General features: G+C 62.3%; 53 protein-coding genes and 1 tRNA gene. 25 read left to right on the forward strand and 29 right to left on the reverse strand.

Annotation, left to right across the window (positions count from 1 at the left end; all coding sequences use genetic code 11):
* Positions 1-221 precede the first annotated feature (221 nt).
* The 7 genes from NKJ04_RS30575 to NKJ04_RS30605 form a co-directional block, all read right to left on the reverse strand.
* Complete coding sequence (locus tag NKJ04_RS30575; protein WP_352552326.1) at positions 222-830, reverse strand: transglutaminase-like cysteine peptidase; 609 nt, start codon at positions 828-830, stop codon at positions 222-224.
* A gap of 269 nt (positions 831-1,099) precedes the next feature.
* Positions 1,100-1,717 carry a PilZ domain-containing protein gene (locus NKJ04_RS30580; RefSeq protein ID WP_023812149.1) on the reverse strand — a complete coding sequence of 206 codons (618 nt, stop codon included), beginning with the start codon at positions 1,715-1,717 and terminating at the stop codon, positions 1,100-1,102.
* Between the two features lie 176 nt (positions 1,718-1,893).
* Positions 1,894-2,526 (reverse strand): PAS domain-containing protein, encoded by a 633-nt coding sequence (locus tag NKJ04_RS30585; RefSeq protein WP_023812148.1) that lies wholly within the window; start codon positions 2,524-2,526, stop codon positions 1,894-1,896.
* 446 nt (positions 2,527-2,972) lie between these two features.
* The gene (locus NKJ04_RS30590) at positions 2,973-3,989 is read right to left on the reverse strand and encodes an ABC transporter permease (protein ID WP_128304034.1); all 1,017 of its coding nucleotides are present in this window, start codon (positions 3,987-3,989) and stop codon (positions 2,973-2,975) included.
* Entirely contained in the window at positions 3,986-5,515 is a 1,530-nt protein-coding gene (locus tag NKJ04_RS30595) for a sugar ABC transporter ATP-binding protein (protein ID WP_352679377.1), read from the reverse strand. The genes NKJ04_RS30590 and NKJ04_RS30595 overlap by 4 nt, the downstream gene beginning before the upstream one ends.
* Positions 5,516-5,587: 72 nt before the next feature.
* Positions 5,588-6,844 (reverse strand): LVIVD repeat-containing protein, encoded by a 1,257-nt coding sequence (locus NKJ04_RS30600; protein WP_206638041.1) that lies wholly within the window; start codon positions 6,842-6,844, stop codon positions 5,588-5,590.
* Positions 6,845-6,977: 133 nt separating this feature from the next.
* Complete coding sequence (locus NKJ04_RS30605; RefSeq protein WP_023812144.1) at positions 6,978-8,018, reverse strand: substrate-binding domain-containing protein; 1,041 nt, start codon at positions 8,016-8,018, stop codon at positions 6,978-6,980.
* 229 nt (positions 8,019-8,247) lie between these two features.
* On the opposite strand from NKJ04_RS30605, the gene NKJ04_RS30610 reads away from it, so the two are divergent.
* Together NKJ04_RS30610 and NKJ04_RS30615 are read left to right on the forward strand one after the other, a co-directional pair.
* Entirely contained in the window at positions 8,248-9,006 is a 759-nt protein-coding gene (locus NKJ04_RS30610) for a rhomboid family intramembrane serine protease (RefSeq protein ID WP_352679380.1), read from the forward strand.
* Positions 9,007-9,088: 82 nt separating this feature from the next.
* Positions 9,089-9,520: a CBS domain-containing protein gene (locus tag NKJ04_RS30615; protein WP_023812142.1), complete on the forward strand. Its 432-nt coding sequence runs from the start codon at positions 9,089-9,091 to the stop codon at positions 9,518-9,520.
* A gap of 48 nt (positions 9,521-9,568) precedes the next feature.
* On the opposite strand, the gene NKJ04_RS30620 is transcribed toward NKJ04_RS30615, so the two are convergent.
* Positions 9,569-9,826 carry a YjhX family toxin gene (locus NKJ04_RS30620; RefSeq protein WP_292645720.1) on the reverse strand — a complete coding sequence of 86 codons (258 nt, stop codon included), beginning with the start codon at positions 9,824-9,826 and terminating at the stop codon, positions 9,569-9,571.
* A gap of 281 nt (positions 9,827-10,107) precedes the next feature.
* On the opposite strand from NKJ04_RS30620, the gene gatB reads away from it, so the two are divergent.
* The 3 genes from gatB (at position 10,108) to NKJ04_RS30635 (ending at position 12,525) form a co-directional block, all read left to right on the forward strand.
* A complete protein-coding gene (gene gatB / locus NKJ04_RS30625; protein ID WP_352679382.1) occupies positions 10,108-11,607 on the forward strand; it encodes an Asp-tRNA(Asn)/Glu-tRNA(Gln) amidotransferase subunit GatB in 1,500 nt (499 codons plus the stop codon).
* A gap of 4 nt (positions 11,608-11,611) precedes the next feature.
* The gene (locus NKJ04_RS30630) at positions 11,612-12,100 is read left to right on the forward strand and encodes a GNAT family N-acetyltransferase (protein ID WP_352679384.1); all 489 of its coding nucleotides are present in this window, start codon (positions 11,612-11,614) and stop codon (positions 12,098-12,100) included.
* A gap of 80 nt (positions 12,101-12,180) precedes the next feature.
* Complete coding sequence (locus NKJ04_RS30635) at positions 12,181-12,525, forward strand: VanZ family protein (protein WP_352679386.1); 345 nt, start codon at positions 12,181-12,183, stop codon at positions 12,523-12,525.
* A 78-nt stretch (positions 12,526-12,603) separates the two neighbouring features.
* On the opposite strand, the gene panC is transcribed toward NKJ04_RS30635, so the two are convergent.
* Both panC and panB read right to left on the reverse strand, forming a co-directional pair.
* The gene (panC, locus tag NKJ04_RS30640; protein WP_128304040.1) at positions 12,604-13,455 is read right to left on the reverse strand and encodes a pantoate--beta-alanine ligase; all 852 of its coding nucleotides are present in this window, start codon (positions 13,453-13,455) and stop codon (positions 12,604-12,606) included.
* The gene (gene panB, locus NKJ04_RS30645; RefSeq protein ID WP_352609656.1) at positions 13,452-14,294 is read right to left on the reverse strand and encodes a 3-methyl-2-oxobutanoate hydroxymethyltransferase; all 843 of its coding nucleotides are present in this window, start codon (positions 14,292-14,294) and stop codon (positions 13,452-13,454) included. The genes panC and panB overlap by 4 nt, the downstream gene beginning before the upstream one ends.
* Before the next feature lie 229 nt (positions 14,295-14,523).
* On the opposite strand from panB, the gene NKJ04_RS30650 reads away from it, so the two are divergent.
* The 3 genes from NKJ04_RS30650 to NKJ04_RS30660 all read left to right on the forward strand — a co-directional run bounded on the left by NKJ04_RS30650 (position 14,524) and on the right by NKJ04_RS30660 (position 16,098).
* Entirely contained in the window at positions 14,524-14,922 is a 399-nt protein-coding gene (locus tag NKJ04_RS30650; RefSeq protein WP_013531353.1) for an NADH:ubiquinone oxidoreductase subunit NDUFA12, read from the forward strand.
* Between the two features lie 123 nt (positions 14,923-15,045).
* Entirely contained in the window at positions 15,046-15,636 is a 591-nt protein-coding gene (locus tag NKJ04_RS30655) for a DUF2155 domain-containing protein (RefSeq protein ID WP_352609658.1), read from the forward strand.
* A gap of 75 nt (positions 15,637-15,711) precedes the next feature.
* Positions 15,712-16,098: a hypothetical protein gene (locus NKJ04_RS30660; RefSeq protein WP_127291408.1), complete on the forward strand. Its 387-nt coding sequence runs from the start codon at positions 15,712-15,714 to the stop codon at positions 16,096-16,098.
* Between the two features lie 28 nt (positions 16,099-16,126).
* Here NKJ04_RS30660 and aat read toward each other — a convergent pair whose 3' ends face one another.
* The 6 genes from aat to NKJ04_RS30690 all read right to left on the reverse strand — a co-directional run bounded on the left by aat (position 16,127) and on the right by NKJ04_RS30690 (position 21,438).
* A complete protein-coding gene (aat, locus tag NKJ04_RS30665; RefSeq protein ID WP_023812134.1) occupies positions 16,127-16,744 on the reverse strand; it encodes a leucyl/phenylalanyl-tRNA--protein transferase in 618 nt (205 codons plus the stop codon).
* A gap of 12 nt (positions 16,745-16,756) precedes the next feature.
* The gene (gene accC / locus NKJ04_RS30670) at positions 16,757-18,100 is read right to left on the reverse strand and encodes an acetyl-CoA carboxylase biotin carboxylase subunit (RefSeq protein ID WP_352679390.1); all 1,344 of its coding nucleotides are present in this window, start codon (positions 18,098-18,100) and stop codon (positions 16,757-16,759) included.
* A gap of 10 nt (positions 18,101-18,110) precedes the next feature.
* Positions 18,111-18,569, reverse strand: a complete 459-nt coding sequence (gene accB / locus NKJ04_RS30675; RefSeq protein ID WP_023812132.1) for an acetyl-CoA carboxylase biotin carboxyl carrier protein — start codon at positions 18,567-18,569, stop codon at positions 18,111-18,113.
* Between the two features lie 26 nt (positions 18,570-18,595).
* Complete coding sequence (aroQ, locus tag NKJ04_RS30680; protein ID WP_013531359.1) at positions 18,596-19,030, reverse strand: type II 3-dehydroquinate dehydratase; 435 nt, start codon at positions 19,028-19,030, stop codon at positions 18,596-18,598.
* Positions 19,031-19,178: 148 nt separating this feature from the next.
* On the reverse strand, positions 19,179-19,982 hold the full coding sequence (locus NKJ04_RS30685; RefSeq protein WP_352679393.1) for a DsbA family protein: 804 nt from the start codon (positions 19,980-19,982) through the stop codon (positions 19,179-19,181).
* Positions 19,983-20,043: 61 nt separating this feature from the next.
* The gene (locus NKJ04_RS30690; protein ID WP_352439931.1) at positions 20,044-21,438 is read right to left on the reverse strand and encodes a M48 family metalloprotease; all 1,395 of its coding nucleotides are present in this window, start codon (positions 21,436-21,438) and stop codon (positions 20,044-20,046) included.
* Positions 21,439-21,583: 145 nt separating this feature from the next.
* Between NKJ04_RS30690 and NKJ04_RS30695 the strand changes: the two genes are divergently transcribed.
* Both NKJ04_RS30695 and NKJ04_RS30700 read left to right on the forward strand, forming a co-directional pair.
* Positions 21,584-22,732 carry a pyridoxal phosphate-dependent aminotransferase gene (locus NKJ04_RS30695; RefSeq protein WP_352679394.1) on the forward strand — a complete coding sequence of 383 codons (1,149 nt, stop codon included), beginning with the start codon at positions 21,584-21,586 and terminating at the stop codon, positions 22,730-22,732.
* A 4-nt stretch (positions 22,733-22,736) separates the two neighbouring features.
* Positions 22,737-23,720, forward strand: coding sequence for a glutaminase (locus NKJ04_RS30700; protein ID WP_352679396.1), 984 nt, complete (start codon positions 22,737-22,739; stop codon positions 23,718-23,720).
* A gap of 169 nt (positions 23,721-23,889) precedes the next feature.
* On the opposite strand, the gene NKJ04_RS30705 is transcribed toward NKJ04_RS30700, so the two are convergent.
* Positions 23,890-26,826, reverse strand: a complete 2,937-nt coding sequence (locus tag NKJ04_RS30705) for a ribonuclease E/G (RefSeq protein ID WP_352679398.1) — start codon at positions 26,824-26,826, stop codon at positions 23,890-23,892.
* 654 nt (positions 26,827-27,480) lie between these two features.
* Between NKJ04_RS30705 and NKJ04_RS30710 the strand changes: the two genes are divergently transcribed.
* The 8 genes from NKJ04_RS30710 (at position 27,481) to NKJ04_RS30745 (ending at position 36,009) form a co-directional block, all read left to right on the forward strand.
* On the forward strand, positions 27,481-28,743 hold the full coding sequence (locus NKJ04_RS30710; RefSeq protein ID WP_352609664.1) for an N-acetylmuramoyl-L-alanine amidase: 1,263 nt from the start codon (positions 27,481-27,483) through the stop codon (positions 28,741-28,743).
* A 213-nt stretch (positions 28,744-28,956) separates the two neighbouring features.
* Positions 28,957-31,413, forward strand: coding sequence for a penicillin-binding protein 1A (locus tag NKJ04_RS30715; protein ID WP_352679400.1), 2,457 nt, complete (start codon positions 28,957-28,959; stop codon positions 31,411-31,413).
* 118 nt (positions 31,414-31,531) lie between these two features.
* Positions 31,532-32,663 (forward strand): peptide chain release factor 2 gene (gene prfB / locus NKJ04_RS30720; protein ID WP_127272597.1). Its coding sequence is split into 2 segments (ribosomal slippage): positions 31,532-31,597 and positions 31,599-32,663, totalling 1,131 coding nucleotides; the frame shifts between segments, so codons are not numbered across the junction.
* A 78-nt stretch (positions 32,664-32,741) separates the two neighbouring features.
* On the forward strand, positions 32,742-33,161 hold the full coding sequence (locus NKJ04_RS30725; protein WP_127291381.1) for a GFA family protein: 420 nt from the start codon (positions 32,742-32,744) through the stop codon (positions 33,159-33,161).
* 286 nt (positions 33,162-33,447) lie between these two features.
* The gene (locus NKJ04_RS30730) at positions 33,448-33,825 is read left to right on the forward strand and encodes a hypothetical protein (protein ID WP_023812122.1); all 378 of its coding nucleotides are present in this window, start codon (positions 33,448-33,450) and stop codon (positions 33,823-33,825) included.
* A 157-nt stretch (positions 33,826-33,982) separates the two neighbouring features.
* The gene (locus tag NKJ04_RS30735) at positions 33,983-34,351 is read left to right on the forward strand and encodes a GFA family protein (RefSeq protein ID WP_352679403.1); all 369 of its coding nucleotides are present in this window, start codon (positions 33,983-33,985) and stop codon (positions 34,349-34,351) included.
* A 175-nt stretch (positions 34,352-34,526) separates the two neighbouring features.
* A complete protein-coding gene (locus NKJ04_RS30740; RefSeq protein ID WP_023812120.1) occupies positions 34,527-35,177 on the forward strand; it encodes a YiaD family glycine zipper/OmpA-like lipoprotein in 651 nt (216 codons plus the stop codon).
* Between the two features lie 226 nt (positions 35,178-35,403).
* Entirely contained in the window at positions 35,404-36,009 is a 606-nt protein-coding gene (locus NKJ04_RS30745; protein ID WP_352679405.1) for a hypothetical protein, read from the forward strand.
* A 73-nt stretch (positions 36,010-36,082) separates the two neighbouring features.
* Here the strand turns inward: NKJ04_RS30745 and NKJ04_RS30750 are convergent, their stop codons facing one another.
* Positions 36,083-37,672 carry a DEAD/DEAH box helicase gene (locus NKJ04_RS30750; RefSeq protein ID WP_352439940.1) on the reverse strand — a complete coding sequence of 530 codons (1,590 nt, stop codon included), beginning with the start codon at positions 37,670-37,672 and terminating at the stop codon, positions 36,083-36,085.
* A gap of 202 nt (positions 37,673-37,874) precedes the next feature.
* The gene (locus NKJ04_RS30755; RefSeq protein ID WP_023812117.1) at positions 37,875-38,648 is read right to left on the reverse strand and encodes an NAD kinase; all 774 of its coding nucleotides are present in this window, start codon (positions 38,646-38,648) and stop codon (positions 37,875-37,877) included.
* Between the two features lie 282 nt (positions 38,649-38,930).
* On the opposite strand from NKJ04_RS30755, the gene NKJ04_RS30760 reads away from it, so the two are divergent.
* The 4 genes from NKJ04_RS30760 (at position 38,931) to NKJ04_RS30775 (ending at position 42,996) form a co-directional block, all read left to right on the forward strand.
* Positions 38,931-39,095, forward strand: a complete 165-nt coding sequence (locus tag NKJ04_RS30760) for a hypothetical protein (RefSeq protein ID WP_164748845.1) — start codon at positions 38,931-38,933, stop codon at positions 39,093-39,095.
* Positions 39,096-39,603: 508 nt separating this feature from the next.
* Positions 39,604-40,638 (forward strand): extracellular solute-binding protein, encoded by a 1,035-nt coding sequence (locus NKJ04_RS30765; protein WP_128305861.1) that lies wholly within the window; start codon positions 39,604-39,606, stop codon positions 40,636-40,638.
* Positions 40,639-40,726: 88 nt separating this feature from the next.
* The gene (locus tag NKJ04_RS30770) at positions 40,727-42,154 is read left to right on the forward strand and encodes an amidase (RefSeq protein ID WP_352679408.1); all 1,428 of its coding nucleotides are present in this window, start codon (positions 40,727-40,729) and stop codon (positions 42,152-42,154) included.
* 140 nt (positions 42,155-42,294) lie between these two features.
* On the forward strand, positions 42,295-42,996 hold the full coding sequence (locus tag NKJ04_RS30775; protein WP_352679410.1) for a TetR/AcrR family transcriptional regulator: 702 nt from the start codon (positions 42,295-42,297) through the stop codon (positions 42,994-42,996).
* A 5-nt stretch (positions 42,997-43,001) separates the two neighbouring features.
* Here NKJ04_RS30775 and NKJ04_RS30780 read toward each other — a convergent pair whose 3' ends face one another.
* The 5 genes from NKJ04_RS30780 to NKJ04_RS30800 are packed head-to-tail and all read right to left on the reverse strand — an operon-like array spanning position 43,002 to position 47,600.
* Entirely contained in the window at positions 43,002-43,760 is a 759-nt protein-coding gene (locus NKJ04_RS30780; RefSeq protein WP_352679413.1) for an MBL fold metallo-hydrolase, read from the reverse strand.
* Between the two features lies 1 nt (position 43,761).
* On the reverse strand, positions 43,762-44,826 hold the full coding sequence (locus NKJ04_RS30785; RefSeq protein WP_352679415.1) for an ABC transporter ATP-binding protein: 1,065 nt from the start codon (positions 44,824-44,826) through the stop codon (positions 43,762-43,764).
* Entirely contained in the window at positions 44,823-45,605 is a 783-nt protein-coding gene (locus NKJ04_RS30790) for an ABC transporter permease (RefSeq protein WP_352679418.1), read from the reverse strand. The genes NKJ04_RS30785 and NKJ04_RS30790 overlap by 4 nt, the downstream gene beginning before the upstream one ends.
* A 2-nt stretch (positions 45,606-45,607) precedes the next feature.
* Positions 45,608-46,507: an ABC transporter permease gene (locus NKJ04_RS30795; RefSeq protein WP_352679420.1), complete on the reverse strand. Its 900-nt coding sequence runs from the start codon at positions 46,505-46,507 to the stop codon at positions 45,608-45,610.
* Positions 46,508-46,520: 13 nt separating this feature from the next.
* Positions 46,521-47,600, reverse strand: coding sequence for a polyamine ABC transporter substrate-binding protein (locus NKJ04_RS30800; protein WP_352679422.1), 1,080 nt, complete (start codon positions 47,598-47,600; stop codon positions 46,521-46,523).
* A 91-nt stretch (positions 47,601-47,691) separates the two neighbouring features.
* On the opposite strand from NKJ04_RS30800, the gene NKJ04_RS30805 reads away from it, so the two are divergent.
* Together NKJ04_RS30805 and NKJ04_RS30810 are read left to right on the forward strand one after the other, a co-directional pair.
* Positions 47,692-48,306: a TetR/AcrR family transcriptional regulator gene (locus tag NKJ04_RS30805; RefSeq protein ID WP_352679425.1), complete on the forward strand. Its 615-nt coding sequence runs from the start codon at positions 47,692-47,694 to the stop codon at positions 48,304-48,306.
* Positions 48,307-48,428: 122 nt separating this feature from the next.
* Positions 48,429-48,998: a DUF2569 family protein gene (locus NKJ04_RS30810; RefSeq protein ID WP_352679431.1), complete on the forward strand. Its 570-nt coding sequence runs from the start codon at positions 48,429-48,431 to the stop codon at positions 48,996-48,998.
* Positions 48,999-49,554: 556 nt separating this feature from the next.
* Here the strand turns inward: NKJ04_RS30810 and NKJ04_RS30815 are convergent.
* The 5 genes from NKJ04_RS30815 to NKJ04_RS30835 all read right to left on the reverse strand — a co-directional run bounded on the left by NKJ04_RS30815 (position 49,555) and on the right by NKJ04_RS30835 (position 52,414).
* Complete coding sequence (locus tag NKJ04_RS30815; protein WP_128305851.1) at positions 49,555-49,938, reverse strand: hypothetical protein; 384 nt, start codon at positions 49,936-49,938, stop codon at positions 49,555-49,557.
* A 284-nt stretch (positions 49,939-50,222) separates the two neighbouring features.
* Positions 50,223-50,384 carry a hypothetical protein gene (locus tag NKJ04_RS30820; RefSeq protein ID WP_352679435.1) on the reverse strand — a complete coding sequence of 54 codons (162 nt, stop codon included), beginning with the start codon at positions 50,382-50,384 and terminating at the stop codon, positions 50,223-50,225.
* Between the two features lie 55 nt (positions 50,385-50,439).
* Positions 50,440-50,757, reverse strand: coding sequence for a DUF6894 family protein (locus NKJ04_RS30825; protein ID WP_352679438.1), 318 nt, complete (start codon positions 50,755-50,757; stop codon positions 50,440-50,442).
* A gap of 470 nt (positions 50,758-51,227) precedes the next feature.
* A complete protein-coding gene (locus NKJ04_RS30830; RefSeq protein WP_128305850.1) occupies positions 51,228-51,881 on the reverse strand; it encodes an outer membrane protein in 654 nt (217 codons plus the stop codon).
* Between the two features lie 457 nt (positions 51,882-52,338).
* A tRNA-Thr gene (locus NKJ04_RS30835) sits at positions 52,339-52,414 on the reverse strand.
* 155 nt (positions 52,415-52,569) lie between these two features.
* On the opposite strand from NKJ04_RS30835, the gene NKJ04_RS30840 reads away from it, so the two are divergent.
* A complete protein-coding gene (locus tag NKJ04_RS30840; RefSeq protein ID WP_013531392.1) occupies positions 52,570-52,737 on the forward strand; it encodes a hypothetical protein in 168 nt (55 codons plus the stop codon).
* The last annotated feature ends 49 nt before the right edge of the window (positions 52,738-52,786 follow it).

Consider the following 52,786-nt stretch of genomic DNA (forward strand, 5'->3'; position numbering starts at 1 on the left):
GGGCGGGTGGGGGGGGTTGTGGTTATTTAGCTGCACAATAGCCTCGGAGTATTCGTCCTCTTTTCCTCGTCCACGACCCCCCCCCCCCCCCCACGCCGCCGCCCCCGGCCCGGGGACGGGGCCGGCTCCTTTCACCCGGTCGTTGGGGACGGGGAGGGTGGGGACTCGACCGGGTTTCTCCTGAAGCGCCTCGCATTCACGCGGCGCGCTTGAGCTCTGTTCTAGCGGACGCTGGCGACCGCGTCGGAGCGGCCGTCATTGATCGTCACCCAAACGCCGGAATTCTGGTCCGACTGGCGCTTGAGATAGGTGTAGTCGGTGTCCGTCCAGGACAGGACCTTGGTCTCGAGATTGTCGAGGATGAATTCTCCGAGGCTGGTGCGCACGGTCAGCACCGCGTGGCCGTCGCCATTCGGCTGGCGCGCCACCGTCATCAGCAAATTGCCGGCCGGCACGCCCGCATCCATCAACTCGCGGCGCTTTTCCAGCGCGTAGTCCTCGCAATCGCCATAGCCATTGGCCGGATAGGCCCAATATTCCTCGACACCGTAGTTTTCCATGTCGGTGCGCGGCTTGATGCGGGTGTTGACCGAATTGTTGATGTTGACGATCGTCGCCCACAGTTTGCGGGTCAGTTCGACCGGCGCACCCTTCGGGGTCCGTTCGCTGCATTCGCCAGGACTGCGCTGGCAGAACTCATAATGACCGACAGGCTGGGTGGTGCGTCCGCCGGTGTGCATATAGGTCGGTCCCGCGGCATATGCTGATCCCCAAGCGGAAAGCTGCATCGCCATTGCCACCAGCAACAGCTTGCCCCTCGTTTTCTTCATTGTTGTAGTCTCCCCGTTCGAAGGAGACATTGCCACATGTGGATTTATTTGACGCAAAAGCGCGAAGTAGATATTGAGTAAAACTCCAGTAGAATAAACGTAAAATTTGAATCATTTGAGTATTAATTCGTTTGGATCTTGAGGCGCCATCTCGGCGCGCGGAGGGCTCCAAGCCCCGCCTAAAGTGGCCTAAGCATGCCGGTCATGGCGTCGAAAACAAAAAACCGGCCACAAGGGCCGGTTTCCTGGAGTGTCGCTGTCGGGCCTGCTCAGGTGCGTGGCGTGTTGAATTCGGAATCGAGCGTTTCGGGGCGCTGGATCACAGCGAATTCGATGGCGACGCCGTCCTCGAAATGACGCACGACCTGCCCGCGCATGGTGCCAAGCATAACCTGGATGCCGATCGCCGGCTTGACGTCGATCTCGACCGCGGCGCCGGAGAGCGAAAGGTCGATGATACGGCACTGGTACTGGCGACCGTCGGTGAGCTGCAGCACGCTGGTCGGATTGCGCGGCGCGACGCGCTCGTGGCGGCGATCTTCCGGCAGGTCGAGTTCATGCTTGTTGGCGAGCCAGGTCAATTGCGCGGCCAGCTTGTCCTTCTTGCGATCCGACGCGATGACGGTCATCGCGAAACCGTCCTGCAAGGTGCGCGTGACGACACCTTCGATGCGGCCGATATGATCGATGTAGGCAATGATTTTTTCGCCGGGCATGCCGATGCGGTCGGTGCGAAACGCGACGTTGCCCGGTGACATGTCGACGACCTGGCAGGGGTGTTCGGTGCGGTCTTCCAGCATGAAGCGTCCGTAGATTTTGACCCGGACGCGCTGAAAGTTACGCCTTTCAGCTTGGGACGGCGCATAGTCGACCGCCGCTGACCTCATGACTGCCTACACCCCGTTTGGCATCCCGCGCGCCGATGCGAGGAACTTCATCAGAGAAGTACAACAAAGCGGGTTAACAAAGGGAAAAAGCGGGCGCTCCAAGGTTTCCTTTTTGCAGGCCGTGGTGCCAAAACAGCGGCGCGGTTTTGGGCGACGTGCATCAGGCCGCAAACGGACTATTCCTCGCGCCCGCCATCGAAGACGACGAGATGGCGGATGCGGCGCGCCCGGCCGAGCGCCGAGATCGTCTCGGGTGCTCCAAGTTCATCGGGAACGAGCGAGGGAACATCGATCGCCGGACGGTTGTTGAGGAGCTCCTTCTCCGGATCTATGACGCGGATCGAATCGATCAACGCGTCGGTGATCGGGTCGGCACCCAGCCAGAAGGGCTTCTCCACGGCGCTGATGACGCCCAGGCAGCGTGGATTTTCGACGCCGCCGTCAAGCGGCAGGGCAAGCAGTTCGAACTTGTTGGAGCGCCCGTTGCGGCTGAAGCCCTCATAGCTGATGAGCACGACCGACTTCTGCTCGAAGACGCCGTGGATCAGCCGCGAGACGAGCCGTTGATCCTTCTCACGCCACAGCGATGGAAAGGAAAACCCCTTGAGTTCTCGGCCGTAGCAGGCGCAAAGCCTGGTGCCGGCGAGCCGGAACACGGCCTGTCCGCGCGTGTCACGTTCCAGGATAAAGGTGTCGGCCAGCAGCGACTTGATGTCGGCCGGCTCGACCTCTGAACGCTTCGGGGCAGGGCGTCCGTCACGCAGACGGTTCCAATATTGGAACAGCGTGATCGATCCATTCTGGTTCATGCTATGCTGCTCCGCGCATTCTGTCGTCTGATGTCCCATCGGTGAACAGAAGGGCGCCCTCCGATGACCTACATGCGTTGCGGAGCAGGAAGCGTGCCAGCGTCGTTAACACTTGTTCACGGGTCGGGGCCGTTAAGGTTAACAAGTGGTTTACGTTGCGTCGAAACGAGCCCCGTGGCAAACAAAAACCACTCCAGAAGCGGTCGTTTCGCGACGATCGGCAGCACTTCAGTCAGAGTTTTAGGGGAGCAGGGGGCTCGACCAGCCGTTCAGGGGAAACCTTGAACGGCTTCTTTTTTGATTCGCGCCAGGCGATTCGGGGTTAACGGCGGGCGTGTATTTCTACCTGCCGACAAGTGCTGGCAACCATCCCGGCGGTCGCTAAGGCGGCATCGTCCGATCGCTATGCGACGAAAAATCTGCGTTCCGTGGTCGGCTGGTGTGAACTATCGCTTCTTCCCAAGGCCGAAGGTCAGCGCCAGAGCGCCAACCAACACGACACCCTTGACGAAGTCCTGCGTGTAGTAGGGCGCGTTCAGCATGGTGAGGCCGTTCAGGAGGACGCCGACGAAAATTGCGCCGGCCACCGTGCCGATCACATGCGGGCGACGCTTGTCGAGCACGGCATAGCCGATCAGCGAGGCCGCCACCGCATCGAGCAGGAGCGAGTTGCCGGCCGAGACGTCGCCGCGGCCGACACGCGAAGCGACGATCAGCCCTCCCAACGAAGCAAGCGTGCCGGACAGGATATAGGCCCAGAGTCGATATGCCTTGGTCGGCGCGCCGGATAGATGCGCGGCCGTTTCGTTGCCGCCGATCGCATAGAAGACGCGTCCCCAGCGCGTACGCTCCATCAGGAACCAGGCGAGGATGGCGACCACCGCCATGACCACGACAGACAGGGGTACGGTGTCGAAGAGCCGTGACCGGCCGAGGATCAGGAAAGCCGGATCGTAAGCACCGGGAACGGACGAGCCGTCAGGCAGCACCATGCCGGCGGTGATGGAGCGGCCGCCGGTCGGGATTAGCTGCAGGCCGGCGAGCAGGAACATTGTCGCCAGCGTGGCGAGAAGATCGGGGACGCCGATGCGGACAATCAGCAGTCCGTTCAGGAGGCCTATGAAGGCGCCCATCAGCAAGACCAGACCCATGGTCTGGGCCGCATCCAGCTGCCATACGACCATGGCATAGCTTGCCGCCATCACCGACGAGGCGGCGATGCTGCCCACCGAGAGATCGAAGCCGTCGGCCGACATCGTGATCGAGACCCCGACGCCGAGGATCGCCACGACCGAAACCGCCTGCAGGATGGAGAACAGGTTGGCCGAGCGGATGAAGGCGGGCTGCGCGTACCAGAAGCCGATCACCATCAGTGCCAGCAGCACGAACAGCGCGTAACGGCGCGTTTCGCGGAAAAGCGATGTGCGCGGGGCGGCCTGCTGGACCGTCGTCGGGTTCGTCATCGATGCTCTCCGGCCTTTTCGCTCTCGACCTTGCCGATCTGGTCGGTCAGCGGGCCATGGCCGTCACCGGCCTCGTGAAGGGAGTGATCGCGCATGACGAGGATGCGGTCGGCAACCTCCAGCGCCTCTTCGGTGTCGCTGGTCGCGATCAGCGTGGCGGAACCGCTTTGGCTGTTGCGGATTGCGGAGATCAGGTCGGCACGCGCCCCGACGTCGACACCCTGGAAGGGCTCGTCGAGCAGCAGCAGCCGGCAAGGTGCCGCCTGCCAGCGGGCGAGCACGACCTTCTGCTGGTTGCCGCCGGAAAGCTCGTCGAGCGTGTCATCGGGGCCGCGCGCCTTGATGCCGAGCCGGGCGATCGCCTCGGCGGCAACCTTGCGCTCGCGCGCGACCCGCAGCAGGCCGTCCGGAAACCAGCGCCTCAGATGTGGCAGGGCAATCGTTCCGGCAATCGAGGCGCCGGGAACCTCGGGCGGCAGCAGCGACGATGCCCAGCGGTCCTCGGCGACCATGAAGACGCCGTTTTCGATCGATCGCGCCGGCCCGTTGGAAAGCCATGGTTTTCCATCGAGCACGAAGCTGCCTTGCGCCAGCGTTTCCAGACCAAAAAGCGCGCGCAACAGCCGGGTCTTGCCAGAGCCAAGCGTGCCGGTCAGCGCGACGACCTCGCCGGAGCGCAGATCGAGATCGAAAGGCCTCGCACCGGGAATCAGTTGCGCACCCTTGATGGAGGCGATGATTGGGGCCGCCGAAATCTTGCCGTCATGGGTGGCGGCTTCCAGCGTCCGCCCGATCATGGCCGCAACGGCGGCCGGGAAATCGATCGGTTTGGCAAAGGCGCCGACGATGCGACCGCCGCGCATGACCACGGCGCGGTCGGCGATGGCGGCAAGGTCGCCCAGCCTGTGCGAGATGTAGAGGATTGCCATGCCGCCCGCGCGCAGCCGCCGGATGATGGCGAAAAGCCGGTCCGCTTCCGTGGCCGAGAGGCTGGATGTCGGCTCGTCGAGGATTAGAACGGAGGCCTTGGCCGCGACGGCGCGGGCGATGGCGATCAATTGCCGCTCCGCCGGCCGCAGGTCGATGAAGTCGCGGTCGAGCGGCAGGTCGAGATCGATCAGCGCCGCGATGGCGCGCGCACGCCTGCGGATCGACCGGGCCGAGACGAAGAAGCGCTCGCCCGGCTGGCAAAGTTCATCGAGCAGAAGATTCTCCGCGACCGTCAGTCCGGCAGCCCCCGCCTGATCCGTCGCCTGATGGACGGTCGCGATGCCGGCGGCCTTGGCGGCGCTGGGCGAGGCGAGGGCGACGATCCCGCCGCCCAGGGTGATCGTTCCGGCGTCGGGTACATGCGAGCCTGAAAGGATTTTCACCAGAGTCGATTTGCCGGCGCCATTGGCGCCCATCAGCGCCACGACCTCCCCGGCTGCCACGGTAAGATCGGCTCCAGCGAGCGCGCGCGTCGGGCCAAAGGATTTTTCGATCCCGGCGACAGCGACGGCAATGGGGGCGGCGGTGAGGGACAATTGGTTCAGCCGGTTACAGGTTGAGCGGGAACTGGGAAAGGCAAGCAAGCCAACGGGGCACGGTCGTAATTGTCAGCCGCCATATTCCATGATCGCCAGTCCGGCATTGTAATCCGGCGAATAGACGATGCCGTTGGCGTCGACGAATACGTCGGTCGACTGGATCACTTGCGGCCGATTCGGACGTTTGTCGACCATGCGGCTGGGAGCCGGCGGCACCAGCGCCCCGGTCTCCTTTGGGCGATAGGGATCGGAGATGTCGAAAACGCGCACGCCGGCATTCTGGTAGGTTGCAAAGATCAGGGTGTCTGACACAAAGCTGCCCGGCCGGTTCTCGTGCAGATTGTGCGGACCGAAATGTCCGCCCTTGGCGGTGTAATCGGTCTCGTCCGGGGTCGGCAGGGTCGAGATCGAAATCGGGTTCGCCGGATCGCGTATGTCGAAGATCCAGGTGAGCTTGCGCCCATCCTCCTCATGGTCGAGCACGGCCTCGTCGGCGACAACGAGCAAGCCGCGTTTGAGCAGCGGCAGCGCCGAATGGGTGCCGCCACCATAGGGCGGCGACCAGTTCCTGTGGCTGATCAGCCTCGGCAGGGCAGGGTCGGCGACATCGAGGACGGTCAACCCGCCGTCGCGCCAGCAGGCATAGGCGGTATCACCCTCGACGACCGCATGATGCAACGCATAGCGGCGGCCGTCGGGCCAGCCGGGTGTCTCGCCGCCGGCAAGATGCATTCCTGGAATCCACCAGCGACCGGCCTCGACTGGCCGTGCCGGGTCCTGAAGGTCGACCGTCAGCAGGATGTAGTCGCTGTAGCCGTCGAGAAGCGCCGATACGTAGGCGTAGCGCCCGCCGACGTACCAGATGCGGTGGATGCCGATGCCGTCGACCGGGAAGAAGCCGATCTGGCGAGGCTGCGTCGGCTTCGAGATGTCATAGACGGCCATGCCGGCCGACCAGGTCCGCGCCGCGCCCGAACCAGACGCGGTGCCGATCGTCTCGCCGATCGACTGGGTGTAGTAGACCTTCTCGTCGAACGCGAAAGCGGCGTCGGCGAACAGATCGCGTGCATGGACGACCAACAGCAGATCCTCATGCGTCTGCAGATGGATGGTCCAGGTATTCGGCGGCGCGGGCACGAACACCGTCCCGCCCGGATTCTTGGGATCCCGTACATCGATGATGGAAAAGCCTTGTGACCAGGGATGCGCGACATAGGCGAAGCCGCGATGCACCATCACCTGCAATCCGTCCGGCCGCCCGCCTTGGTCGGAATGACCGATCAGGCGCATGTTCCTGGAATAGTCGGGGGTGGGGACAGAAACCATAATTGTCTTTCAAAAGGTCGGTCCGGCGCACTTTGCCTGTCGCAGCGGGTGGTGTGGCGGAGGCAGGCGCAATCATCCCCCAGCAGGCCGGGGATGATTGTTTGGATCGCTGATTTTGTGAAGGCGCAGAAGCTCAATTCGTCGCCGGGATCCACGGTGCCTTTGCGGCATCGCTGTCCTTGAAGGCCGGGAATTTCGCCTGCAGGTCCTCGATCGTCTTGATGTTGTTGTCGACGAGGTCCTTTCTGGTGACGAGCGTCGGCTGGATCAGCACCGAATGGCCGGGATTCTGTCCGGCGATCAGCTGGGCCAGCGCGCGCACCGAAGCCTCGCCGACGACGGCCGGGTTGGTTGCCGCCGTCGCCACCCACGGGCTGTTCGGTTCGAGGATGGCCTGGATGTCCGAGGTCGAGATATCGACACCGTAGATCTTCACCTTGTCTGCCACGCCAAGCTCGTCGATGGCGAGCTTCACGCCACGGGCGAACTCGTCCCATGGGGCGAAGACGACCGAAAGCGTCGGGTTGGCGGTGAGCACAGCCTTGGTCTGGTCGGCGACCGAAGCGGCAACGGTGTCGTTGACCACGCCCCAGGTGGCGACTTCCTTGATGCCTGGGTACTTCTTGCCGAAATCCTTCCACACCGCATAACGGCGGTCGAGCGGTGCGAAGCCGGCGACATAGAGGACGCCGCCGTCGAATTTCTCGCCCTGGTCCTTGACCGCCTGGTCGAGCACGAGGCGCGCCATGTCGGCATCGGACTGCTCGACCTGCGGGATCTTGGGGTTGTCGAGGTTGGTGTCGTAGGCCACCACTGGAATGCCGGCGTCAAGCGCTGCCTGTGCGACGTCCTTGATGGCTTCTGGCTGGCCGTTGTTGATGATGATGCCTTGCACGCCGAGATTGATCGCCTGCTGGATCAACTGCCGCTCGGTGTTGATGTCGTTGCGCGCCTGCGAGATGTTGGCCTCGATGCCGAGCGCATCGGCCTGGCGCTTCACGCCGGCCTCGAATGCCTGGAGCCAGTCACCGGAGCCGAGGAAGCTGACGACGGCGATCTTGACGCCGCCCTTATCGAAGGGTGCCGGCGCGCCGGATATGCCCTGCGCCGAAGCAGCGGTGGCGAGACCGGCTATGCCGGCGGCTGCCGCCAGCGAAAGAATATGCTTGATCATGTGGAGACCCCTTTGAAATTGGCCGCATTCTAGGGAGGAGGCCCATCGCTTCCGAGAACGCTCATTGCGAGTTTTTCAAATCCCGGAGCATTTCCACTTCGCTTCCTTTCGGTTTCGTAGCAAATGAAGACGATGCGGTGCCGGGCGTTCGCTGTTGAGAAAACAGAATTGTTCCAACCCGGACATCCTTGCTCTAAAGGACGCGCAGGAATTCCTGGACCAGATGCGCATGAACGAACCGGTAAACCCTTCGGACACGGAACAGATGGACGACGCGCCGCGACGACGGCGCGAGCCGGTGTTCAACCTGCCACCCGTCGTGTTGGCGGTGATCGGCATCTGCGTCGTCGTCTACCTGTTGCAGCAATATGTGTTGAGCGAATCCCAGCAGATGACATTGCTGTATGACGGGGCCTTCATCCCCGTTCTCTACACCGGGCAATACGGCTTCGACTGGTTCCTGTTTTCGCGGCCCTTCACCTATGCCTTCATGCATGGCGGCTTTGCTCATATCGCCATCAACATGGTGTGGCTCGCCGCGTTTGGTTCACCATTGGCAAACCGCCTGGGAACGCTGTGGTTCGCGCTGTTTTTTGCCGCAACCGGGTTGGCTTCGGTCGCGCTTTTCTGGGCGATCCATCCTTATGGTGAGGCGCCGCTGGTCGGGGCTTCCGGTGCGATATCAGGCATGATGGGGGCTGCGGCGCGTTTCGGCTTCCGCACCGACCGTTCGGCCGGCAAGGCCGCCTTCGCCGGCCCTGTGCTGCCGATCGCATTCGTATTGCGCTTGCGCGGTGTCGTGATCTTCCTCGCCATGTGGATGGTCATCAATCTCGCCACCGGCCTGCTCGGGTTTGCCCCAGGGGTAGATGGTCAGATCGCCTGGGAGGCCCATATTGGCGGCTTTGTCGCGGGCTTCTTCGGCTTGCGCTGGTTCGACAGGCGATGGCAGGCGCCTGAATGGGAGACGACCGACCACCGCACTTGAAATGCAACCGATCACGGCGCACGATGTTCACTCTTACGTGAAGGCCGGTCAGGGCAGGAACCGGCAGGCAAAGGAGGACGCCATGACGGTGAAGGCAATTCTCGAGAGAAAAGGCCATGACGTGTTGACGCTCGGGCCGAACGAAAAGCTTAGCGAAGCCATCCGCATCCTGGCAGAGCACAAGATCGGTGCGCTGGTCATCACCAATGGCGATCGCAAGATCGTCGGCATCCTGTCAGAGCGCGACATCGTCCGGGTTGTCGCCCGCGAAGGTGGAGCCGCGCTGGATATCGCCGTGCGCTCGGCAATGACGCCGAAGGTGAAGATCTGCAACGAGAACCACACCGTCAACGAGGTGATGGAGATCATGACCCGAGGCCGCTTCCGCCATCTGCCGGTGGAGAAGGACGGCATGCTCGATGGCATCGTGTCCATCGGCGACGTGGTCAAGCGCCGCATCGAGGATGTCGAGCGCGAGGCCGACGAGATCAGGGCCTATATCGCCACCGCCTGAGCGGCGAGGCGAACCGCCGGCCTGAGAACCGACCGGCGGAGCCGTGGTTTACCTGTTGTCGAGTTCGGAGCGGACGAGTGCGAGCCCGCGCCGGGTGATGCGGTAAGGGCCGCCTCCCGACGAAGAAACCGCCTTCTTACGCTTCAGTTTTCGAAACAGATCGAGATCGACGCCCGGATAATGCCAGCCGTCGCGGGTCAGGCATTTGACGGAGGCGATCCGCTTTTTCTCGTTCTTTTCGATTTCAATGCGTCCACCCTGCGCGAGCAGGTGCAGGATGCGCTGTTCTATGCGCGAAATGTCCATGTGAGAGTTTTCCGGGAAAACAAAAAATGCCGCCGCCGCGAAGCTTCGCGGCACGGGGTTTCAGGTTTTCTGCCCTGCCTCGCCAGGAGGTCAGGGCCTTACCGGGACTGAGCGTAAGTGGACATCCACTCTCCATTGGAATGAGCGTCCTATAGGCGAACGCGGCTGAAAAGGCCAGTCCGTGGCTTTGCGCTTGTCTCTTTTGGCGGTTTGCACTAGCGAAGTTGCAAATCAGAATGTGCATTAATGCAGCTTCCCATCATTCCAGTTCGCAGGCCGCCATGTCCCTTATCGACACCCGTACTCCTGACGCAAAACGCCTGATCCCCGGCGCAACCGACGACTGGGAGATCATCATCGGCCTCGAGGTCCATGCGCAGGTCACTTCGGAAGCAAAGCTGTTTTCGGGCGCCTCGACGGCCTTCGGCGCGCCGCCTAACGCCAATGTCAGCCTGGTCGATGCGGCGATGCCGGGCATGCTGCCGGTCATCAACGAGGAATGCGTCAAGCAGGCGATCCGTACCGGCCTGGGGCTGAAGGCGCAGATCAACCACAAGTCGGTCTTCGATCGGAAGAACTACTTTTATCCCGACCTGCCGCAGGGCTACCAGATCTCACAGTTCAAGCAGCCGATCGTCGGCGAGGGCACGGTCATCGTTTCGGTGGGCCCGGACCGCCAGGGCGAATTCGAGGACATCGAGGTCGGCATCGAGCGGCTGCATCTGGAGCAGGATGCCGGCAAGTCGATGCACGACCAGCATGCGACCATGTCCTATGTCGATCTCAACCGCTCCGGCGTGGCGCTGATGGAGATCGTCTCCAAGCCGGACATGCGCTCGGCCGACGAAGCCAAGGCTTATGTCACCAAGCTGCGCACCATTGTACGCTATCTCGGCACCTGCGACGGCAACATGGACGAAGGTTCGATGCGCGCCGACGTCAACGTTTCGGTGCGCAAGCCGGGCGGCGAGTTCGGCACGCGGTGCGAGATCAAGAACGTCAACTCGATCCGCTTCATCGGCCAGGCCATCGACTACGAGGCGCGCAGGCAGATCGCCATCCTCGAGGATGGCGGCAAGATCGATCAGGAGACGCGGCTGTTCGACGCCGTCAAGGGCGAGACGCGCTCGATGCGCTCCAAGGAAGAGGCGCATGATTACCGCTACTTCCCCGATCCCGACCTTTTGCCGCTGGAATTCGACCAGGCCTATGTCGATGCGCTGGCCAAGGAATTGCCGGAACTGCCGGACGACAAGAAGGCGCGGCTGATCGCGTCGCTCGGCCTGTCCGTCTATGACGCCTCGATCCTGGTTTCGGAAAAGCCGATCGCCGACTATTTCGAAAAGGTGGCCGCCGGCCGCGACTGCAAGCTTGCCGCCAATTGGGTCATCAACGATCTGCTCGGGCAATTGAACAAGGCCGGAAAAGACATTGAAAACGCTCCGGTTTCGCCCGAGCAGCTCGGTGCGGTCATCGATCTGATCAGGGATGGCACCATCTCCGGCAAGATCGCCAAGGACCTGTTCGAGATCGTCTGGAATGAGGGCGGCGACCCGCGCCAACTGGTCGAGAGCCGTGGCATGAAGCAGGTCACCGACACCGGCGCCATCGAGAAGGCCGTCGACGACGTTATCGCCGCCAACCCTGACAAGGTCGAACAGGCGCGCGCCAAGCCGAGCATGGCCGGCTGGTTCGTCGGCCAGGTAATGAAGGCGACCGGCGGCAAGGCCAACCCGCAAGCCGTCAACGACCTCGTCAAGGCCAAGCTGGGCATCGAGTAGCGCCGTGTTCGTCCGCACCGCAGGTGAACGCGACCTTGCCGCTGTGCGGACGCTGCTGGTGGAAACCTGGCATGCGACCTATGACGCCATTTATGGCGCTGCCAAAGTCGCCGAGATCACCGACGAATGGCACTCGATCGCTTCGCTCCGCTCGCGGCTGACGCGGCCCAACTCGGAATTCCTGGTGGCCGATGACGGCAAGCGGATCGGCGGCATGGCTTTCGCCGCCGCCACCGCCGATGCGAAAATCATCCTGTTGAACCAGCTCTACGTCCATCCGGACTGCCAGCGGCGGGGGATCGGGCAGGCACTGCTCGACGAGGTCGAGGCCAGTTTCCCGCAAGCGCGAGTGCTGCGCGTCGAGATCGAGGAAGCCAATGCCGGTGCCATCGCCTTCTATCGGTCGAAAGGGTTCTTGCCTGTCAGTGCGGCGGAGGAGTCCCGTGATACCTCAAGACCGACGACGCTGAGTTTCGAGAAGCCGCTGGGATAGACCACCGGGATGAATAGAGCGATCAAGCCATGCGTCATCGCGGCGTTTGCTGTGCCGGCTCACGACGGATATGCAAGGGCATGACCAAACTGTCCCGCATTACAGCGCTGGCGCTGCTCGCCATCATCATTTTCGCGACCTTGTCGCCGATCCAGATGCGGCCGCACCTCGCTGAAGCGAATGTCGAGCGTGCCTTGGCTTATGTCCTGCTGGGCTTCGCCCTGGCGATCGGCTTTCCCAACCGACTGTATCAGGTCGTGATCTTCGTGGCTGTGACCGCCGGCATGCTGGAACTGCTTCAGCTCATTGATCCCGGTCGCCATGCACGCCTCATCGATGCATTGGTGAAAGCCTTTGCCGGGGTGGTTGGGATCGTCGCGGGACACCTGATCGTCAAGGCCGGCGGACAAAAGAGCGAGAGCTAGGCGCGGCAGCAATCCGCCGGGAGTGCGGGACCATCGACCTTGGTCGCGGTCCGTGTCTATCTGGCCGAAGCCTTCTCGCTAGGCAGCGGGAACCTCCACATTGTCGATCAGCCTCGTCTTGCCGAGCCATGCTGCCGCAAGAAGACGCCCTTCGCGGTTTCGACGCCATGGTGCAAGCGTCAGGCTTTGGCGTGCCTCGACATAGTCGACCTCGCGGAAACCGGCGGCGATGAGGGCGCGGCTGGCCTCTTCGGTTGCGTCGCTCTGGCCGGCGCCTGCCGCCAGGGCCGCAGCCGTATTGCGCAATATCACGTTGAGCTGGCGGGCGATCTTCAGTTCGGCCTCATCGAGATAGGCGTTGCGTGACGACATGGCGAGACCATGCGCGTCGCGGATCGTCGGTGCGCCGATGATCTCGACAGGCAGGTCGAGGTCGCGGCAGAGCTGCCTCACCACGCAAAGCTGCTGGTAGTCCTTCTCGCCGAAGACCGCACAGTCGGGCGTTGCCTGCAGGAGGAGCTTTGCCACCACGGTGGCGACGCCGTCGAAAAAAGTCGGCCGAAAGTCCGATTCAAGCCCGGCGGAGGGGCCGCCGACCGAGATTTTCGTGGCGAAGCCGGCAGGATACATCTCGCCAACCGTCGGTGTGAAGGCAAGGTCGGCCTTTGCCGCGCCCAGCCGGTCGAGGTCGCGGCCGAGTTGGCGCGGGTACTTGTCGAGGTCTTCGCTCGGCGCGAACTGCGTCGGGTTGACGAAGATCGACACGACGCAGCGCTCGGCTTTTTGGAGCGCGATCCTGACCAGCGAGATGTGTCCGTCATGCAGTGCACCCATGGTCGGCACCATGGCGACACGAAGGCCGTCGCGCCGCCAGTCCCGGATTTGCGCGCGAAGTGCGGCCACGCTGTCGACGACGACGGGTTGGCTCATGCGTCATCCCTGTTCTTTGTCGCCGAAAAGACATGGCCGGGGCCGGGGAATGTCCGGCCCCGCACCTCGGCTGCATAGGTTTCAGCTGCATGCGAGATCACGCTGCGCAGGTCCGCGTATTCCTTGACGAATTTCGGCACGCGACCGACGGTCAGCCCGACCATGTCGTCGATGACCAGGATCTGGCCGTCGCAGTCACCGCTGGCACCGATGCCGATGGTTGGAATGGCGATGCGGCGGCTGATATCGGCGGCGACCCTCTCGACCGTGCCTTCGATGACCACCGAGAAAGCGCCGGCATTCTCGACGGCGAGCGCATCGCGAAGCAATGCCGCAACAGCCTCCTCGGTGCGGCCCTTGATCTTGTAGCCGCCGTCCTTCTCGACCGATTGCGGCTGCAGGCCAATATGTCCCATCACCGGAATGCCGGCGGCGACGATGGCCTCGATCTGGCTGGTCATGTCGAGGCCGCCTTCGAGCTTCACCGCCTGGCAGCCGGTTTCGTCGACGACCCGCCGCGCCGAGGCCACGGCTTGCGCCGTCGTGACCTCATAGCTGCCGGCCGGCAGGTCGACGACGACGCAGGCCCTGGCCGAGCCGCGCATCACCGCTTGCCCATGCGCAATCATCATCTCTAGCGAGGCGCCCAGCGTCGTCTTGTGGCCATGCAGGACCATGGCGACACTGTCGCCGACCAGAAGCAGGTCAACATGGTGATCGAGCAGACGGGCGATGGGATAGGTATAGGCGGTCAGGCAAACGATCGGCGTGCCGCCCTTGCGGTGGCGAATCGCCTCGGCGCTGATGCGAATGTCGGTGGTCGGCAATTCCGTGGCCAATCGTCACCTCCTTTGGCCTCAAGCCGGGCTGGATGCAGGCATGGGCGCGCAGAGCTTTAGAAATACCGTAAAGGCTTGGCAAGCGTGCATGCAGCGACCGGCAGGATCACAGGCTTGTGTCGGGTTTCCGGCAAGCCATTTGCGCGCACGCCGTGGCAAAAGCCTTGCCTTCGGCAAGGCCTGACGCCATAAGCAGGAAAACGGGCGCTGCCGGCGCGAGGGTTTTGAAATGAAGACTTTCCTTACGCAGTTTTTCACCTGGTGGAACAGCCAGACGATAGGAACCCGCCTGCACACCTGGCGGTACGGCAAGAAGGTCGGCCAGGACGAAACCGGCAATTTCTACTACGAAGGCGGCATCGATTCGGAAGGCCGCACGCGCCGCTGGGTCATCTACCGCAATTATTCGGAAGCTTCGGCGATACCGCCCGGCTGGCACGGCTGGATGCACCACCGCGTCGACGTTGCGCCGTCCAGCGAGGACTACAAGCCGCGCGACTGGCAGAAGCCGCATCAGCCCAATCTGACCGGCAGCCCGGCGGCCTATCGCCCGAAGGGCTCGGTGCTGACCAATCAGCATCGCCCGCAGGTCACCGGCGACTACGATGCCTGGACACCCGGGTCGTAGCGACAGGGTGCAAGCCGGTCCTTTATCGCCACAATTGGTGTTTAGCTGCTTGCTGATCAGAAAACGGCGACTAGCCTTGGCGATCGACAGAATCACCCGGGCGCGAACCACCGGTATCTTTGCATGAGCTTTTCTTACTCAATATCGGCCAGTCTGGCGCTAGCCGCCGGTCTTGCCGTCAGCACCGTGGCCTTCGCCGCTTCGCCTGAGCCCGCGGCACCCGCGCCGGCGCCGCCCGCGGGAGCGGACCGGGTTACCAATGCCGTTGCCGAGTTTGCCGGTATCGACAAGATCACCGGCCGCATCATCACCTTCGATGTCTATATCGACGAGACGGTGCAGTTCGGTGCTTTGCAGGTGACGCCGCGCGTCTGCTATTCACGGCCGCAGACCGAAGAGCCGAAGACCGATTCTTTCGTCGAGGTCGACGAGATCACGCTGGACCGCAAGATCCGCCGCATCTTCACCGGCTGGATGTTTGCCGAAAGCCCCGGCCTCAATGCCGTCGAGCATGCCGTCTATGACGTCTGGCTGAAGGCTTGCAAGCAGAAGTCGGATGTGCCGGCGCCCGATGGCGCCAAGGCAGACTCGACCAAAGCCGAGGCGCCCAAGCCCGCCGCGGCCAAACCGAAAGCCGCGACCGCTCCGGACGTGACAGAGCCTGGCGTGACGGAGCCGGACGCTTCGGAACCCGATACCACCGACACCAACTGATCCCCCGGAACCGTCCTGGCCACCATACGTTGGGGCACGGATGAGCGCGCATTTATGCGCAGGGAGGATCTTCCGATGTCAGACAGCAAGCGGATCACGGCCGGCAAGGCAGAGTTGCTGGAACTCGAAAAGGGATTCTGGACGGGCGACGCGGCCTACTATGCGGCCAATGCCGACACCGAATGCCTGGTGGCGTTTCCGCAGATGGCACAGGCGATGGACAATGCGGATCTCGCCAAGACCGCAACCAAGCCCAACCGTTGGCGCGACCTGAAAATCGACCTCAAGGGTATTATCGAGCCGGGCAGCGACATCATCATGCTGACCTACGAGGCACATGCGACACGCGAGAACGGCGAACCTTACGCCGCGCTGGTCAGCACCGGCTATGTCCATCGCGTCAACGGCTGGAAGATGATGTTCCATTCGCAGACGCCATTGGAAGCCGCCACTGGGAAGTAGGCTCAATCTTCAGGGATAGAATTGGGCGTCAGGGATAGAATACGGCCTCGCCCTTCAGCGCGTCGGCCAGCATCTTTTCATATTTGCCGCGCGGCACGTCGACGGCGCCGAAGCGCTTGAGGTGCTCGGTGGTGAACTGCGTATCGAGCAGCGCGAATCCGCGTGCCTTCAAGCGCTCCACGAGATAGAAAAGGCAGGTCTTGGAAGCGTCCGTCTCCCTGGCGAACATGCTCTCACCAAAAAACACCCGGCCGAGCGACACGCCATAGAGGCCACCGACCAGCCGGTCCTCGCGCCACGCTTCGACCGAGTGACAATGGCCTATGCGATGCAGTTCGACATAGGCTTCGCGGATCGGCGCATTGATCCAGGTCGAGCGCCGTTCCACCCGCTTCTCGGCGCAACCGTCGATCGTGGCTTCGAAATCGAAATCGAAACGGATGTCGAAGGGGTTCTTCTTGATCGTTTTCCTCAGGCTCTTCGGCGCGTGAAAACCATCGAGCGGAATGATGCCGCGCGTCTCCGGCCGCACCCAGAACACCTCCGGGTCGCCGGCACTTTCTGCCATTGGGAAGACGCCTGAGGCGTAGGCCTTGAGCAGCAGGTCGGTGGGGATGCGATAGCCGGGCGCGTAGGGGCGGGTCATCGCGTCTCCGCGCTACTCTTCCTTGGCCAGATATTTTTCCAGCCAGTGGATGTCATAATCGCCATTGGCGATGTCGGCATTGCCGACGAGATCGCGAAACAGCGGCAGCGTCGTCTTGATACCGTCGACGACGAACTCGTCCAGCGCGCGGCGCAGGCGCATCATGCACTCGACGCGATTACGCCCATGCACGATCAGCTTGCCGATCAGGCTGTCATAGTAGGGCGGGATCTTGTAGCCGGAATAGACGCCGGAATCGACACGGATGCCCAGGCCGCCCGGTGTGTGGAAATGGGTGATCGTGCCCGGCGAGGGGGTGAAGGTGCGCGGGTCCTCGGCGTTGATGCGGCATTCGATGGCGTGGCCGTTGAACTTGATGTCCTCCTGCTTCACCGAGAGGCCGCCACCGGAGGCGACGCGGATCTGCTCATGCACGAGATCGATGCCGGTGATCGCTTCCGTCACCGGATGCTCGACCTGCAGGCGCGTGTTCATCTCGATGAAGTAGAACTCGCCATTCTCGTAGAGGAACTCGATCGTACCGGCGCCGGAATAGCCGAGATCGGCGATGGCCTTGGCGCAGATGCCGCCGATGCGGGCGCGCTCTTCGGCATTGAGGGCGGGCGAGGGCGCCTCTTCCCAGACCTTCTGGTGGCGGCGCTGCAAGGAACAGTCGCGCTCGCCGAAATGCACGCCGCGGCCAAAGCCGTCACCGAACACCTGCACCTCGATATGGCGCGGCTTTTCCAGGTATTTTTCGATATAAACGGCATCGTCGCCGAATGCGGCACCGGCTTCCGTGCTCGCCGTCTGCAGGGCGATCTCCAGGTCAGCCTCGGTGAGGGCGACCTTCATGCCGCGACCGCCACCGCCGGCCGATGCCTTGATGATCACGGGATAGCCGATTTCGGAGGCAATGCGCCTGGCTTCCTTCTGGTCGGTGACGGCGCCGTCCGAACCGGGCACAACCGGAATGCCGAGGCGCTTGGCGGTTCGCTTGGCCTCGATCTTGTCGCCCATGATGCGGATATGGTCGCCGGACGGACCGATGAAGGTGATGTTGTGCGCGGCCAGTATGTCGGCGAACTTGGCGTTCTCCGACAGGAAGCCGTAGCCCGGATGCACGGCGTCGGCGCCGGTGATTTCGCAGGCCGCAACGATCTGATGGATGTTGAGATAGCTGTCGCGCGATGGCGGCGGACCGATGCAGACGCTCTCGTCCGCGAGCCGCACATGCATGGCGTCGGCATCGGCGGTCGAATGCACCACCACCGTCTGGATGCCGAGTTCCTTGCAGGCGCGCAGCACCCGGAGGGCGATTTCGCCGCGATTGGCGATGAGGATCTTCTGAAACATCAGGCCCGCTCTACTCGATCACGACGAGCGGCATGCCATATTCGACCGGCTGCGAATCCTCGAAAAGGATCGCGGTCACCGTGCCGGCGCGTGGCGAGGGGATCTGGTTCATCGTCTTCATTGCTTCGATGATCAGCAGCGTCTGGCCTTCCTTGACCTTCTGGCCGACTTCGATGAATGCCTTGGCGTCCGGCGACGGCGCCAGGTAGGCTGTGCCGACCATCGGCGAGGTGACTGCGTTCTTGGAAATATCTGCCACAACGGGCAGAGCTACGGAGGCAGCTTGCGCTGCTGCCGGCGCATAGGCCTGCTGCGGCGCTGCGATTGCATGAACAGCTGGCGCCTGCCGCGAGACCCGCACCTTCAGGTCGCCCAGTTCAACCTCGATCTCGGTGAGGTTGGTGTCGTTCAGTATGCCCGCCAGATCGCGGATCAGTTGCTGGTCAACACCGGTCTTCTTTATCGACATTTTCGAGCCTTCTGTTTGTTGGCCGGTCATAGGCGTGCGGCCAGCGCCTGTAGCGCCAGCGTATAGCCGAGCGGCCCAAAGCCACAGATCATGCCGACGGCGACCGGCGCGACCATGGAGACGTGGCGGAATGGTTCCCGCGCATGGATGTTGGAAAGATGAACTTCGGCCACCGGCAACGGTGCGACGGCGCGGATGGCGTCGTGGATGGCAATCGAGGTGTGGCTGTAGGCGCCCGGATTGATGACGATGCCGACAGCCTTGTCGCCGGCTTCCTGAATCCAGTCGACAAGGTCGCCCTCATGGTTCGACTGGCGGAAATCGATCTCGAACCCCAGCGCCGTGCCTGCCTGCTTGCAGTCGTCGGCGATCGCTGCAAGCGTCTTGCCGCCATAGATGCCCGGCTCGCGCTTGCCGAGCGCGTTGAGATTGGGACCGTTCAGGACGAAAACCGTTTTCAAAAAGCCGACCTTTCCCGGCGCCGTCATCAAGCCGGCGCGCTGGGCCCTCTATAATGGGCATAGCCGCCCGCGGAAAGAGCGCAAGTGCGTTCTTTCACTGTCCACAACAGGCGGAAATGTGCCCGTGAGAAATAGCTGGCGAGCAAGATCAGAGCGCGGCCTTCGCCGCCTCGATCTTTTCAGCCAGCACTTCCTGCCCGAGCGCCCCGAACACCACCTCGTTGCCGACGACATAGGACGGCGTTCCGGTGATCGCCAGCTTGTTGGCAAGATCGTAGGTCTTGGCGAGGGCCTCGTTGATTGTCGGGTCCTTCATCTTCTCGCGCAGCGCCGCTTCGTCGGCGCCGAGCGATAGCGCGACCTTCATGGCCGCCGCCTCGGTGGCGCGTCCCTGGCCGCCGAGCAACGCATTGTGGAACTCGCCGTACTTTTCCGGGTGCATCAGGTGGAAGGCCATCGAAACCACGCTCGCCTTCTGCGAATCCGGTCCGAGGATGGGGAATTCCTTGAGCACGAAACGCAGGTCCGGATCGGTCTTGGTCAACGCCTGCATGTCGTCGATGGCGCGTTTGCAGAAGCCGCAATTGTAATCGTAGAACTCGACGATGGTGACCTTGCCGTTCGGATTGCCGACGACGCCGTCGAAGGCGGAGTTGAAGATCTGGTCCTTGGCATCCTTGATCACGCCGAGATGAGCGATGCGCTGCTCTTCCTTCTGCTTGGCCTCAAGCGCATCCTGAACCTCCAGGAGGACTTCCGGGTTTTTCAACAAATAGTCGCGGATGATGCCTTCAACCTCGGTGCGGTCGATCTTGGTATCGGCCGCGGCCGTCTCGACCGGCTGCGCGGTACCGGCCCTGGCGATCTGCGGGTTTCCGGCAACGAATCCGAAAGCCAGCATGGCCAGGGCGACCGCAACCCCCGTGGTGCCCATGAGCAGTGCCTTTTTCATCGTTCCTGTTCCTTCTACCTGTTTTCCGGTCTGGCTATGTCGTGGCGCGCGACCGGAAGGTTCACTTGATCTTGGTTGACGGCCTGTAGTTTATGATATCCTGGGCGCGAAGCCAGCGCGGCTCGCCGCGTTTCATCTGCTGTTGCGCCCGCATGGCGAAAATCTTCGCATCCTTGTAGTTGCCGGAATAGAAATGGCTTTCGGCGGTGGCAAGTTCAGCGCCCGGTATGTCGCCCAACTCGCCATAGGCCTGTGCCAGATAGCGATATCCGGCTGAATTTTCCTTGTCGCGACCGAGGCCATTGTTGATCTGCACGACGGCTTTTTTGAGGGAGTCGGGCGTGCCGACGGCCATCAGCGCCTGGCCCACGGACACCGGCAGCAGACCGGACCGAGCCGAATCGAGGCTGACCGCCTTGGCGTAAGCGTCCGCAGCTTCCTTGGGTTTGTTTGCTTTCATCAGGATGTCGCCGCGCAGTTCCTGGAAGTAGGCATTTTTCGGCTGCGCTTTGATCAGTGCATTGGTCTTGGCGAGAGCGGCGGCGATGTTGCCGAACAGGTAGGTCGACTGGGCGTCGCCGTACTGCGCGGCGAGGGTTCCTTGCATCTTTCGCATCAGCCGCGACGCGGCCGCCTGGCCTTCCATGTAGACGGCGATCTTCACCCGCATCATGTCATGGCGCTGCTGCAGCGCGGGCGGGTCCGGCCTGTCGACATTGGGGTCCTGTTTCACCAGCACTTCGAGATTGGCGATGCGGTCCTGCGGCATTGGATGGCTGATCCGATACGGATCGACCTGGGCGCCCGAAAGCGAAAGTGCGGTCTGGAAGCGGCGGAATGTCTTCAGCATGCCCATGCCGGACTGGCCGGTGGCGTTGAGATAAGTGATCGCCGAGCGGTCGGCCGTCATCTCCTCGGTGCGCTGGTAGGCGAGGATGCTGCGCTGTGCCATCTCGCCGCCGCCGGCGGCCACGCCCATGCCAGCGCCGGCGAGACCGCGGCTGCTGGTTGTGGCACCGGCGACAATGGCGCCGGCGCCAAGCAATGTCGCGATAACGGCCATCGTCTTGGCTCGTTCAAGCTGGTCGCGCAGCTTCTGCTGGTGGCCGCCGGCGATATGGCCGGCTTCGTGCGCGATGACGCCGATGATCTCGTTGGGCGTTTCAGCCGTCATCAGCGCGCCGGTGTTGATGAACAGCCGGCGCCCGGTGACGAAGGCGTTGAAACTCTGGTCGTTGACCAGAACGATGTCGATGCCGTCATTCGCCAGGCCGGCCGCCCTGAAGATCGGCCGCGCGTAATCGCGCACCAGCGCCTCGATCTCGGCGTCCCGCACCACCGGCACGTTCTGGGCGAAAGCGCTGACCGAACTCGCCATTGCAACGGCAACGCCAAGCGAAAGCGTCGCGAAGACGCGCGCTGCCTGGGCAATCGTCGATCTGGGTCGGCTCAACATGATGGCTCCACTGGTAGACGAGCGGGCGAAAGATGAAAAGTCGGCGCCGGAAACTTCCTCAACTTGTGATCCTCACATCAATCGGGCATTTGTGCGGCACATGCGCCAGTGCCTGGCGCCGTCAGTCATCGGGAATACTGGTTAAATGGTCGTTTCGCTCTCACGTCGTGGCAATGTCGAGCCCTTCCATGCGATGGACATTCTGGCAGAGGCAAACCGGCTGAAGTCCCAGGGCGTGCCGGTTGTTTCGATGGCCGTCGGCCAGCCTTCCGACCCCGCACCGGTTCTGGTTCGCGCGGCCGCAGCCAAGGCCTTGCAGGAGGGACGCATCGGCTACACCGACGCGCTGGGACTGGCAGGTTTGCGCAAGGCGATCGCCGGACACTACGCCGATCACTACGGGCTTGATATCGAGCCCGGCCGGATCGCGGTGACCACTGGATCGTCGGCCGCCTTCAACCTCGCCTTCCTGGCGATGTTCGATCCGGGCGACCGCGTCGCCATCGCGGCGCCCGGCTACCCCGCCTATCGCAACATCATGGCCGCACTCGGCATCGACGTGGTCGAGATCGAGCTCGGCGACGCCGCCTACCTGCATGCCGGCCATCTGGAGACCGCGCATCGTGAAAAGCCGCTGAAAGGCGTTCTCTTCGCCAGTCCGGCCAATCCCACCGGCGCGGTCATACCGGCCGATGAACTGGCGGTTCTGGTGAGGACGGCACAAGAGCTCGGCATCGCCGTCATCTCCGACGAAATCTATCACCGGCTGGCCTATGCCGCCCCCGACACCACGGCGCTTGCCTATGGCGGCGATGTGACGGTGATCAACTCCTTCTCCAAATATTACTGCATGACCGGCTGGCGCATCGGCTGGATGGTGCTGCCGCAAGACCTGGTGCGGCCGGTCGAGCGCGTCGCCCAGAGCCTCTACATCTCGCCGCCGGAGCTGTCGCAGATCGCCGCGATCGAGGCGTTCAGGGCGACCGAGGAACTGGAAGCGGTCAAGGGTCGCTATGCCTGGAATCGCGAGCTCTTGATGAAACGCCTGCCGGAGCTCGGCTTTCCGCTGGCGGCGCCCATGGACGGCGCCTTTTATGCCTTCTGTGACGTCACCAGGCATACCAATGACAGCATGGCCTTCGCGCGAAAGATGCTGGCCGAGGCGCATGTCGCGGCAACACCCGGCCAAGACTTCGACACTCAGGCCGGGCACCGCACGATGCGTTTCTCCTACGCCGGCAGCCACGACGACATGATCGAGGCGATGGCGCGCCTCGAACGCTGGTTGAGGTAGCGCCATGCCGGAACTCGAACAGGCCCTCAGACTTGATCAGGCCCACAAACTTGATCAGGCCTCCAAACTTGACCAGGCATTGGCCGAAGTCGCTGCCGAAATGGCCGATCGCACCGATCGCGGTGATGTCGCTTCCTACATTCCGCAGTTGGGCAAGGTCGATCCGAAGAAATTCGGCATCGCAGCGGTCACCAATGACGGCCACGTGCTGACGGCGGGGGACGCCGACCAGGCCTTTTCCATCCAGAGCATCTCGAAAGTCTTCACCCTGACACTGGCGCTCGGCAATGTCGGCGACGCGCTGTGGCAGCGGGTCGGGCGCGAACCGTCAGGCAATCCGTTCAACTCGATCGTGCAGCTCGAGCATGAGAACGGCATTCCGCGCAATCCGTTCATCAATGCCGGCGCCATCGTCATTTCCGACATCCTGCTTGCCGGCCACCAGCCGCGCGAGGCGATCGGCGAGATCCTGCGCTTCATCCAGTTCCTGGCCGACGACGAGACCATTATCATCGACCGCGAGGTCGCAGCATCCGAACGGGCCACCGGCTATCGCAACTTCGCGCTCGCCAACTACATGAAATCCTTCGGCAATCTCCACCATGCGCCGGAACTGGCGCTGGGCGTCTACTTCCACCACTGCGCCATCGCCATGAGTTGCCGGCAACTGGCGCTCGCCGGCCGCTTCCTCGCCAATGGCGGCAAGAACCCGGCGACCGGGCATTCCGTGGTGTCGGCCGAGCGGGCACGCCGCATCGGCGCCATGATGCTGACCTGCGGCCATTATGACGGCTCCGGCGATTTCGCCTTCCGCGTCGGCATTCCCGGCAAGAGCGGCGTCGGCGGCGGCATATTGGGCATCGTGCCGGGCGTGGCCTCGCTTGCCGTCTGGTCGCCGGGCCTCAATGCCAACGGCAATTCCAAGCTGGGGTCGATCGCGCTGGAAAAGCTGGCCAGGATGATGAACTGGTCGATCTTCGCGCCGTGATGCATGTCGCCCAAAAGTGCGCAGCGGTTTTGGGACAACGACATGCTTGGAATCAAAGAAGCGTTTTAGCCTTTCGCGATCCGGCATAACGCCAGATAAGAAAATCCCGCGCCGTCTTCGAGACGGCGCGGGATTTTTGTCAGAGAACTAGCTCATGCGATTGAAAGGCTTAGAAAAAGCCCTTCCGCTGCCACCATCCGCCGCGTTTCGGCTTGTCCTCGGTCTTGTCCTCAGCCTTGGCCGCGGGTTCTTCCGCTACGGTCGAAGACACCACCGGCTCGACCGGCGCATTCACCGCCGCCGGCTTGCGCCGCGACGGGCGGGCCTTCGGCGCCTTCTCGACAGCCACCGCCTCGTCGGACGCAGTGGCCGGCGTCTCGACCTGTGCTTCCGCCTCGGCAGCCGGCTCTTCGGCGACGATTTCGGCCGCGGCCTTCTTCGGCTTGGCGGCACGACGTGGCTTCTTCGGCTTCTCCGTGCTCGGCGCGTCGTCATTGGCCGGAGCAAGCGCCGCCGGCTCTTCGGCTGGTGCAGCAATGACCGGCTCGCTGGCGATCACCTCGGTTGCCGAGACTTCGCCTTCGGACGCGTCGGCTGCTTCGCCAGCACTTGCCTCGGCCTCGCCTTCACCGTCTTCGCGGCGGTTGCGCTTGCCGCCGCGCTTGCCGCGCCGGCGCTTTTTGCCTTGGCCTTCGTCCGAAGCCTCAACTGCCTCGGACGTTTCGGCAACACCAACAGGGGCGTTGTCGTCCGTTTCCGTGTCGCCATCGCTGACGGCCGAGTCCGAGTCCGAAAACTCACCGGCCGGAGCCGAGACGGAAGCGCCGTCCGCAGGGGCGCCATGTTCGCGATCGCGATCCTTGCCGCCGCGCCGACGCCGACGCTTGCGGCGCTTGCGGTCGCGGCCTTCGCCTTCCTCGCCACCGGCGGCAGCAGGTCGGGGTTGTTGCTGCGGCTGCTGGCGTGGCTGTTCGGCCTGCACCGGCGCCTCGTCGTCTTCCTCGACGACGGCAATCTCGTCCTCGGGCTCTTCCGGCTCGACATAGGCCGGGAAGCTGCGCGCCTCGACGAAGCCTTCCGGCTTTTCAGCCAGCGCGCCGCGGAAGATCGCATAGTGCTGCGAACCGACCGAATCGTCGGCCTCGACGGTGATCGTCAGCCCGAAGCGGCTTTCGAGTTCCACCAGCGTGCCGCGCTTGTGGTTGAGCACGTAGAGTGCGGTCGCCGCCGGCGTCCGTACCGTGATGTGGCTGCGCGAATCCTTGAGCAGGAATTCCTCGATCGCCCGCACCACCATCAGCGCGACCGACGAATCGGAGCGCACATGGCCGGTGCCGCCACAATGCGGGCAGGGCTTCATGGTCGATTCCAGCACGCTGGCGCGGATGCGCTGGCGGGACATCTCCATCAGGCCGAAATGCGAGATGCGGCCGACCTGGATGCGCGCACGATCGTTCTTGAGGTGATCCTTCAACCGCTTCTCGACGGAGCGGTTGTTGCGGTTCTCCTCCATGTCGATGAAGTCGATGACGATCAGGCCGGCAAGATCGCGCAGCCTGAGCTGACGCGCGACTTCCTCGGCCGCTTCCAGATTGGTGTGGAGCGCGGTGTCCTCGATCGAGTGCTCCTTGGTGGAACGGCCCGAATTGACGTCGATGGCAACCAGCGCTTCGGTCTGGTTGATGATGATGTAGCCGCCGCTCTTCAGCGTCACCTGCGGCTGCAGCATGCGGTCTAGCTGTGCCTCGATGCCGTTGCGCACAAAGATCGGCGTCGTGTCGCGGAACGGCTGAACCACCTTGGCGTGGCTCGGCATCAGCATACGCATGAAGTCCTTGGCCTCGCGATAGCCTTCCTCGCCGGAGACAAGAATCTCGTCGATATCCTTGTTGTAGAGGTCGCGCACCGAGCGCTTGATCAGGCTGCCTTCCTCATAGACCAGGGCAGGGGCCGTGGACTGCAAGGTGAGATTGCGGACATTTTCCCAAAGCCGCATCAGATATTCGTAGTCGCGCTTGATCTCTGCCTTGGTGCGGCTCTCGCCGGCGGTGCGCAGGATGACGCCCATGCCCTGCGGCACTTCGAGATCGGCAACGACCTCCTTGAGGCGCTTGCGGTCGACCGCGCTGGTGATCTTGCGCGAAATGCCGCCGCCACGCGCCGTGTTCGGCATCAGCACCGAATAGCGGCCGGCAAGCGACAGGTAGGTGGTCAGTGCCGCACCCTTGTTGCCGCGCTCTTCCTTGACGACCTGCACCAAGAGGATCTGCCGGCGCTTGATCACTTCCTGGATCTTGTACTGGCGGCGCACCGGCTTGCGGCGGTTGCGCACTTCCTCCAGCGCATCCTCGGCGCCGACCGATTCGACCTCGTGATCATCTGGATGCGAGGACTGCACTTCTTCCAGCATGCCGCGATCATTGTCGCCGGAGGTCGCTTCGCTGCCTTGTTCGGCCTGCGGAACGGCTTCGGAAATCACATCGGCCTCGACCGAGGCGGCGATCGACGTCGGGCCGCCTTCGCGGGTTTCGCCTTCGTCCTGCTCGGCGGAATCCTCGCCATGTTCGGACGCATCGGCTTGTTCGGACGTATCGGCCGCATGTTCGATGATCTCGGACGTGTGCGAGATCTCTTCGAAACCAGCGTCGGCCCCTTCTTCTGCCTCGTCGGCAGCGTCGTTTGCCTCGCCGGAATCGGCAGCATCGCGCTTGTGCTCGCCCCGGTCGCGGGGTTTGCCGCCGCGCCTGCGACCGCGCCGTCCGCGATCGCGGCTCTGACGGTCATCGCCGTCGCCGTCCTCGTTCTCCTCGTCCTCGGCCTCCTGCGCTTCCGCGCGTAGCAGTGCCTGACGATCGGCGACCGGAATCTGGTAGTAATCGGGGTGAATTTCACTGAAGGCGAGAAAACCGTGACGGTTGCCGCCATATTCGACAAAGGCTGCCTGAAGGGAGGGCTCTACGCGCGTTACGCGGGCTAGGTAGATGTTTCCTTTGAGCTGCTTCTTGTCCTGGGATTCAAAGTCGAATTCTTCAATACGGTTACCGCGTACGACGACAACGCGTGTTTCCTCCGGGTGGGAGGCGTCTATCAGCATTTTGTTGGGCATTATTTCGTTTCCCCCCGGCAGCCGTCAGCCGCAGCTTGCGAGGCAAAGCCTGCTGCTGCGTGTCTGGAATGTGGGTGCCGGATATTTGAACGTCCGCCGGCCGCCGCTTGAGCGCCATGGCGGTGCCGCCCGCAGCCATAATGGCGCGGTTTGATGCGGACCTTTCCATGATTGCGCTTGAAGCCATCGTCACCAACAGAACCTTTTGAACCAAAGCCCGGATGAACCGGACCAGCTTGTTTGCTCATACAGAGCCGGCGCGGGAACAAACCCGGCCGTTTTCCTCACGCAGGCGATTCCCCCGCCACGGGAGCACGCCTGCGAAATTCGTCGCGATCACCTGAACCCTTTTCGCCTGAAGCGAAAGGAGCCGCCTTTACATCTGACCCTGTAGCAAGAAGCTGCGGAGGAGGGCGGTTCCAGGATTGCAGTGATCCACCATCGCTTTTATGATTTGGCGGGATGGAAGGCAACCCCGATTTCCGATGCCGGCAAAAAGCCGTTCCGTAGCGTAAGCTAGGCTTGCCGCCCTTGCATGAAAAGGCTTGGTTAACCTTCTCTGGATACCAATCGTTAATCGAGTTCGCGGCCTAACCGGCATATGGACGAAATGACCGGGCGCCGGGCGCCAAACCGGGAGCGACTGGAAGAGAGATGGGATTGGCGGACTTCACAGACAAGGGATGTCGTGTCGGCGGCCGGATCCTGGCCGCTTTCGCCCTCTTGCTGCTGCTGGCGGTCTCATCTGCCCTGTCCTCAAATGCCAATGCCGCCGACGCTCCGCTCGTGGCAAAAGGTTACAAGATGGCGGGCGATGCCACCAAGATGCGCATCGTCATGGACTTCGATCGCGAACCCGGTATCAAATGGTTCCTGCTGCGCGGCCCCAACCGTCTTGTCATCGATCTCGCGAATACGAGATTCGCCGTTGATGCCAAGGATTTGAAGGCGCGGGGCCTGGTCAAGAGCGTGCGCCTGGGCGCGCTCGGCGAGGGCGTTTCGCGGCTGGTCCTCACCGGCAAGGGTCCCTTTGCGGTCGACAAGCTCGACCTGCTCAAGAACGAGGACGGACCCGGCTACCGCATTGCCATCGACATGTCGGCGGCATCCGAGCGCGAGTTCGATGTGGCGCTGGCCAATCAGGCGCTGACCACCGGATCGACCGTTTCGACCGACAAGGGAGGGCGGGTCGGCACCGGGCCGGTTTCCAATCCGGGCCATCGGTTCACCGTCGTCATCGATCCCGGCCATGGTGGCATCGACGGCGGTGCCGAGGGCCTGAACGGCACCATCGAGAAGAACGTCACGCTGGCCTTCGCCACGGAGCTGCGGGACAAACTCGCAGCCGTCGGCAATTATGATGTGTTCATGACGCGCGACACAGACGAATTCCTGCGTCTGGACGATCGCGTGCGCATTGCCCGTCAGCATGAGGCCGACCTGCTTATTTCGATCCATGCCGACACGATCAGCGTCAAAGGCATTCGCGGCGCCACCGTCTACACCGTCTCCGACAAGGCTTCGGATCCCGAGGCGCAGGCGCTTGCCGACCGAGAAAACCTCTCCGACCAGTTCGCCGGCATGGAAATCAAGAACGACAACAAGGAAGTCACCGACATCCTGATCGACCTGATCCGCCGCGAAACGCACAATTTCTCGATGAGTTTCGCCCACACGCTGGTCGGCCAGTTGTCGACCAGCGTCGGCCTGATCAACAATCCCCAGCGTTCGGCGGGCTTCAAGGTGCTCAAGGCACCCGACGTGCCGTCAGTGCTGGTCGAACTCGGTTATCTCTCGAACGCCAAGGACGAGGCGCAGTTGCTCAACGCCGACTGGCGCGGCAAGGCGGCCCAGAGCATAACCAACGCCGTCGCGCTGTTCGCGTCGGCCAAGGCCGGACCGGGAACCGGAGGTTGACATGACCGGCGGCGCCTGCAACCAGAGGCGGCGTTGCGCGACGACAACACCCAATGCTTTTATTTCCGGCTCGCGACCGCGAAATCAGGCATTGCCGTATTTTGTCCACATGGCGGCGACAAGGGTTTTCGATTACGGATTGGGACCGGCTCGAAAGCTTGCGCGAAAGGCGGCTTCGTTTAGGAAATTCCCGAACCAAGGACTGGAGCGGGTATGATTCGTCTCATTGGCTATTTTTTCGGCATCGGCACGACGCTGGCCCTTCTGGTCGCGGCGGGCGTTGCCATCTATATCGGCCATTTGTCGAAGGATCTGCCCGACTACGAGGTGCTGGCCAAATACGAGCCGCCGGTGACCACCCGCATCCACGCGTCTGACGGCGCGCTGATGGCCGAATACGCGCGCGAACGGCGCCTGTATTTGCCGATCCAGGCCATACCGGACCGCGTCAAGGCGGCCTTCCTGTCGGCCGAAGACAAGAATTTCTACAACCACCCGGGCATCGATGTGACCGGCCTCGGCCGCGCCATCATCGTCAACCTGCAGAATCTCGGCTCGGGCCGGCGTCAGGTCGGTGCCTCGACGATCACCCAGCAGGTGGCGAAGAACTTCCTGTTGTCCTCGGACCAGACCTACGAGCGCAAGATCAAGGAGATGATCCTCGCCTTCCGCATCGAGCAGGCCTATCCCAAGGATCGCATCCTCGAGCTCTACCTCAACGAAATCTTCTTCGGCTTCGGCGCCTATGGCGTCGCCGGTGCGGCGCTGACCTATTTCGACAAGTCGGTCAACGAACTGTCCGTGGCCGAGGCCGCCTACCTGGCCTCGCTGCCCAAGGGGCCGAACAACTACCACCCTTTCAAGCATGCCGATCGCGCGATCGAGCGCCGCAACTGGGTCATCGACCAGATGGTCGAGAACGGCTACGTCACGCGTGAGGAGGGCAACAAGGCCAAGGCCGAGCCGCTGGGCGTGACGCCGCGGCGCAGCGGCACCTATCTGTTCGCCGGCGAGTACTTCACCGAAGAGGTGCGCCGCCAGATCATCGCCCGCTACGGCGAGAACGCGCTTTACGAAGGCGGTCTCTCCGTCCGCACCACGCTCGATCCGAAGATCCAGCTCATTGCCCGCAAATCGATGCAGAACGGGTTGATGAAATACGACACGCTGCGCGGCTATCGCGGGCCGGTGACATCGATCGACGTGTCGGGCGACTGGGGCGTGCCGCTTGGCGCCGTCAAGGGGCTGGAGGATGTCCCCGAATGGTCGCTCGCCGTCGTGCTCGACAGTTCGGCGACCGGCCTGTCGATCGGCCTGCAGCCGGCACGGCAGGCGTCGGGCGAGATCGTCAAGGAGCGCGTCGAAGGCACCATCAGCAAGGAGGACATGGGTTTTGCCATGCGCCATGTGGTTGCCGGCAAGACCGTCAAGGCCAAGTCGCCGGCGGAGGTGCTGAAGCCGGGCGACGTCATCTTCGTGCAGAAAAACGATGGTGCCGATGGCGCCTACAGCCTGCGCCAGGTGCCCGAAGTGGAAGGCGGCCTGATCGCCATGGACCCGCACACCGGCCGCGTGCTGGCCATGGTCGGCGGCTTCTCCTACGCGCAGTCCGAATTCAACCGCGCCACGCAAGCCATGCGCCAGCCGGGCTCCTCGTTCAAGCCGATCGTCTATTCGGCCGCCCTCGACAATGGCTATACGCCGGCCTCGGTGATCATGGACGGGCCGATCACGATCCAGAGCGGCAACACGAGCTGGACGCCGAAGAACTATGACGGCACCGTCGCCGGTCCGGCGACCCTACGCTCCGGCATCGAGAAGTCGCGCAACCTGATGACGGTGCGGCTTGCCAATGACATGGGCATGAAGCTGGTCGTCGAATATGCCGAGCGCTTTGGTGTCTACGACCATCTGGCGCCCTACCTGCCGATGGCGCTGGGGTCCGGCGAAACCACCGTGATGCGCATGGTGTCGGCCTATTCGATCATGGCCAACGGCGGAAAATCGATCAAACCATCGCTCATCGACCGCATCCAGGACCGCTACGGCAAGACGGTGTTCAAGCAGGACGAACGTGGCTGCCAGGGCTGCAATGCGCCTGAATGGCAAAACCAGCCGGAGCCGGAACTGGTCGACAATTCCGAGCAGGTGCTCGATCCGATGACCGCCTACCAGATCACCTCGATGATGGAAGGCGTCGTGCAGCGCGGCACCGGCGCCACCATCAATGAACTCGGCCGCCACATCGCCGGCAAAACCGGAACGACCAACGACGAAAAGGACGCCTGGTTCATCGGCTACACGCCCAACCTCGTCGTCGGCCTCTACATGGGCTACGACACGCCGCGCGGCCTCGGCCATGGCGCCACCGGCGGTGGTCTCGCAGCACCAATCTTCAAGGACTTCATGCGGGTGGCGCTGGATGGCACGCCCAATGTCGACTTCAAGGTGCCCGAAGGCATGAACCTGGTTGCCATCAACCGCAAGACCGGCATGCGTGCCGCATCGGGCGATCCCGGAACCATCATCGAAGCCTTCAAGCCGGGCACCGGTCCCGCCGACAGCTATTGGGTGATCGGCATGGGCGCCGACGGCTCCAATGCCACCGGTGGCGCGCTGTCGCCGCAGGCCAATCAAGCCATCCAGTCCGGCGGCGGCGGCCTCTACTGATGATTTTCAGGAGCGGATGGGCTGGCCTTGGCGCCAGCCCATTTTGCTTTACAGCCGGCGGCGGCCTGCCTATGTATCGCGCCAACCCACTTCAGCAAACAGGACAGAACAGCCAGCCATGCGCGCGGAAACGCAGAATATTGTCGACGAGATCAGGCAGGCGATAACCCTGCTGAGGAGGCATCTTTGACTGGGATCAGGCCATAAAGCGGCTTGAATACCTCAATGTGCGCGCCGAGGACGCCAGCCTCTGGAACGAGCCGCTGGAAGCGCAGAAGCTGATGCGCGAGCGCCAGGGCCTCGAAGAGGGCATCGCCTCGGTGAAAGGCCTGACGCAGGCGCTGGAAGACAATATCGGACTGATCGAGCTCGGTGAGGAAGAGCGCGACGAGGGGGTGATCGCAGAGGCGGAAGCCGCGATCCGCTCGATGCAGGGCGAAGCGAAGGCCCGCCAGGTCGAGACGCTGCTGTCGGGTGAAGCAGATTCCAACGACACCTATCTCGAAATCCATGCCGGCGCCGGCGGTACCGAAAGCCAGGACTGGGCCTCGATGCTGCTGCGCATGTACACGCGCTGGGCCGAGCGCCGTCGCTTCAAGGTCGAAGTGCTGGAAATGCATGACGGCGAAGAGGCCGGCATCAAGTCCGCAACGTTGATGATCAAAGGCCACAATGCCTATGGCTGGATGAAGACGGAATCGGGCGTTCATCGCCTGGTGCGTATCTCGCCCTATGACAGCAATGCGCGCCGGCATACGTCCTTCGCCAGCGTCTGGGTCTATCCGGTCATCGACGACACGATCGAGATCGACGTCTCCGAATCCGATGTCCGCATCGACACTTATCGCTCGTCAGGCTCGGGCGGCCAGCACGTCAACACCACCGATTCGGCGGTGCGCATCACGCATCTGGCCACCGGCATCGCGGTCGCATGCCAGGCTGAACGTTCGCAGCACAAGAACAAGGCCAAGGCCTGGGAGATGCTGCGCTCGCGCCTTTACGAGGAAGAGCTGAAAAAGCGCGAGGCGGTTGCAAACGCCACCGAAGCGTCGAAAAGCGATATAGGCTGGGGTCACCAGATCCGCTCCTATGTGCTGCAGCCCTACCAGTTGGTGAAGGATCTCCGCACCGGCGTCGAGAGCACCAGCCCGTCGAGCGTGCTCGATGGCGACCTCGACGATTTCATGGAAGCCTCGTTGTCGCAGCGCATCGAGGGCGGCGCGGGCGAAGCCGTAGCAGACCTGGATTAGGATATGTCCATGTTCAGGTGAGTTTAGCTGACCTCAATCTGAACATACCCCTGCGCACCACAGCGACGGAGGAGTGTGTTGCCGAGCAAGCTCACCGGAAAGTGCTTCTGCGGTGCGGTTCACTACGAGGTCACTGACGAATTCATCTATGCCGCGAATTGCCATTGTTCGGACTGCCGGCGCACCACCGGTTCGGCCTTCAAGCCTTTCGCCGGTATCGAGCGTGAAAAGCTTGTCCTCACCGAAGGCGAGGACAAGCTCCTGATCTTCGGCGACGAAAGCGGCCATAACGCGCATTGTGGCCGGTGCGGCTCCTTGCTTTATTCGCTCGTGCGCGACGGGGCCTATGTCCATGTCGCCATGGGAACCCTCGTCGACGACCCATCCATCCGCCCGACCGCGCACATCTTCGTCGGTTCGAAGGCGGGCTGGTTCACCATCACCGATGACCTGCCGCAGTATCAAGAGCACGTGATTGCCGGCTCTGACCAGCAGTAGGCTGGAACCACAGCGGGCCTATTCCGTTTATCCGACGCCCGTTTGCCGGGAATTGACCTTGGCCTCATCTCGTCGGCGGTAGCGGATACCTGACGTCCATAGAACGATGTCGGGAATGCATCGTCTTGCGCCGACCAAGGAATCAGCCCAGCATCCAAGGGCTGGGAGAGAAAAAGCATTTATGGCCGGACGCGGCATATCTGCGACCCGACGATCCGGCCACTGGGAAGATACGTTCCGGGAACGGGCAAGCGAAACGCTTGAGCTCGTTTGAAAGGAACGCGTCATGTCTGCTGCCACACTCAGATCGGCCAATGCCGTTCAACCGGCTGGCCGACTTTTGTTTTCCCTGTTCGCGATCGGCGCGATGGCAATGCTGACGGCACCTGCCTTCGCGCATGACGCCACGCCCACGGCGGCAAAGCCACAGGGCTGGAGTTATCCGTTCGCATGCTGCGCCAACTATGATTGTCGCACGACCCATACAGGCGAAGTGCTGGAGAAACCCGAGGGCTATGTCATCGCCGGAACGGGTGAGATCGTTCCAATGACCGACAAGCGTGTCAAGGACAGCCCGGACGGCGAATTCCATTGGTGCGCGCACCAAGCGGGCCTCGACGCCGGCAAGACAATCTGCCTGTTCGTGCCGCCGCGCTCCTATTGACGACAGGACGGCGGTCGGACGTCCGCGGTCGCGTGTGACCGGAGCCGCAGGCCGGGTTTGCGCGGTTCGGGTGTGCCTGCTGACAGACAGTTGTCAGGAGCACCTCTTTATGGTGCCTTTGTCGCATAGGGTGGCGGGCGACAGGAGGAGTTCGTTGATGACCATCAAGGCAAGCTGTCATTGCAAGGCGACGACACTCGAGGTTTCGCAGGCACCGCAGACGGTGACGCAATGCACTTGTTCTTTCTGCTCGAAGCGCGGCTCGCTCTGGGCCTACTACGTGCCTTCGCAATTCAAGCTCACCAGCCCGATGGAGAACGTCTCTTTCTACCGCTGGGGATCGAAAACCGTAAAGCACGGTTTTTGCGCCACCTGCGGCTGCGGCACCTTTACCGAAACGCCGGACTGGTCCACCGGCGAGCCGGATTTTGACAATCCCAAGATCAGCGTCAATGCGCGGCTGTTCGATGATTTCGATCTCGACAAGGTCGAAGTGGTTGTCATAGACGGCAAGAACCTCTGGTAGCCTGATCCAGACCATTCCGGCACGGCGATGCGGCGCCACCGCCGGGTATTATCTCTCGGGAAAAGCCGTGAGCGGCGCTTTCGCCATTCCGCTTTTCGCCGCAATTCGTGGTACAAGTCGCGGGAAGGGCTGATTTGGCGCCACCGCAAGGCGTGACTTGGAGAGGGACCATCCTATGAAAAAGACTGTGCTCGTCGTCGTGGCGACGGCTGTGCTCGTGAGCGCCTGCACCACCACCGATCCGTATACGGGCGACCAGAAGATTTCCAACACGGCGGCCGGCGCCGGCCTTGGCGCCCTAGCGGGCGCCAGCCTTGGCCTGCTTGCCGGCGGCAATGACCGCCGCAACGCACTGATCGGCGCCGGCATCGGCGCGCTGGCTGGCGGCGCCATCGGCGCCACCATGGACCAGAACGAGGCCGAACTGCGCCGGCAGCTCGAGGGCACCGGTGTCAGCGTCACCCGCAGCGGCGACCAGATCATTCTCAACATGCCGTCCGACATCACCTTCAACTCGGATCAGGATGCGGTGAAGCCCGGCTTCTACCAGGTCCTGAACTCTGTCGCGCTGGTGCTGAAGAAGTTCAAGCAGACCACGGTCGACGTGTTCGGCCACACCGATTCGACCGGTGGCGACCAGCACAATTTCGATCTGTCGCAGCGTCGTGCTCTGGCGGTCGCGAACTATCTGTCCGGTCAGGGCGTGGATCAGCGCCGCTTCGCAGTCACCGGCTTCGGCAAGACGCGCCCGGTCGCATCCAATGCCACGTCCGAAGGCCGCGCCCAGAACCGCCGCGTCGAGATCCAGCTGTCGCCGCTCACCTGATTTGCACGGCAAACCAATGCGAAACGGCTCCCATGGGGGCCGTTTTTGTTTGCACGGATACTGGCGTTGTTGGATTAGCTATTGCTAAAATATAGCTTTCCCGCAGCTATGGAAAGGAATAGCATCATCGCTGTTCCTGAGGGGATGAGGCGGTGTCACTGGCCGCGCAATCAGCATTTTTCCGCCTCGGTCTTGCACGGCCAGATCAGAAATCTGGGAGGAATGCATGACAAGAACAGCCAGCCTTGGGCGCTGCGGCGTCCTCGTTTTGACAGGTTTGGTGGGCGCGTGGCTGAACGTTGCTTCGGCTCGGGCCGAGGACGCCAACAAGGCCGACATCGAAGCCTTGAAAAAATCGCTCGCCAAATATGACGATTACACCGTCGCCGTCCGCGACCTCTATCTGTCGACGGTCGGCTGCGTCTACTACAGCGGAGAAAAGATAGCGGGTGCGATGGACTACCCGAAGGGCGCCATGGGTATCCACTTCGTCAATGTCCCGAGTGTCGGCCAGAAGCTCGACCCGATGCACCCCAATGTGCTGATCTATGAACCGACCAAGAAGGGCTTGCGGCTGGTGGGCGTGGAATGGCTGGTGCCTCTGACGCCGGACATCAAGGAACCCCCGAAGCTGTTTGGCCAGACCTTCATGGGGCCTATGGAGGGGCACTACCCTCTCATCCCGAAGGAGTTCGTCCACTACGACCTGCATGCCTGGCTCGGGGACAATCCGTACGGCATGTTCAGTCCGACGAATCCGAACGTGAAATGCAACAAGGCCGAGTTTCCGATGCTGGAAAAACCGACCAAGATGATGCCTGGGCCGATGTAACGGGCGAGTCAGGCAGGAACCTTTGCCGAGAAGACAAGCCGGATGGCTGGCTTGCCTTTGAAGCGGTCGGGAATCAGACCTTGGCGACGATCCGCATGAAGGCCGGCATGTCATCGCCGAAGCCGACGGTGGAATCGTTGTCTTCCTGGTGTCGTTGGCGGGCAGGGCGGCTGTTGTCGCGCTGCGGCCTCGTGTCGCCGCGTTCCGGTGCGCGCTGTTCATTGCGATCGGATGATTTGCGCTCGGTGTTTTCCGAACGGATCGCTTCCTTGCGCGAGCGCCGTTCGCCGACGTCGGCGGCTGCGGCCTCGGCCACGGGCTGATCCTCGCGGACTGTTTCCGGTGCCGTGTCTTCGCTGCGCTTGGCGTGGCGTTCGCGCGGTTTGCGCTCGCCGCCCTTTTCCCTGCCGCGATCGTCGTCCTTGCGGCCGGCGCGGCGCGGTGCGCCCTTGCCACGGCGCGGAGCATCATCCTCGCCGCCTTCGCTGGCAACAACCGTCGACAAGTCGCCGTCATGCCACTCGATCTTGTTGCCGATCAGACGTTCGATGGCATCGATGTATTTGGTGTCCGATTTGGTCGCGATGGTGAAGGATTTTCCGGAGCGTCCGGCGCGGCCGGTACGGCCGATACGGTGGACATAGTCCTCGGCGTGGATCGGCACGTCATAGTTGAAGACGTGGCTGACATCGGGGATGTCCAAGCCGCGCGCGGCGACGTCGGAAGCGACGAGGTAGCGCAGCTTGCCGTCGCGGAAATTGGCCAGCATCTGCATGCGCGCGCGCTGGTCCATGTCGCCGTGCAGCGCGCCGGCGTCGAAATCATACTTCAGTAGCGAGCGGAACAGCTCCGCCACTTCAACCTTGCGGTTGCAGAAGATGATGGCGTTCTTCAGCTCCGCGTCTTCGGCCTTGATCAGATTGCGCAGCGTCTCGCGCTTGTCCCATGGCTTGGAGCCGGACTTGACCAGCCGCTGGATGATGTTGGTGGCGGCGGATGCTGCCTTCGAGACCTCGACGCGCACCGGCGCGTGCAGGAATTTCTCGGTCAGCTTGGTGATTTCCGGCGGCATCGTTGCCGAGAAGAACAGCGTCTGCCTGGTGAACGGAATCATCTCGCAGATGCGCTCGATATCGGGGATGAAGCCCATGTCGAGCATGCGGTCCGCTTCGTCGATGACGAGGATCTCGACGCCGTTGAGCAACAGCTTGCCGCGCTCGCGGTGATCGAGCAAGCGGCCGGGCGTCGCGATCAGCACGTCGACGCCGCGCTCCAGCTTCTTGTTCTGTTCGTCGAATGAGACACCGCCGATCAAGAGCGCGATGTTGAGCTTGTGGTTTTTGCCGTAGCGGATGAAATTCTCTTCGACCTGCGCGGCGAGCTCGCGCGTCGGCTCCAGGATCAGCGTGCGCGGCATACGGGCGCGGGCCCGACCGTTTTCGAGGCGGGTCAGCATCGGCAGCACGAAGGAAGCCGTCTTGCCAGTGCCGGTCTGGGCGATGCCCAAAATGTCCTTGCCGAGTAAGGCGTGCGGGATCGCACCAGCCTGGATCGGCGTCGGCTGGGTATAGCCGGCGTCGGTGACTGCGGAAAGGACCTTCGGCGACAGGCCGAGGTCTGCGAAGGTCAACGCTTCTTGAGCGGTCGTGGTGTCTGAGGACAAGTGTTGTTGTCTTTGGCTGGTTCGGGGAAGCGCAACGGCGTCTAATGGCGTCTGTCGCGGCAAGCGCCACGCGCCTGCAAGATTGGTATTGCAATTAGGAGCAAGCCCTCGATTTGTCAACAGAAACGGGCAGCAATGGCACGATTGTGAAGTTGTAACCTTAATCGGGATGCTTAATCGACCTGTCGGTCGCAGCGCCGGCTCAATAGCGGAACTGTTCGGCGAGAATACGCTCGTTCCAGGAATGATTGGGATCGAACAACAACGTTGCTGTCGCCGTGGGTGATTCTCGCACCGTTACCGAGGTCACCGCCTTGACCTCGGTATGGTCGGCGGCGGCGTTCACCGGCCGCTTTTCCGGCTCGCGGATGTCGAAGCGTACGGTCGCCTTGTTGGAGAGCAGCGCGCCGCGCCAGCGGCGCGGGCGAAACGGGCTGACCGGGGTCAGCGCCAGCAGCGGCGCGTCGAGCGGCAGGATCGGTCCGTGCGCCGAAAGATTGTAGGCGGTGGACCCGGCCGGGGTTGCGATCATGACGCCGTCGCAGTTCAGTTCCTCAAGCCGTACCTGTTCGTCGACGGTGATGCGGATCTTGGCCGTCTGGTACGATTGACGCCACAGCGCCACCTCGTTGATCGCCAGTGCCGAAATCGTTTCGCCTTCCGAGGTCACGGCCAGCATCTCCAGCGGGCGGATCGTCTCGGCGACGGCGGCTTCGAGACGCTCCGTCAGGCCACCGGAACGATACTCGTTCATCAGGAAGCCGATGGTGCCGCGGTTCATGCCGTAGACCTTCTTGCCGGTCCCCATCGTGTCGCGCAGGGTCTGCAGCAGGAAGCCGTCACCCCCAAGGGCAACGACGATCCCGGCCTCCTCGACGGAAGACTGGCCATAGCGCGCCGACAGGCTTTCCAGCGCCGTCTTGGCGTCAGCGGTGTCGGACGAGACGAAGGCGATGCGGCTGGCGGCTTTGCTCATGGCTCCCCGATGACGACCGATTGGCAGCGGCAGGGCCGCGCCAGCGCCGGGGTAGCATGGGCGGGGTACGTCTGCAAAGGGAGCTGTCATCCCGGATGCGACCCATGCCGGATGGCAAGGCGGCCGCAGGACGGCGGATGCGGGCTTGCCGTTCGCGTATCATGTCAAAGGCTACGCGAATGTGATGGTTAAGACCGGCCTTAAAGTCTCGTAAAGCCGGATCGGTCATGTTAGCCGGCAGTGGATGGGTGGCGTGGGGGCTAGCCAGTCGAGGCCGACATATTGCCGGTAACACGCCTGATCATCGTCTTTCTGATGCTGGGAAGCTTCGCGCTGCTCTTTGCCGAACTGGTGCGCCAGTCCGAAGAGACGAGCTTCCGGCCGCAGCCCACGGCGTCGCGCTGTGGCGATGCAGCCGGAGCGCCATGCCCGCAAAGGGCGCTGTAGCGCTGTAACCTGATCATCCTTTCGGATGACCGGCGGCATTGGCGGCCGCTTCGGTGCGCGACATCGCGCGGCAGTTTCTCTCCTTAAAAGCAGTGGCCGGTCGGCCACCGCGAATTGCGGCCGCGAGCATTTCGGCCTCGACGGCCTGACGCGTCCGGCATCGCGGCTAAACCTCTTTCCTGGCTGCTCACTGAGTCACCACCGCATCGGGCGCATCAATGGGCGAGCCATGGCCGTATCCACGATAAGATATTGACTGTATGTTTAGTCATAGTTATTCCTGAGGTCGAGAATTGAGTTGGACAGCCGGGTTCCAGCCGGTGAATGGCCACAATAAAGGGGGGAATATCTTGACTGCCATGCGGCTTGCCGTTGCCGGCGCGCCGCAAATGCGATGTCGACGGCCTTTCTCGTGCCGTCGATCGGCATTGTCGCGGCCATCTTTTCGTCAGCAGGAAACGGACTTGGGGCCGTAGTGCCGCCGGTCCCAACAATGGGAGCATGCAGCATGAACTGGAAACTGACCGCGACGGCCATCGGCCTGTCGTTGCTGACTGTCACGGGCGTGGCCCGTGCCGAAGGCGAGCTCAACATCTACAATTGGGGCAACTACACCAGCCCCGACCTGATCAAGAAGTTCGAAGAGACCTACAAGGTCAAGGTCACCGTCACCGACTATGATTCCAACGACACCGCCTTGGCCAAGGTCCGGCAGGGCGCCTCCGGCTATGACATCGTCGTGCCCTCGGCGAGCGTCGTGCCGGTCTGGATCAGCGAAGGTCTGCTCTTGGAGACCGATCCCAACAAGATGGAAAACTTCAAAAACGTCGATCCCAGATGGGTCGATGTTCCATTCGATCCAGGCCGTAAATATACCGTTCCATGGCAGTGGGGCACGACCGGCATTTCGGTGAACAAGTCGGTTTATGCCGGCGACCCGAACACATCGGCGATCTTCCTCGACCCACCCCCCGAACTCGTCGGCAAGATCAATGTCGTACCCGAAATGGGTGACATCATGTTCCTCGCCATCGCCTACGAGGGTGGCAAATATTGCAGCAGCGACATGCAGATGCTGAAGAAGGTGCATGACAAGCTGGTGGAGGCGAAGGCGAAATGGCTTTCGCTCGATTATGCGGCCGTCGATGGCCTGGGCAGGGGCGACATCGCCGCGGGCGTCAACTGGAACGGCATATCGCTGCGCGAGCGGCTTGAGAACGACAAGATCGTCTATGGCTATCCCAAGGAAGGCTATCCGATCTGGATGGACAATGTCGCTGTCCTCAAGGACGCCAAGAATATCGACAACGCCAAGCTGTTCCAGAACTTCATCATGGATCCGCAGAATGCGGCGCTGATCTCAGCCTTTGCGCGTTATTCGAACGGCATCAAGGGCTCGGAAGCCTTCATGCCCGACGACATGAAGACCGCGCCGGAAGTGAACATCCCCGCTGAGTTCGCCACCAAGGGCCAGTTCATGCAGGCCTGCCCGCCGGATGTGCAGGCGCTCTACACGAAGATCTGGACCGACCTGCAGAAATGACCTGACCCGCGTTTTACGCGCCGCTGCACGCGGCGCGGTCATCTCCCGTCCATGCCAAACGCGATGCGCAGATCGCAGGAGACTTCCCATGACCGATCTCGACCTTTGCTACATGCCGGCCGGCGAGGCGCTGCGGCTGTTCAAGGCGAAGAAGCTTTCGCCTGTCGAACTGATGCAGGCCACCATCCGCCGCGCAGAGGCAACCAAGGCGACGATCAACTGCTTCACCTTCACGCATTTCGACGAGGCGATGGACCTGGCTGGGAAGGCCGAGGCGAAATACGCCAGGGGCGCCCGGACCGGGGCGCTCGAGGGGTTGCCGATCGGCATCAAGGACGAGAGCTACATCAAGGGCAAGCCGACCTCGCATGGCTCGCTGCTGTCTGGGGATGCGATAGGCGGCCATACCTCGACGATGAACGAGCGCATCATCAAGGCCGGAGGCATTGTCCATGCCCGCACGGCGACGCCTGAATTCAGCTGCGCCGGCTACACCTGGTCGAAACGCTGGGGCGTGACGCGCAATCCGTGGAACCCGGATTTCACGCCCGGCGGTTCGTCCGGCGGTGCGGCGGCAACGCTGGCGTCCGGCACGTCGTCGATCGCCACCGGTTCCGACATTGCCGGGTCGATCCGCATTCCCGCGTCGGCCTGCGGTCTCGTCGGCTTCAAGCCGCCTTACGGGCGCAATCCGGACGAGCCGCCGTTCAACCTCGATTTTTATTGCCACACTGGACCGCTGGCGCGAAACGTCGGAGATGCGATCCTGCTGCAGAATGTGATGGCCGGACCAAGCCCGCTTGACATCGCTACGCTGCGCCCGAAACTGCGGCTGCCGCTCGACTACAAGCCGATCAAGGGCTGGAAGATTGCTTTCTCGATGGACCTTGGTTCTTTCGAAGTGGATCCCGATGTGCGCAAGAACACGCTTGCCGCCTGCGATGTGTTCCGCTCCCTTGGCGCCACGGTCGAGGAAGTCGATCTGGGCTGGGGCGACGAAGTGCTCAGGGCGGGCATGGCCTATCTGGAGCATCTGTTCGGCGCATCGCTGTCGCAGTTGCTCAAGAAGCACGGCAAGGACATGACGAGCTATGCCAGGCAGTTCGCCGAGGACGGGCAAAGGTCGAAGGCGACGGACTTTGTCGGAACCCTGGACGTGGCGGCCAGGATGTACCAGACGCTGGGGCCGTTGCTGGAGACCTATGATGTGCTGGTCTGCCCGACCAACGCGCTTCCCTCCGTGCCGGCGGAATTCGATCAGACCACGGGTACGGTCGAGATCAACGGCAAGCAGGTGAACCCGTCATTGGGATGGGTGATGACGACGCCGTTCAACATGATGAGCCGTTGTCCGGTTCTGTCCATCCCTTCGGGCCGGGCGGCAAGCGGCGTGCCGACAGGCATCCAGATCGTCGGCCGCACCTATTGCGATGCCGATGTTTTCCGCGCGGCCATGGCCTATGAGACGGCCAAGGGGCAGTGGTACACAAACGCCGAAACGCGTCCGTCGCTATAACAGGGCGCTGCGGCTTTTGCCGCGATGGTGGTTGATCCGCGGTCTCGGTTGTGGTGAGCCGACGCCGGACATCTCGAATAGACGGATCCGTGGCGGCGCCGGTGATCGCCGCGAGAAGGTCCGAAAGGAACTGGACGAAGATGGCGCAACAAAAGGCTGCGGCGGCAAAACGCAAAGGCGCAATGGCGAAGAATGGAAGTGCGGCAAACGATGCCGCGCCGCCCAAGGACCGTCGGCGCGAACGCGGCGAAGCCAGCGTGCAGCGGATCATCGACGCCACCATCGAGCTCATCGCGGAGGAGGGGCTGGCAAGCGTCACCATGCAGCGCATCGCCGAACATGTCGGCTCGTCCAATGCCCTGGTCGTCTTTCATTTTCGCAGCAAGGAGAACCTGTTTCGCGCCGTCCTGCAGTATCTCAGCGATCGCTATGACGAGCTGTGGATGACGTTGGTGCGGGCGCCCGGCCTGTCTCCGGTTGAGCGGGCCCTGGGCGCGGTCGATTGCGCGCAACGTTTCGCCCGCCAGCACCCGAAATGGGTTTCGGTCTTTGTCGTGTTCTCCAGCGACCGCAAGAGCATGCAGATCTACAACGAGATCGGCCTTCCGAGCGATCTCGCCTACACCGCCGAGGCGCGCGAGCTGCTGATCGAGATTTCGCGCAGCGGCGGTTATACCGGCGTCGACATCGACACGCTGTCGGAGAGCCTGAATTATCTGGTTCATGGCGCCTGGTATTGGGATCATCTCAATCCGTCCAGCCGTGACACCAACGTGCTGCGCAAGACCATGCTGCTTCTGCTGCATCAGGCGTTCCCGCGGCATTTCGAACTGATGCGCTAACCGCTTCAGGGCTGCCGCAGATGGCAGCCGGCCTGCCGCTTCTGTTCCAGATACTCGTCGACAAGCTGGCGGTAGCGCACCTTGCCGAAGCTGGGGAAATGGCCGCCATGCACGACCGAGACATCGAGGTCGCGCATACGCAGCAGCGTGGCGACATAGTCATCGACAACCGAGTGGTAGACGTCGTCGATCAGCGGGCCGTCATAAATGATGTCGCCGGATAACAGGATGCCCGTCCTGTTTTCGTAAAGCGCGATGCCGCCGGGTGAATGGCCGGGCGTGTGGATCACCTCGAAGGCCCGGTCGCCGAGGTCGACGACATCACCCTGTGCGAGCAAGCGGCCCGCGGGTGCGGGCAGGATGCCGTAGCGCGCCGTGTCCCATCCTTGCGGCATGCGATCGAACATCTCGTCGGTCGCATAGGTGCCGGCTGCCGTCCATTCGTTGCGCGGATCGGCGAGGATGTCGGCCTCGGCGGCGTGTACGCAGCGGTCCGGAAATTCGTGATGGCAGCCGATATGGTCGAAATGCGTATGGCTGGCGACGCAAATCAGCTTGCGCTCGCTGACCAGCGGCACATGACGCCGAAGGCTGAAATGGCCGAGCCCAGTGTCGAAGAGGAGATCGCGGTCGCGGCCGCGCACATGCCACATGTTGCAGCGGAAGAACGGTTTTATCCATGGCTCGTGGATCAAGGTCACGCCATCGCTCATGCGGATGGTCTCGTACCAGTCTGGTGCCTCGATGACCGCGAGCGTGCCCATTTCAATCCGTCAGCAGAATGATCTGGTCGGTATCGCACGAAACGGCAACCGTGTCGCCCGGCCGGACGGTAGCTATCGCGGGCAGCCTGGCGATGAAGTGAAGCGAGGGGTCTTCGACGGAGACGGCGAGCACGCGTTTGAAGCTGCCCTGGAAAACGATGTCGCTCACTCTGGCAGTACCGAGTTTGACGCTGCCTGCAGCCGCGCCGAGCACAAGATGCTCCGGTCGTATGGCCAGCACAACGCCAGAGCCCACCGGCAAGGCGCCGGGTACCGAGACCGGCCCGACCGGCGTCGCGACAGTGCCTGTCCGGTCCCCGGCCTCCGTGACCGTGCCGGCAAGGATCGTGCTTTCGCCCATGAAGGTCGCCGAAAAGCGTGTCGCCGGCCGTGCGTAGACGCGCTCGGGCGGGCCTTCGTCCTCGATGCGCCCGTCATTCATCACCACGCAATGGTCGGCCAGCGCCATCGCTTCTTCCTGGTCGTGGGTGACGTGGATGAAGGCGGTGCCGACGCGCTTCTGGATTGCTTTCAACTCGTCCTGCATCTGCCGGCGTAATTTGAGATCGAGCGCGCCGAGCGGCTCGTCGAGCAGAAGCACCGCCGGCTCGATCACCAGCGCCCGCGCCAGAGCCACGCGCTGCCGCTGGCCGCCGGAAAGCTGGTGCGGTTTCTTGTCGAAAGCAGCGGCGAGACCAACCAGGGCCAGCGCCGCGCGCGCCTTTGCCGCCCGCGTCGCGCCATCGACCCCCTGCATGCGCAGGCCGAAGCCGACATTGCTGCCAACGCTCATATGCGGGAACAGCGCATAGTCCTGGAACACCGTCGTCGTCGGGCGCTTGGCCGGCGGCACGGACGTGCAGTCCTCGCCACGGATGAACACCTTGCCTTCGCTGGGCGTGACGAAGCCGCCCAGAATGGACAGCAGCGTCGTCTTGCCGGAGCCCGAGGGCCCGAGCAGGATCGTGTAGCTGCCGGGCTCGATCTGCAGCGAAACGTCCTTCAGCACCGTATGCTGGCCGAAGCGATGCGAGACGGAGCGAATATCGACCAAAGGCGCAGTCATGCCTTTCTCCTGCGCAGCAATGTCAATTCGAACAGCACGACCAGCACGATGGAAACGGCGAAAACCAGCGAGCCGACGGCGTTGGTCTTCGGGTTGAGGCCGGAACGCAGCAGGTTCCAGATTTCGACCGGCAGCGTGGTGTCGAAGCGGGTGAGCAGGAAGGAGATCACGAACTCGTCCCAGGAGAAGGTCATCGACAGGAAGAAGCCGGCGAAGATGGCCGGCGCCATGACCGGCACGGTGATCAACAGCAGCACCCTCCATTCCGGCGCGCCGAGGTCGCGCGCGGCGCGCTCGATGTTGATCTGGTGATCGCCCATCTGGCTGTAGATGATGGCAAAGCACAGCGGCAGGTTGATCACGACATGGCCGATCCCTGCCGCAAGCAGCGATTTCGGCACGCCGGCCCAGTTGAACAGCACCAGCAGCCCCATGCCGATGATGAGATAGCTGACCGTCAGCGGCAGCGTGATCAGCCCGCGCAGCAGGCCGGAGCCCGGCAGGACGAAACGGGCAAAGCCCCAGGCGGATAGGAAACCGAGCGTGACGGCGGCGAGCGAGGAGATGGACGCCACCAGCAGCGAGTTCACCAGCGCCGAGGTCAGCCGCGTGTCCGAAAGAACCGCATCGTACCAGCGCAGCGATGGCCCGGTGAAGGGCGGGATCGGAAACGACGTCGCCTGCAGCGAAAATAGCACCAGCACGACGACCGGCAGGAAGATGAAGCCGTAGACGGCGATCGCGTAGAGCCAGGAAATGACGCGGACAATCCGAGACATGGTCAGGCCCGCTCGATCTTCAGCCAGCGGGCGCAGGCGAGGTAGGCGATGGTGACCACCGCCATCAGGATGATCGACAGCGCCGAGGCCAGCGGAAAGTCGCCGCGCCGGCCGATCTGCATCATCACCAACTGCGGCATCAGAAGCTCGTTGTTGCCGCCCAGGACCTGCGGCGTGATGTAGTCGCCGATGCACAGCACGAAGGTGAGGAAGGCGCCGACCATGATGCCGGGCAAGGTCAGCGGCAGGACGACATGCAGGAAGGTGCGCACAGGCCCGGCGCCGAGATCGGCGGCGGCCTTGCGGTAGCTCGGGCTGAGCTGCTTGAGATTGGCAAAGATCGTCAGCGTCAAAAGCATGACGAAGAAGTGCACGAAGCCGGTGACGGTGGCGAAACGCGTGTTCGCGAGTTGCAGCGGCTCGCTGATCAGGCCAGAGCCGGTCAGCGCCCGGTTGACGACGCCGTTCTGCGCCAGCACCAGCAGCCAGGAGTAGGAGCGCACGACATAGGATGTCCAGAACGGCAGCACGGCCAGCATCAGCGCCAGCCGCTGCCAGCGCTCCGGCACCTGTTCGGCGAGGATCCAGGCAAAGGGATAGGCGAGCAGCACCGAGACCACGGTGACGATGGCGGTCACCTGCAGCGAGTTCACCATTGCCTGCCAGTAGGAGGGGTTGGTGAAGAACTGGCTGTAATTGGACAGCGTGAAGCCGCCGCCCTCATGCGCCGTCAGGCTGGAAAGCCCCATGGCGACGAAAGGCAGCACGAAGAACAGCAGCGTCCAGCCGAGCGCCGGCGTGACCAGCGCCCAGGGCAGAGTAGAACTCGCCCGGGGCAGAGCACGGCCCGCCCTGGGCAGAGCAGAGCCCGCCCTGGGGAGGTTGTTTGCCGAGGTGCTCATGAGCGGTTACAGCTCATTTCGCCTGCAGCATTTCGGTCCACATGTCCTGCATCTTCTTGTCGAGATCGGCGTTCGGCGCCGGATAGGCCTGGGCGCGCGCCAGGAAGCCTGGCTGTTCGTCGAAGCGCAAAACCTTCTTCTGGTCGTCGGTCAGTGCTGCCTTGGTGTTCGCCGGCATGCCCCAGTAGCAGGACGAGGTGGCAAGCCGCGCCTGGCCTTCCGGGCTCATAATGTACTGGATGAACTTCAGCGCCATGTCCTTGTTCTTGGAATCCTTGAACATGGCCAGCGACTGCGACCACAGCACCGCACCCTCCTTGGGGATGGAGAAGTCGAGCGCCGGGTTTTCCTTGGCCAGGCCCGCCGTCACCCATTCGCCGCCGCCGACCAGTATGTCGACCTCGCCGGTCGCCAGCGCCGTCTGGCTGGCGGTCACTTCGCCGACCAGTTTGGCATTAGCCTTCATCTTCAAGAGCTCTTCCTTGAGGGCAGGCAGGTCGGCTTCGGTGAGCTCGGCCGTCTTCTTGCCGATCGCCAGCGCGGCCATGCCGATGACCGGCAGGTAGTAGTCGTAGATGGCGACCTTGCCCTTGTACTTGTCGCCGGTGAGTGCTGCCATCGACTGCATGTCGGCGGGGTCAACCTTGGTCTTGTTGTAGCCGATCGTGTTGTAGCCGAACTTTTCGGTGATGCCGTAGCGCTTGCCGCCGACGACGGTGGAGCCGTCCATCTTCACCTGCGCAAACAGGTCGGCCAACGGCAGTTTGTCTTCCGGCAGCGGCTCGAACAGGCCCTTTTCGACACCGCGCGGCACGTCGATGCTGTCAATCACCATCACGTCCCAGTCACCCGGCTGCGACTGTTCGACGATGGCCAGCCCAGCGCCGGTGCCCTCGAACTCCTTGACGTTGACCTTGACGCCATTGGCCTCCTCGAACGGCTGCAGCAATGCCGGATCGGCATGATCGCACCAGATCAGCGCGTTGAGGTCGGCGGCTTGCGCGCCCGTCGAAAGCAGCAGTGCCGCGGCTGCGGTCGCCGCGCGCAAATGAGTTTTCAGGATGGAAAGAGGATTGCTGGCTGTGTGTGACATCGAGTGTTCTCCCTTGCCTTTGTGGCTTCTTGCAAAAAATTGAACCAATTCTAAAATTGAGTCAATTCTGTTTTTATGGCAAGAGGCTGACATGAGCGGATTGCGGGCAAGGCAAAAGGCAGACCGGCACCGACGCATCATCGAGGCGGCCGCGGAATTGTTTCGCGAGGCCGGCTACGAAGGCGCCAAGATCGAGGCGATCGCCGCCCAGGCCGCGGTCTCGGTCGGCACCATCTACAATTACTATGAAAACAAGGGCGACATCCTCGGCGCCATCGTCTCGCTGGAGGTCAACGAGGTGCTGAATGCCGGTCAGGGCGTCGTCGCCCGGCCGCCGGCCAATGTCGGGGATGCGCTGGACACGCTGATCGGCATCTATATCGAGCACTCGCTGCACTATCTCAGCAAGGAGATGTGGCGGCAGGCGATGGCGATCTCAACGCAACTGCCCGATAGCCCATTCGGCCAAGCCTACACCGCGCTCGACCGCGCGCTAACGGAACAGATCCGCGCCCTGATCGTCCGCCTGCAAGCGCTCGGCCTTGTGCGGCAGGACATAGACGGGGCGGCGCTCGGCGAACTGATCTTCAACAATATGAACATGATGTTCATCGAATTCGTGAAGCGCGACGCGGCGAGGATTGCGGAATTGCGGGCGGCGGTACGGAGGCAGAACAGGATTCTGGTGGCGGCGATTGCGGTGTGAGTGGCAGGAAAGGGCAGGAGAAGCGTTGCTTCCGCATAAGACCTGGTTCAGATGCAGGTCGGCTCTTGAGTTGAATTTAAAACCTGATACAACTTATAGGAGCAAAAACGGGGGAGGGGTAAATGGGGACGTTTTCTATCTGGCATTGGGCGATCTTGCTGCTGTTGATCGGCGTGCCTGTTTTCTTTGCTGTTCGATCAGCCGCGAAGCCGTCGCAGAATCCCGAGGCTCTTGTGGGCTTCGGCGGCTGGTTAATGCTGCTGGCGATCGGTCAGACGTTATCACCGTTGCGCACACTCGCCGACTTCGCCAATTCGGCCGACGGCTACCAGCAACTCATGACCCTCCCGAACGGACCCCTGGCGGTGTATGGCGAGGTTGCCCTCAATCTGGCATTTCTGGCGCTTCAGCTGGTTGTGCTCGTTTCGATGCTGCGGCGAAGCCACCGCTTTCCGCAATTGTTTCTGCTCCAGTGGCTGGCGATTCCTGTCGTTTTCATCCTGGACACGATCTGGGTTGCGTCAGTTCTGGGCGTTCCGGTGAGCCTAGTGCTCGCAGGCGATGCGCTGGTGGCCCCGATAGTCTCGTTTGTGCTGACAGGGCTCTGGGTCGCCTACGTCTACAAGTCCGTCAGGGTCCGGAACACGTTCACCGGGGTTGGGGCATCCACCCAGGTCGCGAGCGTGTCATAAAAGACAGCAAACTTGGAATATTTGGAGCATCACGGGCTCGGCGAACTGATGTTCATCGAATCCGTGAAGCGCGAGGGGGGGAGAACCCGAACTGCGCGCGGTGATCGGCAGGCAGAATCGGATTCAGGCAGAATCGGATTCAGGCAGACGCGCGTCCTGCATGAGGTGCTGTTAAACGCGTTGCGGGAAGTCACCGGGAAGGAAGTCGAGTTCATCCGGTGGAACATTACTGGGCCGGTGCCTCCTACGGCGGGGTAGAACCGACTGCAAAGGCGACGGCTGTGCCCCATAACGGGTCAAAAAGTTTGGCATCTAAATTGCTCTGACAGGTATGGGGTGGGCGAGAGCCCGTCGCTTCGCAAATGGAGCGGCGGGTCTACTCTACCAGCGACTGTCGAATGGCCACGGCAGCAGAATGTACCCGCTTGTCAGCAGAAGCTGACGGAACAACCGTGCGCGCACAAAGTTGGATTGCAGGAAGCACCGCATGCCGGCTTCCGCAGCCCGTTTCGTGTCACCGGCAATGTGGGCGGGACGGGCTGTTTTGCGTTGGTGACTACTTGTGGGTGATCCAATCCAACAGGCCAACGTCGATCTGCTCGCACCCGACATATTCGCGGACCAAGCTCTCAGCCAAATCGCGCCATTGACATTCAGGCACGCTCATATCCCTGACCAGGGCTCGAAATGCAGAGCGAAGAATATCAGCATCGAAGGCGGAGACGGAAGCAGGAGTCGGGCCCGGATCTTCCCACCCCTGGGCCATGTCATCGCGGTGACGTTGGCGAAGGCGCTTGAGCAGTTCGCGTGATGCCTCGATTGCGCGTCGGGAGTGATCCATATCGCGGCGAAACGAGGCAGTTCCGGCCAGGGAATGGTGCCGCAACCGAAAGCTGGTTTCGATAGCCGCGCGTGCGACTTCCATATGCGTTTCAACCATCGCGGCCTCCCTTGCTGCGAAGGGATTTATTTACTCTCTTCTCACGCGTGACCCAAGAAGGATTCAACGTACGGTTTGATACGCAAGGGCCGCGCGCAGATGGGCGCGGATCGCGGCGGCGTCTCTAACGAGCATTCGGGCGTGAGTAAGCTGTTCAAACAAGACGTGCATTCGCGCTCGCTCATGAGCCAGGCGGGCACGCAGGGCACTCGCTAATACAATCTCATCGAAGGCGTCGAGGGGGATAGACCGTCGCGGACAATCTTGCCTGACCTCGGCGGCTTTCAATTCAAAATCGCCTTGCCGGGATGTTCCGCTTTCGCCATCAGCTTGTTGAAGGCTGCGGCTTCATCCGCCTTGTCAAACGGCGCCGCCGTGATTGCTCCATCCACCGTCAAAGTGGCAGCTAGATATGGGAGGCCAGGCAGTGGCGGAAGGTAGACCATGTAAGCTGGGCGGGGAAATTGCATCCCCTATGTAGCACGGTCTGCCGGTCATCTCCTAATCGGGCGGAACGCCGCTTTGCTCCATTTCATCGCTGCCCAATCGTATTAGCTCGAACGTGACCTTAACGACCAACAAAGCGGCGTTGGTATCGTCGCGAACGTGGAACGCTACCTGACGATGAGTGCCGTCCGGCATCGCGTCTTTCGCTATTTCCAAAAGCGCCCGTGCGGCCTCGTCTTCCACGGCCTCCACGCTCGGAAGCTCTGTGCCCTTGGTGTCGGGATAGAATTCGCCGTTGTCGGTCAGATCAAATAGAAGCGGGCCATGCAAACCCGACAATGTCGATGCCCCCAAAAAGGTTTCCCAGTGCAATCATTTTAGTGCTTTGGATTCCCATCGTGGGCGTGATGCGTCCGGTGCTTGCCATTCGAAGTTCATCCTCCGATGGAGCCCGAGCAGGTCCACACGCCGCCGCTGGGCGAGGCGGCTTCAAAAGAGCATCGTGCAGCCGCTTCTATCGCCAAGCTGCGATCATTGCCGATCGCTCCAAGCAGTGCATGAGGTGCTGTTGAAATCCATCAAGGAGATCACCGGCGAGGAAGCGTCGTTCATCATCAGGTGGAATTGACCGCCCAGCACGACAAGGGCCGGAGCAACCCGGCAGAAGAGCCGCATAGCATGGTCCCAAACGGAGGAAGGGCCTGAACCGCGAACTATTTGCGATCCAGACCCCTGGCCGTCGGGTTCTTGGCGACATTGCGCCCGCGGAAGGCCGTTCGCAAGCTGGACCTTGGTCTTGCTATTCCTGCGGAGCGCGTCAACGTCGGAGACGCGCTGAACAGTTAGAATTTCATCGCGATGCCGACGCGGAAATCGTGCGTCTGAAGCGTGTGTTCCAGCGTGCATCCGCCGCCGCAATATTCAAGCGACTTCTTGCCGAAGAAGGAGAAGTCGTATTCGCCTCGCAAGAACACGTTGTGTGTGAGAGCGACGTCGATGCCTGCTCCAACAATACCACCGACCAAAGTTGCATCCCGCTCGGCGTTTCCACCTGGATAGAACGTCTTCAGCTTTGCGGCGGTTACACCAGCCGTGACAAACGGCATGTAGGCTCCCATGTCCATGCCAACGCGACCCTTGACGGATCCGAACAAACCTGTGGAGGCGTCGAGAACGCCTGGGCCTGGAATATCGTCGAAGGTGTTCTTCTTAAAGCGGTAGCCAAGCTCGCCTTCAACGCCATAGACAATCTTGCCGGACTGGAAGTTATAACCTGCAAAGCCGCCGACCGCGGCCGAGCCGACGTTGTGCGTTGCGCCAGCCTGGGCGCCCGGCTCATAGATCTTGTAATGTTCCAACGTTCCGGCGCCGAACACGCCGGCGTATGGCCCTTGCCAGGTCCATTCATGGGTGTCGACAGGAGCGGTCATCATATCGGCAGCGATGGCCGGAGCCGCCGAAAGCGCAACGAATGAAGCGAGCAAAAAAGCTTTCATGAAATCCCCATCAAATCGCCAAGCGCTTTATATCGATGAGCCTGCAACTTTGTATGTAGCTAGGAAGTCACACCTGTGGACTAAGTTGCTGCGCCTGAATTCGGCGACTAGGTATCAGGAAGGCCGGTGCAAACAGGCATCCCTCGAGGAGTTCCGGACTTCCGCGGCCGAACACCGGCGCCGCCACAACCTCTGGAATGAAACTCAACGCCGGCGAGGAATGGCAGTCAGGTTTCGACGCGGGCATTATCCGGAAATTCGAGAGCGGAGCGTGGAAGGTGCCGTTCTAATCTTCAATAAATCCCGCCGCCGCACGGTGGCGGGCTTTCCACATGGTGATGCTCCGGGGCGGATATTCTCGCCGGTAAGTGCATGATTTCCAAGGTGGATCAGGCGGCGGATCGAACTCGAGGACAATAGATTAACTATCTGAATTTACTCAATTGCCGCACTTTGCTGGTGCCCCCGGACGGAATCGAACCGCCGACCTTCGGTTTACAAAACCGCTGCTCTACCAGCTGAGCTACAAGGGCACGGCGCTCCGGTTAGCATATTTGTTACGCCAGTAAAGACAAAACTCCGTTTTTCTCGGCATGCGGCATAGGCCGTCGGCGAGGGGCATCCTGAAAAGCGCCGGATTGCTTCCTACATGTGGGCAAGGTGCAATCGCTTCGAGCTGGGGTGTCGCATGATCAGATTTGTCATCATTCTCCCAATCATCTTCGTGGCCTGGATGCTGCTGGTGAAGATCATCAGCGATGTGAAGAAGGCCAATGTCGACTGGACCGGCGTCACCACCATCATCGGCTTCATCGCGCTGGCCTTCTGGCTGCGCCATGTCACGGGGATGGGGTGAGGGAATAGGGGAATAGGGGAATAGGGGAATAGGGGAATAGGGGAATAGG

This window comes from Mesorhizobium sp. M0618 (assembly GCF_040320765.1).
In the GTDB taxonomy this organism is placed as follows: domain Bacteria; phylum Pseudomonadota; class Alphaproteobacteria; order Rhizobiales; family Rhizobiaceae; genus Mesorhizobium.

What these genes read in the sequence shown, in the direction of transcription:
- NKJ04_RS30810 (WP_352679431.1), top strand. Translation starts at nt 48,429, where the DNA reads ATGGGGACGTTTTCTATCTGGCATTGGGCGATCTTGCTGCTGTTGATC.
- NKJ04_RS30820 (WP_352679435.1), bottom strand. Translation starts at nt 50,384, where the DNA reads ATGGTCTACCTTCCGCCACTGCCTGGCCTCCCATATCTAGCTGCCACT.
- NKJ04_RS30740 (WP_023812120.1), top strand. Translation starts at nt 34,527, where the DNA reads ATGAAAAAGACTGTGCTCGTCGTCGTGGCGACGGCTGTGCTCGTGAGC.
- NKJ04_RS30755 (WP_023812117.1), bottom strand. Translation starts at nt 38,648, where the DNA reads ATGAGCAAAGCCGCCAGCCGCATCGCCTTCGTCTCGTCCGACACCGCT.
- NKJ04_RS30745 (WP_352679405.1), top strand. Translation starts at nt 35,404, where the DNA reads ATGACAAGAACAGCCAGCCTTGGGCGCTGCGGCGTCCTCGTTTTGACA.
- NKJ04_RS30775 (WP_352679410.1), top strand. Translation starts at nt 42,295, where the DNA reads ATGGCGCAACAAAAGGCTGCGGCGGCAAAACGCAAAGGCGCAATGGCG.
- NKJ04_RS30830 (WP_128305850.1), bottom strand. Translation starts at nt 51,881, where the DNA reads ATGAAAGCTTTTTTGCTCGCTTCATTCGTTGCGCTTTCGGCGGCTCCG.
- NKJ04_RS30575 (WP_352552326.1), bottom strand. Translation starts at nt 830, where the DNA reads ATGAAGAAAACGAGGGGCAAGCTGTTGCTGGTGGCAATGGCGATGCAG.
- NKJ04_RS30815 (WP_128305851.1), bottom strand. Translation starts at nt 49,938, where the DNA reads ATGGTTGAAACGCATATGGAAGTCGCACGCGCGGCTATCGAAACCAGC.
- NKJ04_RS30590 (WP_128304034.1), bottom strand. Translation starts at nt 3,989, where the DNA reads ATGACGAACCCGACGACGGTCCAGCAGGCCGCCCCGCGCACATCGCTT.
- NKJ04_RS30605 (WP_023812144.1), bottom strand. Translation starts at nt 8,018, where the DNA reads ATGATCAAGCATATTCTTTCGCTGGCGGCAGCCGCCGGCATAGCCGGT.
- NKJ04_RS30600 (WP_206638041.1), bottom strand. Translation starts at nt 6,844, where the DNA reads ATGGTTTCTGTCCCCACCCCCGACTATTCCAGGAACATGCGCCTGATC.
- NKJ04_RS30580 (WP_023812149.1), bottom strand. Translation starts at nt 1,717, where the DNA reads ATGAGGTCAGCGGCGGTCGACTATGCGCCGTCCCAAGCTGAAAGGCGT.
- NKJ04_RS30635 (WP_352679386.1), top strand. Translation starts at nt 12,181, where the DNA reads ATGACCAAACTGTCCCGCATTACAGCGCTGGCGCTGCTCGCCATCATC.
- NKJ04_RS30615 (WP_023812142.1), top strand. Translation starts at nt 9,089, where the DNA reads ATGACGGTGAAGGCAATTCTCGAGAGAAAAGGCCATGACGTGTTGACG.
- NKJ04_RS30730 (WP_023812122.1), top strand. Translation starts at nt 33,448, where the DNA reads ATGTCTGCTGCCACACTCAGATCGGCCAATGCCGTTCAACCGGCTGGC.
- NKJ04_RS30585 (WP_023812148.1), bottom strand. Translation starts at nt 2,526, where the DNA reads ATGAACCAGAATGGATCGATCACGCTGTTCCAATATTGGAACCGTCTG.
- NKJ04_RS30735 (WP_352679403.1), top strand. Translation starts at nt 33,983, where the DNA reads ATGACCATCAAGGCAAGCTGTCATTGCAAGGCGACGACACTCGAGGTT.
- NKJ04_RS30685 (WP_352679393.1), bottom strand. Translation starts at nt 19,982, where the DNA reads ATGAAAAAGGCACTGCTCATGGGCACCACGGGGGTTGCGGTCGCCCTG.
- NKJ04_RS30695 (WP_352679394.1), top strand. Translation starts at nt 21,584, where the DNA reads ATGGTCGTTTCGCTCTCACGTCGTGGCAATGTCGAGCCCTTCCATGCG.
- NKJ04_RS30705 (WP_352679398.1), bottom strand. Translation starts at nt 26,826, where the DNA reads ATGCCCAACAAAATGCTGATAGACGCCTCCCACCCGGAGGAAACACGC.
- NKJ04_RS30785 (WP_352679415.1), bottom strand. Translation starts at nt 44,826, where the DNA reads ATGACTGCGCCTTTGGTCGATATTCGCTCCGTCTCGCATCGCTTCGGC.
- NKJ04_RS30620 (WP_292645720.1), bottom strand. Translation starts at nt 9,826, where the DNA reads ATGGACATTTCGCGCATAGAACAGCGCATCCTGCACCTGCTCGCGCAG.
- NKJ04_RS30700 (WP_352679396.1), top strand. Translation starts at nt 22,737, where the DNA reads ATGCCGGAACTCGAACAGGCCCTCAGACTTGATCAGGCCCACAAACTT.
- accC (WP_352679390.1), bottom strand. Translation starts at nt 18,100, where the DNA reads ATGTTTCAGAAGATCCTCATCGCCAATCGCGGCGAAATCGCCCTCCGG.
- NKJ04_RS30765 (WP_128305861.1), top strand. Translation starts at nt 39,604, where the DNA reads ATGAACTGGAAACTGACCGCGACGGCCATCGGCCTGTCGTTGCTGACT.
- gatB (WP_352679382.1), top strand. Translation starts at nt 10,108, where the DNA reads ATGTCCCTTATCGACACCCGTACTCCTGACGCAAAACGCCTGATCCCC.
- NKJ04_RS30805 (WP_352679425.1), top strand. Translation starts at nt 47,692, where the DNA reads ATGAGCGGATTGCGGGCAAGGCAAAAGGCAGACCGGCACCGACGCATC.
- NKJ04_RS30710 (WP_352609664.1), top strand. Translation starts at nt 27,481, where the DNA reads ATGGGATTGGCGGACTTCACAGACAAGGGATGTCGTGTCGGCGGCCGG.
- NKJ04_RS30795 (WP_352679420.1), bottom strand. Translation starts at nt 46,507, where the DNA reads ATGAGCACCTCGGCAAACAACCTCCCCAGGGCGGGCTCTGCTCTGCCC.
- accB (WP_023812132.1), bottom strand. Translation starts at nt 18,569, where the DNA reads ATGTCGATAAAGAAGACCGGTGTTGACCAGCAACTGATCCGCGATCTG.
- NKJ04_RS30800 (WP_352679422.1), bottom strand. Translation starts at nt 47,600, where the DNA reads ATGTCACACACAGCCAGCAATCCTCTTTCCATCCTGAAAACTCATTTG.
- NKJ04_RS30840 (WP_013531392.1), top strand. Translation starts at nt 52,570, where the DNA reads ATGATCAGATTTGTCATCATTCTCCCAATCATCTTCGTGGCCTGGATG.
- panC (WP_128304040.1), bottom strand. Translation starts at nt 13,455, where the DNA reads ATGAGCCAACCCGTCGTCGTCGACAGCGTGGCCGCACTTCGCGCGCAA.
- NKJ04_RS30780 (WP_352679413.1), bottom strand. Translation starts at nt 43,760, where the DNA reads ATGGGCACGCTCGCGGTCATCGAGGCACCAGACTGGTACGAGACCATC.
- NKJ04_RS30655 (WP_352609658.1), top strand. Translation starts at nt 15,046, where the DNA reads ATGAGCTTTTCTTACTCAATATCGGCCAGTCTGGCGCTAGCCGCCGGT.
- NKJ04_RS30790 (WP_352679418.1), bottom strand. Translation starts at nt 45,605, where the DNA reads ATGTCTCGGATTGTCCGCGTCATTTCCTGGCTCTACGCGATCGCCGTC.
- NKJ04_RS30770 (WP_352679408.1), top strand. Translation starts at nt 40,727, where the DNA reads ATGACCGATCTCGACCTTTGCTACATGCCGGCCGGCGAGGCGCTGCGG.
- NKJ04_RS30610 (WP_352679380.1), top strand. Translation starts at nt 8,248, where the DNA reads ATGAACGAACCGGTAAACCCTTCGGACACGGAACAGATGGACGACGCG.
- NKJ04_RS30690 (WP_352439931.1), bottom strand. Translation starts at nt 21,438, where the DNA reads ATGTTGAGCCGACCCAGATCGACGATTGCCCAGGCAGCGCGCGTCTTC.
- NKJ04_RS30650 (WP_013531353.1), top strand. Translation starts at nt 14,524, where the DNA reads ATGAAGACTTTCCTTACGCAGTTTTTCACCTGGTGGAACAGCCAGACG.
- NKJ04_RS30660 (WP_127291408.1), top strand. Translation starts at nt 15,712, where the DNA reads ATGTCAGACAGCAAGCGGATCACGGCCGGCAAGGCAGAGTTGCTGGAA.
- NKJ04_RS30715 (WP_352679400.1), top strand. Translation starts at nt 28,957, where the DNA reads ATGATTCGTCTCATTGGCTATTTTTTCGGCATCGGCACGACGCTGGCC.
- aat (WP_023812134.1), bottom strand. Translation starts at nt 16,744, where the DNA reads ATGACCCGCCCCTACGCGCCCGGCTATCGCATCCCCACCGACCTGCTG.